The organism is Sphingobacterium sp. NGMCC 1.201703 (assembly GCF_047784615.1).
GTDB lineage: Bacteria > Bacteroidota > Bacteroidia > Sphingobacteriales > Sphingobacteriaceae > Sphingobacterium.
Window position 1 is genome coordinate 57,672 of sequence record NZ_JBLOHD010000004.1, and the last position, 57,671, is coordinate 115,342.

50 protein-coding genes (2 of these 50 cut by a window edge) are annotated in these 57,671 nt (G+C 39.6%); 17 read left to right on the plus strand and 33 right to left on the minus strand.

The window, feature by feature from the left end:
• The 4 genes from ACK8HY_RS08780 to alaS form a co-directional block, all read right to left on the minus strand.
• Positions 1-775, minus strand: partial view of a dihydroorotase gene (locus ACK8HY_RS08780; protein WP_416133378.1) — the 5' portion only. 563 nt of this gene lie to the left of the window's left edge; the window shows 775 of its 1,338 coding nt (coding positions 1-775); its start codon is at positions 773-775; its stop codon lies off the left edge, out of view.
• A 276-nt stretch (positions 776-1,051) separates the two neighbouring features.
• Complete coding sequence (locus ACK8HY_RS08785) at positions 1,052-1,747, minus strand: response regulator transcription factor (protein WP_077438355.1); 696 nt, start codon at positions 1,745-1,747, stop codon at positions 1,052-1,054.
• A 102-nt stretch (positions 1,748-1,849) separates the two neighbouring features.
• The gene (locus tag ACK8HY_RS08790; protein ID WP_077438356.1) at positions 1,850-2,947 is read right to left on the minus strand and encodes a TlpA disulfide reductase family protein; all 1,098 of its coding nucleotides are present in this window, start codon (positions 2,945-2,947) and stop codon (positions 1,850-1,852) included.
• Between the two features lie 264 nt (positions 2,948-3,211).
• The gene (gene alaS / locus ACK8HY_RS08795) at positions 3,212-5,827 is read right to left on the minus strand and encodes an alanine--tRNA ligase (RefSeq protein ID WP_416133379.1); all 2,616 of its coding nucleotides are present in this window, start codon (positions 5,825-5,827) and stop codon (positions 3,212-3,214) included.
• A 638-nt stretch (positions 5,828-6,465) separates the two neighbouring features.
• On the opposite strand from alaS, the gene ACK8HY_RS08800 reads away from it, so the two are divergent.
• The 6 genes from ACK8HY_RS08800 to ACK8HY_RS08825 all read left to right on the plus strand — a co-directional run bounded on the left by ACK8HY_RS08800 (position 6,466) and on the right by ACK8HY_RS08825 (position 15,166).
• Complete coding sequence (locus tag ACK8HY_RS08800) at positions 6,466-7,314, plus strand: universal stress protein (protein WP_077438358.1); 849 nt, start codon at positions 6,466-6,468, stop codon at positions 7,312-7,314.
• A 23-nt stretch (positions 7,315-7,337) separates the two neighbouring features.
• Positions 7,338-8,180, plus strand: coding sequence for a universal stress protein (locus tag ACK8HY_RS08805; RefSeq protein WP_077438359.1), 843 nt, complete (start codon positions 7,338-7,340; stop codon positions 8,178-8,180).
• Positions 8,181-8,270: 90 nt separating this feature from the next.
• Positions 8,271-9,608 carry an OmpA family protein gene (locus tag ACK8HY_RS08810; protein ID WP_416133380.1) on the plus strand — a complete coding sequence of 446 codons (1,338 nt, stop codon included), beginning with the start codon at positions 8,271-8,273 and terminating at the stop codon, positions 9,606-9,608.
• A 144-nt stretch (positions 9,609-9,752) separates the two neighbouring features.
• Entirely contained in the window at positions 9,753-11,084 is a 1,332-nt protein-coding gene (locus ACK8HY_RS08815; protein WP_077438361.1) for an OmpA family protein, read from the plus strand.
• 251 nt (positions 11,085-11,335) lie between these two features.
• Complete coding sequence (locus ACK8HY_RS08820) at positions 11,336-13,189, plus strand: DEAD/DEAH box helicase (RefSeq protein WP_077438362.1); 1,854 nt, start codon at positions 11,336-11,338, stop codon at positions 13,187-13,189.
• A 213-nt stretch (positions 13,190-13,402) separates the two neighbouring features.
• Positions 13,403-15,166, plus strand: coding sequence for an AMP-dependent synthetase/ligase (locus ACK8HY_RS08825; RefSeq protein ID WP_416133381.1), 1,764 nt, complete (start codon positions 13,403-13,405; stop codon positions 15,164-15,166).
• A gap of 234 nt (positions 15,167-15,400) precedes the next feature.
• On the opposite strand, the gene rlmB is transcribed toward ACK8HY_RS08825, so the two are convergent.
• Together rlmB and ACK8HY_RS08835 are read right to left on the minus strand one after the other, a co-directional pair.
• Positions 15,401-16,192 (minus strand): 23S rRNA (guanosine(2251)-2'-O)-methyltransferase RlmB, encoded by a 792-nt coding sequence (rlmB, locus tag ACK8HY_RS08830; RefSeq protein ID WP_077438364.1) that lies wholly within the window; start codon positions 16,190-16,192, stop codon positions 15,401-15,403.
• 77 nt (positions 16,193-16,269) lie between these two features.
• A complete protein-coding gene (locus tag ACK8HY_RS08835; protein ID WP_416133382.1) occupies positions 16,270-18,126 on the minus strand; it encodes a DNA polymerase III subunit gamma/tau in 1,857 nt (618 codons plus the stop codon).
• Between the two features lie 286 nt (positions 18,127-18,412).
• Here ACK8HY_RS08835 and ACK8HY_RS08840 point away from each other — a divergent pair, with 286 nt between their 5' ends.
• Positions 18,413-19,615 carry a hypothetical protein gene (locus tag ACK8HY_RS08840; RefSeq protein WP_416133383.1) on the plus strand — a complete coding sequence of 401 codons (1,203 nt, stop codon included), beginning with the start codon at positions 18,413-18,415 and terminating at the stop codon, positions 19,613-19,615.
• 105 nt (positions 19,616-19,720) lie between these two features.
• On the opposite strand, the gene ACK8HY_RS08845 is transcribed toward ACK8HY_RS08840, so the two are convergent.
• The 3 genes from ACK8HY_RS08845 to ACK8HY_RS08855 all read right to left on the minus strand — a co-directional run bounded on the left by ACK8HY_RS08845 (position 19,721) and on the right by ACK8HY_RS08855 (position 24,683).
• A complete protein-coding gene (locus tag ACK8HY_RS08845) occupies positions 19,721-20,155 on the minus strand; it encodes a hypothetical protein (RefSeq protein ID WP_077438366.1) in 435 nt (144 codons plus the stop codon).
• A 111-nt stretch (positions 20,156-20,266) separates the two neighbouring features.
• Positions 20,267-21,724: a hypothetical protein gene (locus tag ACK8HY_RS08850; RefSeq protein WP_416133384.1), complete on the minus strand. Its 1,458-nt coding sequence runs from the start codon at positions 21,722-21,724 to the stop codon at positions 20,267-20,269.
• A 157-nt stretch (positions 21,725-21,881) separates the two neighbouring features.
• Positions 21,882-24,683, minus strand: coding sequence for a TonB-dependent receptor domain-containing protein (locus ACK8HY_RS08855; RefSeq protein WP_416133385.1), 2,802 nt, complete (start codon positions 24,681-24,683; stop codon positions 21,882-21,884).
• A gap of 407 nt (positions 24,684-25,090) precedes the next feature.
• Here ACK8HY_RS08855 and ACK8HY_RS08860 point away from each other — a divergent pair, with 407 nt between their 5' ends.
• From ACK8HY_RS08860 to ACK8HY_RS08870, 3 genes are all read left to right on the plus strand, one after another.
• Positions 25,091-25,732: an ABC transporter ATP-binding protein gene (locus ACK8HY_RS08860; RefSeq protein ID WP_077438369.1), complete on the plus strand. Its 642-nt coding sequence runs from the start codon at positions 25,091-25,093 to the stop codon at positions 25,730-25,732.
• Between the two features lie 47 nt (positions 25,733-25,779).
• Positions 25,780-27,171, plus strand: coding sequence for an ABC transporter permease (locus ACK8HY_RS08865; RefSeq protein ID WP_416133386.1), 1,392 nt, complete (start codon positions 25,780-25,782; stop codon positions 27,169-27,171).
• 183 nt (positions 27,172-27,354) lie between these two features.
• On the plus strand, positions 27,355-27,831 hold the full coding sequence (locus ACK8HY_RS08870) for a hypothetical protein (protein ID WP_416133387.1): 477 nt from the start codon (positions 27,355-27,357) through the stop codon (positions 27,829-27,831).
• Positions 27,832-27,911: 80 nt separating this feature from the next.
• Here ACK8HY_RS08870 and ACK8HY_RS08875 read toward each other — a convergent pair whose 3' ends face one another.
• The 9 genes from ACK8HY_RS08875 to ACK8HY_RS08915 form a co-directional block, all read right to left on the minus strand.
• Complete coding sequence (locus ACK8HY_RS08875; protein ID WP_416133388.1) at positions 27,912-28,625, minus strand: 16S rRNA (uracil(1498)-N(3))-methyltransferase; 714 nt, start codon at positions 28,623-28,625, stop codon at positions 27,912-27,914.
• A gap of 18 nt (positions 28,626-28,643) precedes the next feature.
• Complete coding sequence (locus ACK8HY_RS08880) at positions 28,644-29,957, minus strand: hemolysin family protein (protein ID WP_077438373.1); 1,314 nt, start codon at positions 29,955-29,957, stop codon at positions 28,644-28,646.
• 8 nt (positions 29,958-29,965) lie between these two features.
• Positions 29,966-30,508: an inorganic diphosphatase gene (locus ACK8HY_RS08885; protein WP_077438374.1), complete on the minus strand. Its 543-nt coding sequence runs from the start codon at positions 30,506-30,508 to the stop codon at positions 29,966-29,968.
• Between the two features lie 7 nt (positions 30,509-30,515).
• Entirely contained in the window at positions 30,516-31,166 is a 651-nt protein-coding gene (locus ACK8HY_RS08890) for a DedA family protein (protein WP_077438375.1), read from the minus strand.
• Positions 31,167-31,305: 139 nt separating this feature from the next.
• Positions 31,306-31,722 carry an HIT family protein gene (locus ACK8HY_RS08895; RefSeq protein ID WP_416133389.1) on the minus strand — a complete coding sequence of 139 codons (417 nt, stop codon included), beginning with the start codon at positions 31,720-31,722 and terminating at the stop codon, positions 31,306-31,308.
• A 283-nt stretch (positions 31,723-32,005) separates the two neighbouring features.
• A complete protein-coding gene (gene greA / locus ACK8HY_RS08900; protein WP_077438377.1) occupies positions 32,006-32,479 on the minus strand; it encodes a transcription elongation factor GreA in 474 nt (157 codons plus the stop codon).
• A 143-nt stretch (positions 32,480-32,622) separates the two neighbouring features.
• Positions 32,623-33,321: a response regulator transcription factor gene (locus tag ACK8HY_RS08905; RefSeq protein WP_077438378.1), complete on the minus strand. Its 699-nt coding sequence runs from the start codon at positions 33,319-33,321 to the stop codon at positions 32,623-32,625.
• 101 nt (positions 33,322-33,422) lie between these two features.
• On the minus strand, positions 33,423-35,081 hold the full coding sequence (locus tag ACK8HY_RS08910) for a sensor histidine kinase (RefSeq protein WP_077438379.1): 1,659 nt from the start codon (positions 35,079-35,081) through the stop codon (positions 33,423-33,425).
• A 9-nt stretch (positions 35,082-35,090) separates the two neighbouring features.
• The gene (locus ACK8HY_RS08915; RefSeq protein WP_416133390.1) at positions 35,091-36,977 is read right to left on the minus strand and encodes a prolyl oligopeptidase family serine peptidase; all 1,887 of its coding nucleotides are present in this window, start codon (positions 36,975-36,977) and stop codon (positions 35,091-35,093) included.
• Between the two features lie 138 nt (positions 36,978-37,115).
• On the opposite strand from ACK8HY_RS08915, the gene ACK8HY_RS08920 reads away from it, so the two are divergent.
• Complete coding sequence (locus tag ACK8HY_RS08920) at positions 37,116-37,406, plus strand: DUF4286 family protein (RefSeq protein WP_077438381.1); 291 nt, start codon at positions 37,116-37,118, stop codon at positions 37,404-37,406.
• Positions 37,407-37,458: 52 nt separating this feature from the next.
• On the opposite strand, the gene ACK8HY_RS08925 is transcribed toward ACK8HY_RS08920, so the two are convergent.
• The 6 genes from ACK8HY_RS08925 to ACK8HY_RS08950 all read right to left on the minus strand — a co-directional run bounded on the left by ACK8HY_RS08925 (position 37,459) and on the right by ACK8HY_RS08950 (position 41,633).
• Positions 37,459-37,890, minus strand: a complete 432-nt coding sequence (locus ACK8HY_RS08925; RefSeq protein ID WP_077438382.1) for a DUF983 domain-containing protein — start codon at positions 37,888-37,890, stop codon at positions 37,459-37,461.
• Between the two features lie 6 nt (positions 37,891-37,896).
• Entirely contained in the window at positions 37,897-38,160 is a 264-nt protein-coding gene (locus ACK8HY_RS08930; protein ID WP_077438383.1) for a hypothetical protein, read from the minus strand.
• Positions 38,161-38,187: 27 nt separating this feature from the next.
• Entirely contained in the window at positions 38,188-38,889 is a 702-nt protein-coding gene (locus ACK8HY_RS08935; protein ID WP_077438384.1) for an RluA family pseudouridine synthase, read from the minus strand.
• A 195-nt stretch (positions 38,890-39,084) separates the two neighbouring features.
• Positions 39,085-40,089, minus strand: coding sequence for an MlaD family protein (locus tag ACK8HY_RS08940; RefSeq protein WP_077438385.1), 1,005 nt, complete (start codon positions 40,087-40,089; stop codon positions 39,085-39,087).
• 5 nt (positions 40,090-40,094) lie between these two features.
• Complete coding sequence (locus ACK8HY_RS08945) at positions 40,095-40,868, minus strand: ABC transporter ATP-binding protein (RefSeq protein ID WP_077438386.1); 774 nt, start codon at positions 40,866-40,868, stop codon at positions 40,095-40,097.
• Between the two features lie 6 nt (positions 40,869-40,874).
• Positions 40,875-41,633, minus strand: coding sequence for an MlaE family ABC transporter permease (locus ACK8HY_RS08950; protein WP_077438387.1), 759 nt, complete (start codon positions 41,631-41,633; stop codon positions 40,875-40,877).
• A 255-nt stretch (positions 41,634-41,888) separates the two neighbouring features.
• Here ACK8HY_RS08950 and ACK8HY_RS08955 point away from each other — a divergent pair, with 255 nt between their 5' ends.
• The 3 genes from ACK8HY_RS08955 (at position 41,889) to ACK8HY_RS08965 (ending at position 45,583) form a co-directional block, all read left to right on the plus strand.
• On the plus strand, positions 41,889-43,400 hold the full coding sequence (locus ACK8HY_RS08955) for a DUF6600 domain-containing protein (RefSeq protein WP_077438388.1): 1,512 nt from the start codon (positions 41,889-41,891) through the stop codon (positions 43,398-43,400).
• 307 nt (positions 43,401-43,707) lie between these two features.
• Positions 43,708-44,889 (plus strand): nicotinate phosphoribosyltransferase, encoded by a 1,182-nt coding sequence (pncB, locus tag ACK8HY_RS08960; protein WP_077438389.1) that lies wholly within the window; start codon positions 43,708-43,710, stop codon positions 44,887-44,889.
• Positions 44,882-45,583, plus strand: a complete 702-nt coding sequence (locus tag ACK8HY_RS08965) for a class I SAM-dependent methyltransferase (RefSeq protein ID WP_077438390.1) — start codon at positions 44,882-44,884, stop codon at positions 45,581-45,583. The genes pncB and ACK8HY_RS08965 overlap by 8 nt, the downstream gene beginning before the upstream one ends.
• A 106-nt stretch (positions 45,584-45,689) precedes the next feature.
• Here the strand turns inward: ACK8HY_RS08965 and ACK8HY_RS08970 are convergent, their stop codons facing one another.
• From ACK8HY_RS08970 to ACK8HY_RS09005, 8 genes are all read right to left on the minus strand, one after another.
• Positions 45,690-46,571 carry a DUF4097 family beta strand repeat-containing protein gene (locus ACK8HY_RS08970; RefSeq protein ID WP_416133391.1) on the minus strand — a complete coding sequence of 294 codons (882 nt, stop codon included), beginning with the start codon at positions 46,569-46,571 and terminating at the stop codon, positions 45,690-45,692.
• A 155-nt stretch (positions 46,572-46,726) separates the two neighbouring features.
• Complete coding sequence (locus ACK8HY_RS08975) at positions 46,727-47,551, minus strand: hypothetical protein (protein WP_416133392.1); 825 nt, start codon at positions 47,549-47,551, stop codon at positions 46,727-46,729.
• Positions 47,541-48,098 (minus strand): RNA polymerase sigma factor, encoded by a 558-nt coding sequence (locus ACK8HY_RS08980; RefSeq protein WP_139351235.1) that lies wholly within the window; start codon positions 48,096-48,098, stop codon positions 47,541-47,543. The genes ACK8HY_RS08975 and ACK8HY_RS08980 overlap by 11 nt, the downstream gene beginning before the upstream one ends.
• 235 nt (positions 48,099-48,333) lie before the next feature.
• Positions 48,334-48,816 (minus strand): hypothetical protein, encoded by a 483-nt coding sequence (locus tag ACK8HY_RS08985; protein ID WP_416133393.1) that lies wholly within the window; start codon positions 48,814-48,816, stop codon positions 48,334-48,336.
• 70 nt (positions 48,817-48,886) lie between these two features.
• A complete protein-coding gene (locus ACK8HY_RS08990; protein ID WP_416133394.1) occupies positions 48,887-50,482 on the minus strand; it encodes a SusD/RagB family nutrient-binding outer membrane lipoprotein in 1,596 nt (531 codons plus the stop codon).
• 11 nt (positions 50,483-50,493) lie between these two features.
• Entirely contained in the window at positions 50,494-53,751 is a 3,258-nt protein-coding gene (locus ACK8HY_RS08995; protein ID WP_416133395.1) for a SusC/RagA family TonB-linked outer membrane protein, read from the minus strand.
• Between the two features lie 187 nt (positions 53,752-53,938).
• Entirely contained in the window at positions 53,939-55,042 is a 1,104-nt protein-coding gene (locus tag ACK8HY_RS09000; protein ID WP_416133396.1) for a FecR family protein, read from the minus strand.
• Positions 55,043-55,224: 182 nt separating this feature from the next.
• Complete coding sequence (locus tag ACK8HY_RS09005; RefSeq protein WP_077438397.1) at positions 55,225-55,782, minus strand: RNA polymerase sigma factor; 558 nt, start codon at positions 55,780-55,782, stop codon at positions 55,225-55,227.
• 269 nt (positions 55,783-56,051) lie between these two features.
• Here ACK8HY_RS09005 and ACK8HY_RS09010 point away from each other — a divergent pair, with 269 nt between their 5' ends.
• From ACK8HY_RS09010 to ACK8HY_RS09020, 3 genes are all read left to right on the plus strand, one after another.
• Positions 56,052-56,570 (plus strand): NADPH-dependent FMN reductase, encoded by a 519-nt coding sequence (locus tag ACK8HY_RS09010; RefSeq protein WP_077438398.1) that lies wholly within the window; start codon positions 56,052-56,054, stop codon positions 56,568-56,570.
• Positions 56,571-56,655: 85 nt separating this feature from the next.
• On the plus strand, positions 56,656-56,877 hold the full coding sequence (locus ACK8HY_RS09015) for a VF530 family DNA-binding protein (protein WP_077438399.1): 222 nt from the start codon (positions 56,656-56,658) through the stop codon (positions 56,875-56,877).
• A 54-nt stretch (positions 56,878-56,931) separates the two neighbouring features.
• Positions 56,932-57,384 carry a KTSC domain-containing protein gene (locus ACK8HY_RS09020; RefSeq protein ID WP_416133397.1) on the plus strand — a complete coding sequence of 151 codons (453 nt, stop codon included), beginning with the start codon at positions 56,932-56,934 and terminating at the stop codon, positions 57,382-57,384.
• 163 nt (positions 57,385-57,547) lie between these two features.
• On the opposite strand, the gene ACK8HY_RS09025 is transcribed toward ACK8HY_RS09020, so the two are convergent.
• Positions 57,548-57,671, minus strand: the 3' end of a protein-coding gene (locus tag ACK8HY_RS09025) for a hypothetical protein (protein WP_416133398.1). 1,571 nt of this gene lie beyond the right edge of the window; the window shows 124 of its 1,695 coding nt (coding positions 1,572-1,695); the start codon falls outside the window, past its right edge — the gene reads right to left on this strand; it ends in the stop codon at positions 57,548-57,550.

Here is a 57,671-nt window from a genome sequence, read left to right on the forward strand (position 1 = left end):
CAGTGATTTTCTTGTCCTTTAATGGAATATCATTCCTGAATAACGCAATCTCCTTTGCTGTTGATATATGTAAAATGTGTAATCTTGTATCATGCTTTTTGGCCAATTCCACCGCCTTGGATGAAGACAGGTAACAAGCCTCTTCAGAGCGGATCAAAGGGTGCATCTCAATCTTCAACCCATCTTCACCATATTGATCTTTAAATCTTGCCAGATTAGCCTTGATCGTTGCTTCGTCCTCACAGTGTGTAGCGATTAAAGTGGGAGCGTTAGCAAAAATACCTTCTAAAGCCTTTTCATTATCCACCAACATATTTCCAGTCGAGGACCCCATAAATACCTTTATACCACAAACATCACGTGGATTGGTTTTCAATACCTCCTCCAAGTTATCGTTAGCCGCCCCCATAAAAAATGAGTAATTCGCTAATGCATTCTTTCCTGCAATATCGTATTTATCCTGAAGCAATTCCTGCGTCAAGGTATTGGGAACCGTATTGGGCATCTCCATGAAAGAGGTTGTGCCACCTGCGACCGCAGCGCGACTTTCATGCCATATATCCGCTTTATAGGTTAATCCGGGTTCTCTAAAATGAACCTGATCATCAATTAATCCAGGAAACATATGCAGTCCCTCAGCATTGATTTCCTGATCCGCAGGATGGTTTATCTCCTGTGCGATCATTTCGATTCGACCATTGCTGATATATACATCAGCCGTCTCAACTTTACCTTCGTTAACAAGTTGTGCAGATTTTATAAGAATAGATGACATGTTGATCTTTTACTTTGGTATCTGTCAAAAGTAAAGATTTGTTGCCGTGATAGCAAGTTATCTGTTCAAAGAGTTCCCTAAGCCCATTTTGATCGGTCAGCGTATCCATGCTATTAAACAAAGGAAAAATCCGAACTTGAAATAAAATCTATCTGTTTTCACAAACATTAACAACCGCAAAATTTGACTGCAAGCTTCTTTGCGCTCATTGGGGATGGGCTCCTTGATAGCTCAAAAAAATAGAAGCCAATAAAAAAGAGGCCTAAGCCTCCTCTATTATTCTTTATCAAATTTGTACCCCACACCTTTTACCGTGGTGACATAATCATCACCGATTTTTTCACGAAGTTTACGGATATGTACATCGATTGTCCGGTTGGTGACAACCACCGAGTCTTCCCAAATACTTTTTAAAATCTGCTCTCTCGTGAAGACTTTATTGGGTTTGGAAGCTAATAGGTAAAGCAATTCAAACTCTTTTTTGGCAAGCACAATCTTTTGCTCTCCTTTGTAAACTAAGAATGAATCTCTGTCGATAACCAGATCAGCTATCTCGATTTTATCCTGGGCTGTTGAATCAGACTCTTCCGATGCATTTCGTCTCAATATCGCATTGATACGGCTCATTAGCGCGCGGGGCTTGATTGGCTTAGCGATATAATCGTCCGCTCCAACATGAAATCCCGCAATTTCTGAATATTCTTCGCTTCTAGCTGTCAGAAATACCATAAAGGTACTCTTGAATTCAGGCATAGCACGCATAATGCGACAAGCTTCAATACCGTCCATTTTGGGCATCATCACATCCAGGATGATTAGGTCCGGGTTGACCTGTTTGGCAACCTGTATTGCCTCTTCCCCATTTTGCGCTGTAGAGACCTGATAACCTTCACGATTTAAGTTGAATGCAATTAAATCCAAGATATCTTTTTCGTCATCAACAATTAAAATCTTTTGTTTCGAAGAACTCATTTGTCTTATTTTTCTGCTAAAATATGAACAAAATGATAACAATCAGTTAATCTAATGTTACCAAATCATTAAGTAATATTTCAATTAACAATAACACATTGATTACTTAATTGTTTTCTTCAAAAAATCAGCCAGCTCCTCACCACGAAGATTTTTTGCAATGATAATACCATTTGGATCCAGGATATAAGATGTAGGCAAAGCTTTCACACGGTAATCAACTACTATCGGTGAGCTCCAAGCCTTTAAATCAGACACATGTGTCCAAGTCAGCTTATCGTCTGTAATAGCTCGCATCCATGAACCGGGATTATCGTCAAATGAAACGGATAAGATATCGAAACCTTTGGCGTGATAAGCATTATATAGCTTGACAAGATTTGGATTTTCCTGACGACAAGGCATACACCAGGAAGCCCAAAAGTCAACCAGCGTATACTTTCCCTTAAAGCTTGACAACTTCACTTCCTTGTTGGAGGGAGTAAAGGAAATCAACTCCGGCGCCGGCTGCCCAATAGCCATTTTCTTCAACTTTTGAGTTTCCTCTTTAAACTGGGTCACATATCTATTTTCCGTAAATTCATTTTTAATTTTATCAGCATAAGCAATAATCTCAGCCTCTGCCACTTCTGGATCCAGTGTTGAGATCGCATAAAATCCAGCCAAATCATTATGTTTACCGGAAAAATCGACCGCTTTGCGGGTATACTCCCGAAGCTCATTCGCGAATTTAGCTTTATATTCGGCACGGAGTTTTTCTATTTCGTCAGCAGTTGAATTTGCCGTTAATTTAGAAAATACAGTCTGTAGCGAATCTTGCACATAATCACGGTGATTCCTTTCCCTGGCAAATGGTTGTATCGTTTTCGACAATTCAGACCCTTCAACAAGATAATCATTAACATCCTTATGCAAATCCGCTTTGAATGAAATGGTCTCACCCGGAGAAGCGATCAGGTCGTAGCGATTTTTACCGACACGCAGCGACAACAATCTTGATTGGCTTGCCTGACGCACAAACTGAAATTTGTTATTATCGCCAAAGAACATCGAATCAAGTTTGGTATCCCCTTCGTACAAGGAAACAACTTTTATATTACCTGGGTTCTCTATATTTCCTTCAATAGTAAACTGTTCTTTATTCTGGCAACCGAACATCAATCCAACCACGCCAACTATTAAAAAAATTGCCTTTCTCATCTGTATATCGTTTTGTGAGCGCTACAGATCCATCTATAAATAAATGTCATTGCACTCGGTTTCCTTTTAAACAGAAAAAACTATCCTATATATTCCTTTCCCTGTAATGACGCATTCATGATTTGCTCTGCAGCGAATTCTTGAAATCGTTATACCCGGTTTGAATAAATAAGATAGTTTCATATCATAGAATTTTGAGGAGACCCCTGCTCCACTTGAAGCTTATTCAACAAGCACTTAAGTCTCCGGTCTAAAAACTCAAATTTAACCTAAAAATTCCTTCGCACGTTCAATGGCCATTTTCAATCCGGCAGAATTTTTACCACCAGCTGTTGCAAAGAATGGCTGTCCGCCGCCGCCGCCTTGGATATCTTTTGCCAGATCACGAACGATATTGCTTGCGTTTAAACCTTTTTCTTTTGCTAAATCGTCTGAAATCACAACTGTCAGACTTGGCTTGCCATCGAATTCCGCCCCAATAACCAAAAACAGGTTATTAACAGCGCCTTTCAACGCATACGCTAAGGTCTTAACCGCTTCTGCATTCGGAAGATCTACCAATGTTGCCAAGAAGTTAATATCGCCAACCTGTTCGATCTTTGCTTCCAGATCAGATTTCAGAGCCAAAGATTTTTCGGTAATGCTTTTTTCAATTTCTTTTTTTAGGGCACCATTTTCGTCGATGATCTTACCCAAAGCTGACACAAAATCCTTTGGATTATTCATGAGTTCTTTTAAATGCTGTACCAATTCAAAATGCTCACGAATCACTGCAGCAGCGCGCGTACCTGTAATGGCTTCAATACGACGCACACCTGCCGCAACAGCTGATTCAGAAACAATCTTAAAGAATCCAATCTGACCTGTGGCTTTTACATGTGTTCCACCGCATAATTCTTTAGAGAACGAATCTTCAAAAGTGATCACACGCACAAAATCACCATATTTCTCTCCAAACAATGCCGTTACACCTGAATCCAACGCTTGTTGATAAGGCACATTACGTTCTTCTTTCAATGGAATATTTTCACGGATTTTAGCATTTACGATGTCTTCAACCTGCTTGATCTCATCGTCACTCATCTTCGCAAAGTGAGAAATATCAAAACGCAGGATATCAGCATTAACCAATGAACCTTTTTGATTTACATGTGCACCCAATACTTGTTTTAATGCAGCGTGCAATAAGTGCGTTGCAGAGTGATTATTCTCGGTATCCAGTCGTTTGGTAGCGTCTACCTGCGCAACAAAGGTGCCATTCAGATCCAGAGGCAATTTATTGGTAAAATGAACAAAAATTCCATTTTCCTTTTTGGTATCTGTAATATAAATCTTTTCACCTGTTTCTTCTGAGACCAGTTCTCCGGAATCACCGACCTGCCCGCCACCTTCCGCATAAAACGGACTGACGGAAAGTACCAATTGATACTGCTCTTTATTTTTTGCGACAACTTTACGGTATTTTACGATTTCTGTTTTTGCAGTCAAGGTATCATAACCAACAAATTCAAAACCCTCATCATCATTGACAAGAATCCAGTCTCCGGTGTCAATTGCTGTTGCCGCACGCGAGCGATCTTTTTGGATCTGAAGCGCCTGCTTAAAGCCCTCCATGTCAACAGACAGTCCTTTCTCACGCGCCAATAATTCCGTTAAATCGATCGGAAAGCCGTATGTATCATATAATTCAAATGCAAAATCACCATTGATAACAGGATGGTCTTCCACATAATTTTCGAAGCGCTGTACACCTGTGGACAAAGTTCTTAAAAACGAAACTTCTTCTTCTAGGATTACTTTCTGCACAAAATCCTGCTGTTGGATCAATTCATCAAACACGCCACTGAATTGGGCCGCCAAAACTGGAACAAGCTCATTAATAAACGGTGTTTTAAATCCTAAGAACGTATAAGCATAACGCACCGCACGACGCAAAATGCGACGGATGACATAGCCTGCTTTGTTATTCGATGGCAATTGTCCATCTGCAATCGCGAAGCTAACGGCACGAATATGATCCGATACCACCCGCATTGCAATATCTGTCTTCTCATCCAGACCATATTTTATCCCTGACTTTTCCGCAATAAAATCAATGGTCGGTGTAAAAACATCCGTATCATAATTTGAGGTTTTTCCTTGAATACATCTGACAAGACGCTCAAACCCCATACCTGTATCCACATGTTTAGCCGGTAAAGTTTGAAGTGAGCCGTCCTTCAGGCGATTGAATTGCATGAAGACCAAGTTCCAGATTTCAATTACCTGTGGATGGTCTTCATTGACCAAGCTTTGTCCCGAAACCTCTGCACGCTCTTCTGCACTACGCATATCAAAATGGATTTCAGAACAAGGTCCACAAGGGCCAGTCTCCCCCATTTCCCAAAAATTGTCTTTTTTATTACCAAGCAGGATACGATCTTCGGCGATCCACTGTTTCCAGAAATCAAACGCCTCCATATCCCGGTCTAAACCTTCACTTGAGTCGCCCTCAAAAATTGTCACGTATAAACGATCCTTGTCAAGTTTATACACTTCGGTCAATAGTTCCCAGGCCCAGGCAATCGCTTCTTTCTTAAAATAATCCCCAAAACTCCAATTTCCCAACATCTCAAATAAAGTATGGTGGTAGGTATCGATACCAACTTCCTCCAAATCGTTGTGCTTGCCGGAAACACGCAGACAACGCTGTGTATCTGCGACACGTGGAAATTTAATCGGCGCTTCTCCAAGGAATAAATCCTTGAACTGGTTCATCCCCGCATTGGTAAACATCAATGTAGGATCATTTTTTACAACTACTGGTGCTGAAGGTACTATCTGATGCCCTTTACTTTTAAAAAAGTCTAAAAAGGCTTGACGAATTTCTCTACTTGTCATTTAATTATCTAAAAATATGTGCAAACTTACTCAAAATTGGTCTGTTATGCAATGTGGAATACGAGATAATAAGCCCGGCACAGCGTTTTTAGTAATGCCCGATTTCGATATCTGACTGACTTTTCAAACAAAAAAATCAGGACATAAAATTCAGAAGGACAGAATTGTCTAATTTTCGGGATGACAGCGATCACAAATATGCATTAAATACAACATTTTAAAAGCATTAAATGTTAGCCACATTTGTAAGGCTCAGAGGAAAAATAATACGTTAAACAATAAAAACATTTGACTGATCGTCATTCACAATTGCATTTGTTTTATTACATTTGATAGAGATAGGAGATTCTAAACATGAAGACAAGATTGTTTAACTAAAATTCATTCAAATGACTTCCTCATGATCTATTCAAATTAAGTATAGGGATTTCAGAATACAGTCGGAAACAACTTTCACCTGAATCTCGTGCAAAGAAAGAACCCGAATCCGAAATATTTGGATGAACGCTTGGACAGCTGTAAGAAGATAAAATATGTAAAAACTAAATATGACAGCTTCATCATATCGAAACAAACAAACCGAGTGAAACGAGCTCATTTATACCGATGAGAGCAACACTTATAAATAATTTAAACAGATGAAAAAAAACATTCTACTACCGGTAGATTTTTCGGATCATTCTAACAACGCAGTAAAATACGCGGTGGATCTGGCCGCCCAAAAGGGGTATCGTATTCACCTTTATCACAACTACACATCGGCTTCTGCAGTATTTGAAGGAGAAACTGATTCCATTGGAAAGCAAAATCCCCTATTTAAAGCCGATATCCTGATTAAAAACCTTTCAGAGCAGATAAAATCAACGCATGCATCCCTTGAAGTAAGCACCCAGTGCGAACGTGGCATGATCACTGAAACCCTGCCGGACCTAGCTACTCCGGATCGTTTTGATTTTGTCATTATGGGCACAAAAGGTATTACCAATGATGATAGTCAGCTGATAGGCAGCACCACCTATGTGATCAGCAAAAAAGCCAAAATACCGGTTCTGGCCATCCCTACTGAAGCCTCATTTGAACAGATTGATAAAGTTGGCTTATTATCCAATTTCAAAGAGGAAGAAGTGCAAACGGTGCAGGATTTCGTCAATATAATGGGAAAAGAGTTTGAGTTAAAGTTGATGCATGTCCATTATGATCATTCTTCGGAAAATCGCATAGAAGATAAATTGGAAGTATGGAAATATAAAATCAAAAAATATATCGGTGTGACCAATATAGCCATAGAGGTCGATTCCATACAAGGTGACATAGAGGATCTGGACACTGTTCCCGAGGTTATCAACGAAATGATCCACACCGAAAAAATCAAGATATTGCTTGTCACGCGCTCGCGAAAATCCTTTTTTGAACGTGTTTTCACCCGATCGGTAGCAAAAGCATTGTTTAGTCATCCTTTAGTTCCTATATTTTTCACCAAAGCATAAAAGCATAATTAAAGTATATCGCTATGTCTAAATTATTAATCCCTGTAGATTTTTCCGAAAATGCACAAGTCGCCGCAAACTATGCCGCCCAGATTGCTCAGGAAACCCATGATGAAATCACACTCTTCCATTCCTTTACTTCACATAGCAACAAATTCGCAAATGCGAAGCATTTAGTAGACCCCACCGAAGAGAAGGCCCGTCATAAAATGGAGGAACTTGTCGCCGAACTTCTACAAAAATATCCTTCGTTAAAAATTTCGACCTTATTTGACAACGGAATTTTAGCTGAATCATTGGAAAAACAGGAGATAAAAGAGAAGTATCATACTGTGATTATGGGTACAAAAGGAGTCACTGGACTAGAATCCGTACTGATCGGCAGCAACACGTATGACGTCATTAAGGAATCAAAAATACCTGTATTAGCGATTCCAAAAAATGCCGTAAAATTAAAAAAAGATAATATCGCATTATTGACAAATTTTAAACCGGGAGAACTGGAAGTCCTCAAACAAGCAATCCCATTATATGGAAAAGATTTTCATCTACAGCTCATCCATATCAACAAAAACAACCTAGAAATCAGTATTTTAGGACAACAGCTTGAAAAATGGATTGAACAGATCATTGCAGAGACAGGTATTGAAGACATCTCCTATATTGTCAAAGCGCAAAGCTATTTTGCGGGCTCGCGGGAGAACATTGCGAACGGAATACATACGATTATCAGAGATGAAGATATTGATGTGATTTTGATTACGAAAAGTAGGAAAACTTTTTTCCAAAACATTTTTACAGAGAATATTGTTAAGCACATGGCTTTCGAAATTGAGGTGCCAAATTTTTTCGGTCGAGTGGATTGACCAAATAATTTTTGGCAAATTTATTGTAAGAGTAGTCAATGAGTTAATTTAACAAGAATTCTATAGTAGAAAATTTTACAAAAACACATTATGAAAATTAGCCTTAAAAAATCAGGATTACTAGTAGCGGCAGGAATTATCTCAACCGCATCCTTTGCCCAAAGCGCAAAACAGTCATCAATTGAAGGCACTACCCCATTTGGACCAGCAACACAATACAGGACTTGGTCTATTGGTGTAGGAGCAGGTGTAACGAGCTTGCAGAACATTGCGAAATTCAATAATGGAGGTTATGACAAATTGGATTGGAACTTGGGTTACAGCGCCTATATCAAAAAACAAATCTCTCCTTCATTCGGAATTAAGGCAACTTACTTTGGTGGAAAGACCTCCGGTTATGAAAACAGTGATAAACAAACAGGTTTTGAGACAAAGACACCTTGGTCAGTAGCGCTATCCGGGGAATTCATTGCAGCCAATACAAACTGGCGGTTTTTCAATAGTTTCATTAAACCATATGCATCAATTGGTGTGGGGGTAATGAATGCAGAGACAGCGGCAATTGCTGGTGGAAACACAGGGGAATATGGTGATTCGTATTCTAAGATCTATGTACCTGCAGACTTCGGTTTTAAATTTGCCGTGGCGAAAGGCATCAACTTCGAATTGGGTTACCAATTGAACTGGGCAAACCAACGGTTTGATAATAAAGTTGGACCAACTCAACAATACAAAAATGACCTCTTCACCTATGCCCATGCAGGTCTAGAATTCGCGTTGGGTAGTGGCAGCAAACCAGCATTGAACAATTCAAATCCAGTAGCAACCTTAGTGAATGATTACACTGTCAAATACGATGATTTGAAAGCACAGAATGATGCGTTGAACGCTAAAAACCAAGCTTTGCAAAGCCAGTTGGATGGATTGAACAGTGACTTGAAAGACGATGATGGTGATGGTGTAGCTAATAAATACGACAAATGTCCAGGAACACCTTCTGGCGTGCAGGTAGATGGATCAGGTTGTCCAATTACAGTGAAAAACGAAACTAAAGTTGTTGAGAAAGTTGTTGTCACAGAAGCGGACAGAAAAGTAGTTGCTGATGCGATTAAAAACTTAGAGTTCGATTTAGGTAAAGCAACCATCCGCCCGACTTCATATGCAACATTGAATAAAGTTGCGGCATTGTTGATCGAGAAAAACTTTAGCCTAAAATTAGCTGGCCATACAGATAACACGGGTTCACGCGAATTGAATATGCGTTTATCCAAAGAGCGTGCGGAGTCGGTGAAAGCTTACTTGGTATCCCAAGGTGCAAACGCTTCACGTATTGAAGCTACAGGCTACGGTCCTGACCAACCAATTGCATCCAATAAAAATGCTGCCGGTCGTCAACAAAACCGCCGCGTAGAGTTTACACTTTATTAATAGCTAATAAATTACACACAATAAAACGGTATTTTTCAATATAATACCGTTTTATTTAGTCTTTTGTCATATTTTAACTACAAACCGATTGGGAATTTAATTTTTAACCTATTACTTTTGCCTCGGTTTATACAAACAAATTCTATGAAACTAAATTTACAATTAGCACTTGCATTTGCAACTGCAGGCTTATTTGCCAATGCTGCTTTTGCACAAACTTCAAAGGTATCGTCAATCGAAGGTACTACTCCTTTTGGTTCAGCTACACAGTATAGAACATGGTCTATCGGTGTCGGTGCCGGTGTAACGAATCAAACGAATATCGCCGGTTTCAACCGTGCTGGGTACGAAGACCTAGCTTGGAACTTGGGATACAGTGCTTATATCAAAAAGCAGATTTCTCCATCTTTTGGCATCAAAGCCAGCTACTTCGGTGGTAAAACAGGTGGCGCATTTTTAGCAAAAACGGCAGATCAATCCTTCGAAGCAAAAACACCTTGGTCGGCTGCTTTATCCGGAGAATTTCAAGCTGCAAATACCAACTGGAGATTTTTTAATAGTTTCATCAAACCTTACGCTTCAATCGGTGTGGGTGTCATGAACAGCAAAACAACTTTAACGACTGGTTCTACCTCAGTAGAAGCTGATGCTATTTCCAAAATCTATGTACCATTGGATATGGGTTTCAAATTTGCTGTTGCTAAGGGCATCAACTTTGAATTGGGTTACCAATTAAACTGGGTTAACCAAAACTTTGATGGGATCCAAGGCGGTCAATACAAAAATGACCTATTCACTTATATCCATGGTGGTCTAGAATTTGCATTGGGAAGCGGTAGCAAACCAGCCTTGAACAATTCCAATCCAGTAGCCACACTTGTGAATGACTACACTGTAAAATACGATGATTTAAAAGCGCAAAATGATGCTCTTAATGCAAAAAATCAAGCTTTACAAAGTCAATTGGATGGTTTAAACAATGATTTAAAAGATGACGACGGTGACGGTGTAGCAAATAAATACGACAAATGTCCAGGCACGCCTTCTGGTGTACAGGTGGATGGTGCAGGTTGTCCAATTGTCGTGAAAAACGAAACTAAAGTTGTCGAGAAAGTTGTTGTTACAGAAGCGGACAGAAAAGTTGTTGCTGATGCGATCAAAAACCTAGAGTTTGACTTGGGCAAAGCAACTATCCGTCCGACTTCATTTGCAACGCTGAACAAAGTTGCGGCATTGTTGATCGAGAAAAACTTTAGCCTGAAACTAGCCGGCCATACCGACAATACAGGTTCACGTGAATTGAATATGCGTTTATCCAAAGAGCGTGCGGAGTCAGTGAAAGCTTATTTAGTATCTCAGGGTGCGAACGCTTCACGTATCGAAGCAACAGGTTACGGTCCTGACCAACCAATTGCATCCAATAAGAATGCTGCTGGTCGTCAACAAAACCGTCGCGTAGAATTTACACTTTATTAATCGATCCTATTCGATCTATACAGGCCAAAAGGCATCACATTTAAGTGATGCCTTTTTTTCTGATAAGTATCTACCTTCTTTTAAAAGAATATGCTGACACCTGGTCGTGCATGTGAATAAATTTATTGTCCCAGCCCCAGAACATATTTCGATTCCATTAAAAATCAATTATTTAAATCCTTGGATTATTCAAATATTATTTCTACCTTTGCAACGCCTTAGGCAATAGTGCCTATTGTATATAATATTTCATGAACCCATTTTTAGAACTGGGAATCCGTGAGGAAGTTGTTAATGCCATCTCAGAATTAGGTTTCGAAAAACCTTCTGAAATTCAGGAAAAAGCCATTCCTGTTTTATTGACTGGTAACGACGATTTTGTCGGATTAGCCCAAACTGGCACAGGAAAGACCGCGGCATTTGGTCTTCCATTATTAGAGCAATTAGACTTTTCTCAAAAACACCCACAGGCATTAATCCTTTGCCCTACTCGGGAATTATGTTTACAAATCTCAAAAGATTTAGAAAAATTTGCTAAATACGTTGACAACGTACATGTTGTTGCTGTATATGGAGGTGCAAATATCTCAGACCAGCTACGTCAGATCAGACGTGGAGTGCAAATTGTAGTAGCGACCCCGGGTCGTATGTTGGATATCATTGGCAGAAATGCGATTGATTTTTCAAATGTAAAATATGTTGTATTAGATGAAGCGGATGAGATGCTCAATATGGGCTTCAAAGAAGACATCAACAGCATTTTGTCAGAAACTCCTGACGAGAAAAAAACTTGGTTATTTTCAGCGACAATGCCTTCTGAAGTGCGTCGTATCGCAAAGAATTATATGACCGATCCTGTTGAGCTTACTGTAGGTACAAAAAATACCGGTAATGCCAACATTGAACACCACTATTATTTGATCAAAGCAAAGGATAAATATGCTGCGTTCAAACGTATCGTGGATTCAAACCCTGATATCTTTGGTATCGTATTTTGTCGTACAAAAATCGAAACACAGGATATCGCTGAAGCGTTGATCAAAGATGGTTACAATGCAGATTCGCTGCACGGTGACTTGTCTCAACAACAACGTGATAAAGTAATGAAACGTTACCGTGACCGTAGTTTACAATTATTGATCGCAACAGACGTAGCCGCTCGTGGTATTGATGTAAGTGATGTAACTCACGTTATTAACTTCTCTTTACCGGATGAAACAGAAAACTATACGCACCGCTCAGGTCGTACTGCCCGTGCAGGTAAAACTGGTATTTCTCTTTCTTTGGTAAACGTAAAAGAACTTAGCAAAATCCGTCATCTTGAAAAGATTATCGGTAAACCTTTTGAGAAAAAACAAGTTCCTCAAGGTGCTGAAGTGTGTGAAAAACAATTGTTCTCTATCGTTAAAAAGATTGAAAACGTTGAGGTAAATGATGAACAAATCAGTCCATTCTTGCCTGCAATTATGGAAAATCTGGAATCTCTTTCAAAAGAAGATATCATCAAAAGATTTGCATCCCTTGAATTCAACCGTTTCTTGGACTATTACAAAAATGCTCCTGATTTAAATATCGAAGCCCGTGAAGGTTCCCGTGAAGATCGTGGTGACAGACGTGATGGTCGTTCCCGCGAAGGCTCAAAAGGTTATACACGTTTGTTTATGAACTTAGGTTCAGTAGATGAATTCTCTCGTGGAGACATGTTAGGCTTTATCTGTAACAATGCAAATATCTCCGGAAAATCCATTGGTAAGATTGACTTAAAAGGTGTGTTTACATTCTTTGAAGTACAAGATGCTGAAGTAGAGAAAGTATTCCAAGGATTCCAGGGTGTAGATTTCAACGGTCGTCAAGTTCGTATCGAAGTATCTGGTGAAGCGAGAGGTGAAGGCCGTGGTGATCGTGGCAGAAGCCGTGGTGGTGACCGTGGCGGAAGACGCGAAGGTGGATACCGTGGTGGTGATCGCAGCGGAAGACGTGAAGGTGGATACGGAGGCGGAAGACGTGAAGGCGGATTCAGCGGCGAAAGACGTGACCGTGGTGGCAATGGCGGAGGTTTCCGCGATTTCTCAGGTAAACGTAAAGAATCCAAAAGCAAATACTAAATTTAGTATTTAAATAAACGTATGAAGACCCTGATCTGGAAAGCCTCTGCTTTGTAGATCAGGGTCTTTTTCATTTATAAGACTTCCCATAGGCATACGCCCCGAATAGCCAAGCCGTCCATGTCAAAACACCTATCTAATTTCATTTTTCACAGGCTATAATCTCCTCAAAAAAGCGTAAATTAGCTTAATTACACGAACTGGATTTCCACCATGCCAACAGCAACGAGATTATTTGATTTAGCCTATTTGCAACAAGAAACTGCACCTGGCTTTCCGATGTTTTCCTACAAAGACGGAACAAACTGGGTAGCGGTAAGCAATACAGAATTTATTGAACGGACCAATCGGGTATCCAAAGGTTTAATTGCTCTCGGCATCCAGCCGGGTGAAAAGATTGCTTTAATCAGTGAAAACCGTATCGAATGGAATATTCTTGATTTTGCGATCCAACAGATTGGTGCTGTTGTCGTCGCGATTTACCCCAATATTTCTGAATCCGATTATAGCTATATATTCAACCATGCCGAGATTAAAAACTGTATCGTAAGTTCCAAAAAATTGTACGGCAAGATTACTTCGATCAAGGGATTATGTCCACTATTGGAACATATTTTCACCCTAGATAAAGAAGACGATTTACCACATTGGCAGCATTTTGTGACCATGGGCGATTCCATAACTGATGAGCAGCTTCAGCAGCTGCAAAATGCGGTCAACGCCGACTCCCTTGCCTCGATCATTTATACATCGGGCACAACCGGCAATCCAAAAGGTGTCATGCTGACTCACCGTAATCTATTGGCCGATACCATGAGCAGTGAATATTCTTTTCCTGTAGTACGCGGAGACCGTGCGCTCTCCTTTCTACCGGTTTGCCATGCCTATGAACGCGTATTCCAATATGTTTATATGTATAAGGGATTGACCATCTTTTTCGCCCAGTCAATGGATAGTATTGGAGAAGATTTCAGATCAGTCCGCCCGCATATCTTTTCTGCTGTGCCGCGTGTACTTGAAAAAGTGTATGAAAAAATTATTGCGACAGGTGAAAAGCTCACCGGATTAAAGCGTAGGATATTCTTTTGGTCTCTTCGTGTCGGTGAACAATACACATTGGAAAACCGCTCTTGGTGGTATGCTATCAAATTAAGTATCGCACGAAAGTTAGTCTTTTCAAAATGGCGGGAAGCATTGGGTGGCGACATCAAAGGGATTGCATCTGGCAGCGCGGCTTTACAGGAAAGATTAACGCGTCTGTATATGGCAGCCGGAATACCTATTTATGAAGGCTATGGGCTGACCGAAGCTGGGCCCTGTATTGCGGTAAACTGTTTTAAAAGAGGAATGAAAATAGGCACAGTGGGCCTTCCGTTGATCAATATCGAGATCAAACTTGCCGAAGATGGAGAGATCTTAACCAAAGGCGACAACAATATGATCGGCTACTACAAAAATGAGGAAGCTACCGCTGAAGTGCTCAAAGATGGCTGGTTATATACCGGAGATATCGGCCAATGGATTGACGATAAATTTCTCAAAATAATCGACCGCAAGAAAGAGATGTTCAAGACATCCGGCGGGAAATATATTGTCCCACAACAGTTGGAATCCAAAATTGTGGAATCTTCCCTTATCGAGCAGGTCATGGTGATTGGCGAGTCCCGAAAATTCCCCGCAGCTTTAATTGTACCAAACTATGCCAATCTTTTGGACTGGAGCAAAAATTCCGCACCCTCATTGGCAAAACTACCCAAAATAGAATTTTTGAAAAGCCCCGAAGTCAAACAACAGATTGAGTCCGAACTCAATCGCATCAATCAAAATTTTGGCAATTGGGAACAGATCAAAAAATTTGCGATTATTCCGAACGAAATGACGATAGAAACAGGTGAATTAACCCCTACCTTAAAAATGAAACGGAAAATCATTCTTCAGAAATATGAAAAAGAAGTTGAGGCGATCTACACTGCTTAACGAGATAGAAAAAACAACCTATTTCTCAGGATCATACAACAAAGCATATAAGATTTCAGTAAGTGGATCGGATACCTTTATCTGTACATTGAAACAAGGATCCACAAGGTTCGTATTAAATTGAGCCAACTCCTCTTGCTTAAATATTAGATTAAAATCAAGAAGATCGAAGTTCAAAAAAAATAGCCTTTGTCAGGGAGACAAAGGCTATGTTATATTACATATTTTCTATTCTTACGACTTCTTAGGCAGACGTTGACGAATTGCCTCATAAATCACAACGGCAGCTGATACAGACACGTTAAGGGAGCCTATTTCACCATACATTGGTATCTTGGCAAGATTATCCGCGATACGGATCAAATCATTTGATACACCTACATCTTCAGCGCCCATAATGACACAGGTAGGTGCTGTATAATCCACGTCATAGATACTCGAAGTTGTTTTTTCTGTACTAACAACCAATTGTACTCCTGAATCTATCAGAAATTTACCCACTTTTGAAAGGCTATCATGACGGCAGACCGGAATCTTGTACAATGCACCAGCTGATGTTTTAATTGCATCCGGATTTACCTCTGCGGATCCTTTTTTAGGGACAATGATTGCATGTACACCTGAACACTCAGCAGTACGCGCAATAGCCCCCAGATTACGCACATCGGTCACCCCGTCTAACATCAAAAGTAAAGGTGTTTCGCCCTTTTCATAGATCTGTGGGAGGAGCTCTTCAATATTCTGATAGGTAATTGGTGAAATAACAGCAATGACCCCTTGATGGTTTTTCCGTGTGATACGGTTTAATTTCTCAATGGGCACCTGCTGAAAAGCAATGTTATGCTCTTTCAGTAAGGATTTCAGTTCTAAAATCAAACTACCGCTTAATCCGCGTTGTACAAATAACGATTCAATCTCTTTACCACTATCGATCGCTTCGATGACGGCCCGGATACCGAATACCATCTGATTTACCTCACGTCTTTCGCCCTGATCGCGATCACGTCGCTGAAAATTTCCTTGCATCATAAAACTAAATATTACCTTCCAAAATAGAAGAGATTGCAAAGGTACAAAAATTAACAGGAATTAGAATGGCCGATTTAGCTTAAACCCAAGTTAAACTCCTTCCGCAAAGTATCTAAAAGCGGATTTTTACTGACCATTGCCTGGTACTTCTCCTGCGAAGTATAGGGTTTGCGTGAAACCGTAAATTCCATCATCACACCTTGTAGATCCAGCGCAAAATTTTGCAACTTTACCCGAAGGTAATTCAAGACATCCACTTTCGCGCTTTGCAGTACATCCATCTGCACAGCATTCTCGACATCAATCTCGATGAGGGTGCCATTCAACCGCGGTTGAGTAGCAGTCATCATCGTATACAGGTTAATTTTATTTTCGGCCTTCAACTGCTCAGCATAAGCATTCCAAATGGCTATAAATTGATTAAAGCTTACCTCACGCTGTTCGGTCCCCCTTATTAATTCAGGTTCATCGCCCTCTTTGGCAACCGAATTATTGTCATAAATCGTGTTCAGATCCGGTAATGATGGAATAATTGCTGAAGCTGAGGCTCCCCATCCGCCTTTTTTTACTTTTGGAGGCACATTTGAAACAACATCATTTTTCACCTCAGGCTTGACCACCGAAGGCTGAGAACTGGAAACTGGATTTTGTGGATTGGAAGCTGGTACTGCTGTCAATACCGTTGATGTTGGTACCGCATTTTGCACTGCATTTCCCGAAAGGGCTGACGTAGAAGAACTTTCTTTCGGTTGCGGGATTACTGGCTCAGGAAGTTTTTTTTTTACTCCTTCAGCAGCTGAAGGAATCTGTACAGAACCAAGCTGGCTTAACTTAATGGCACTTGCAATGTGACACATTTTCAACAAAGCAAGTTCCACTTGTAAACGTTGGTTTTTGCTTGTCTTGTAGTTTATTTCACACTGATTTGAGATATTCAACGCTGACAATAAAAATCCCGAAGAGGCCTTCTGTGATTGCTGTAAATATTTCTGACGTATGCTATCACTAACTTCCAATAATTTTAATGTGGCAGGTTCCCTTGCTACCAACAAATTGCGAAAATGAGCCGACAAACCGGCAATGAAATGACTTCCATCGAAGCCATGGTTTAAAATCTCATTAAATGTCAAAAGCGTTTGCGCAGCATCCTCAGCCAGGATCGCATCCGTTAGCTTAAAATAGTAATCGTAATCCAGAATATTCAGATTATCGATAACCGCCTGATAGGTTACGTTTTTATTTGAGAAACTGACAATTTGATCAAACATGGACAAGGCGTCACGAAGACCACCGTCGGCCTTTTGCGCAATGATATGTAGACCATCCTGATCATAAGCAATCGCTTCACGATCCGCTATTCTGGCTAGATGGCCCGCCATGTCCTCCACTTTTATGCGATTAAAATCAAAAATCTGACAACGTGAAAGAATCGTCGGCAGAATCTTATGTTTCTCCGTTGTTGCCAGGATAAAAATCGCATAAGAAGGTGGTTCTTCCAATGTTTTCAGAAAGGCATTGAAAGCAGCCTGCGAGAGCATGTGCACCTCATCGATGATATAGATCTTATACTTTCCAGCCTGAGGGGGTATACGGACCTGATCAATCAAATTACGGATATCGTCTACCGAGTTGTTAGATGCAGCATCAAGTTCATGAATACTAAATGAATTTCCGTTTTGAAAAGATTTACAGCTGTCACATTCACCACATGGCTCAGTACCGGGCAAGATCTGCTCACAATTTATCGTTTTGGCCAAAATACGGGCACAAGTAGTTTTACCAACACCACGTGGCCCACAGAATAAAAATGCTTGCGCCAACTGATTGTTGTGAATTGCATTTTTTAAGGTACCTGTAATGTGTTGCTGACCTACAACCGAATCAAAGGTAATCGGGCGGTATTTACGTGCAGAAACAATAAAATTATCCATTGCACGAAGATACGGATTTTAAAAAATAAAACAGAGATTCTGAAACCTAAAAATCAAAGTCGGCACGTCCAATTCTCATCGCTCCGCTATTTGGAAGATAAACAAAGGAACGCAAATGCATCACTAATTTGCAGTAGAGTTCCGATTAAAACTGAAGTAGATACACATAAAAGGCGAATGATGTCGAGAAGACTGTAATCGCAAAAACATTTTTCTCAAATCCCTATAAAAAGCGATTATAATTTGTTAAATTTATATTACAATAATGTTATTAAATTGTTAAGAATTGAAGATCAAAGGATGCCATATTGCTTTTTTAACCATTTTATACTGGTTAGCCTGCAGTCTCTCAACTGCTAAAGCACAGCGTCATGATTTTGATTTTTATGATGGAAGAGTTTCGATTAACGTTCCGCCATCCTTCAATATTCCCTTCAATGACAGTTTAACAGGAGCTCGTGTACAGGAGTTCTACCAAGCTGCTGATCAGACAGAATACCATGATCTGGTAAATAGTTTGCTGGAATACAAAGATAAACAACACCTCAACGACTGGGTATATTATCAGCTTGTACGTCGCACGGCCCAACAGATTGCGCCAAAAGCAGAGAACTATGCACGCTATACACTTTACAAATGGTTTCTAATGTGCAAATCTGGATATGATGCCCGTTTGGCTGTAGGAAATAACCAGATTATCTTTTTCATTCAAAACAACGAAGATATTTCCGACATTCCTTTTTTTGACGTTGACGGTAAAAAGTATACCTGCTTGAATTTTCATGATTACGGAAAACTATTTCAACGTGCAGACACCTATATCCCCGTAAAGATTAAAGTACCGGAAGCCACACATGATTTTAGCTATAAAATCACAAAGCTCCCCGATTTTGTACCTGCAAACTACATCGAAAAACAAATTGCATTCAAATATGGCCACAAGGCCTATCACTTTAATGTTAAGTTGAACAATGAAGTCAGCGACCTTTTTAAAAACTACCCGGGTGTCGATTTCGAGACCTATTTCAATATCCCATTAAGTAAGGAAACTTATCAATCCCTGGTTCCTGCACTCAAAGAAAATCTAAAAGGGAAGAAAGAAAAAGAAGGCGTAGATTATTTAATGCGGTTTACACGCTACGCTTTTCTGTACGAAAATGATGAAGAGAATTTTGGAACGGAAAAACGGCTATCTCCAGAACAGACCTTATTAAATAAATATAGTGATTGCGATGATCGTGCAGCGCTGTTCTTTTATCTCGTCAAAGAGATTTACAATCTCCCGATGATTACGCTGCTTTACCCTACGCATATCACCATGGCCGTTCAATTCGAACAGCCCATTGGTGACGACGCTATTTTATATAATGGAAAGTACTATTCAGTCTGCGAACCTACACCACAGGCTCAAAGTCTGGCGATAGGCCAACTGTCTGATGAACTAAAAAAACAATCTTACCAGATTGTATATCACTATGAGCCAAGGTAAAATGCTGTTCCAAAAGCTACCGACAATTTTAATTTATAGCAAGAGATAAAGATTATACCTACTCTATGTTTTTAAGCTGATCAAACACGACGACTCATTTTCCCATCAATAAAGTGTACCGATAAGTTTCAATAGGTCAGCATACTTCCCATCTGTACGATGAGCGGCAATAGTAATTGTATTTTCTCTGCCTTTGTATTTTAATGTAATCACATAATCCGTTCCATCCACACAGCGCGCGCATTCCTCAATTTTAGCATCCATTAATTTATAGGCATCGATATAGTTGGACAACTGTTCAAATGTGACATCACTTGTTTTATAAACTTTATCTTTTGGGGCTTCCGGAACAATGCTTTTTGGATATCTAATTTCTGTTTTATTTTTGTCAATAATGATATTTACAACGTCGCCCCAACCAGATACCCCTTTTATTTCTACTTGAGGTCCAGCAAGTTCAGGATCAGTTTTGTCATCAGATTTCTTGCACCCTAAAAATAGGAAGATACTTAACACAAATAAATAGATCGCTTTTTTCATAATTTAAAGTTTATATTATTTGACTATATAACGAAATATTCGCATAAAATGCGACAAAAAAAATCCTGCTATAAGCAGGATTTTTCTAAAAGTTCATGGATGTTATATAATTTATTTAACTTGACCCGGAGTTGTATATGCCAAAGTTTGTGGATCATAATGAGCCCAACCTTTTGTCCAATCTTCCGCACCAAAAGCACCTCTAAAAGTTACTTTCTTAAAGAAGCTATCTGAAAGTTTAGCATGCGTAAAATCTGCTCCTGTAGCGGCTACCGAGTTATCAAGAAGTGCAAAATCAGGAGTACCGCTACTGTTCGAAATATCCTTAGCAAAAAGATAAGGAGCTTTATACAAGGCAGCTGCAAATTGTTTACCATCAAACACATTATTAGTTTTTAGAAGAGTTTCAAGCTGTGCGCTCAATGATCCGCCAACAGGGCTGATTTTAAAATCTACAAGGTTGCCGTAAAACAAATTGTTCGCAAAGACCGATTCTTTGGCAATAATATTCTTCGCTGTTGCTTCTGGCGTTTCGACTTTAGTATCATCAACGTGAATACCTGCTAGTCTGAAGCCAGTGATCACAGAGTTTAATACTGAAATAGAGGAGTTTCTACGGATATGAATACCATGTTGATTATTTTCAGCAATAGAGTTTTTCTCTGTCTGTTTTGGACCTAATATAGTGACATTTGAAAAAACACCTGATGTTTTAGGAGTAACATTCTTTCCATCTGCATTGTTATCAGATTCAAAGCCATTTGAGCCAGATACATCAGCAAGAGAAGGAACTCGTTGAGCAACTGCAAATTGAACTTTACCAGAATAGCCAAAATCAGTATCAAAATCATCATCCCAAGTACCAACTGTAACAAGGTGTGATGCATTAACTGTACCACCGAACCATTCAAAGGCATCATCACCGGAACGATAGACCTGTATATAATCTAATGTTGTCCCACTACCTACACCAGCTAATGTTAAACCATTAATTTCATTATCCGGCGAGAACATAACTCCTGGAAACTCTATACGTACATATTTCATTATCCCAGAATTATCTGCGGCCTCTGTACCTCCATAATAGATATAATCTTTTTCATTTTTACCCGCTGGAGCATTCAAACCGCCCTCAATTTTAGCTTCGCCCGCATTTACTGGAGCTTTCCCTAAAATAATTACTCCGCCCCAATCCCCTTTATCACGGGCACCAGCAGGCAATGCTGATGTAAATACAATAGGTTTCTCAACAGTTCCCTCAGCTTTGATTTTCGCGCCTCTGGTTATTGTTAAAGTTCCTTTTGAAGCTTTATCACCCTTAATAATAGTTCCGGGTTCAATGGTTAGAGTGGCACCATTGCTTACAAAAACAAACCCTTTTAATAAATAGATTTTATCAGCTGACCAAGTTGTATTTGATGTAATTTCTCCAGAGACAACAACGACATCTTTATCCACGGGGTTCGTTGGAGTTTCAGTATCATTACCATCATCTGTAATTTTAGTTTCTTTACAAGCTCCGGCAAATAATAAAGCTGCTAAGGAGAAAAATAAAAATCTTTTTTTCATTGGGATAATTTTTTTTATCGGCAACAGACCTACCGTCTGTTTATTTCGTGTTGTTGAATAGATGCTGTAGCCGATTTGTTAAGTTTTATTTTGTTAATCAAAGGACTTAATTTGTTTTAACTTCAAGATTAAGACTGTATTAAATATTTGTTACCTATTAAAAAGTATAATTAAATGATAATGAATAGTTTGCACCCATTTTATATTTATAAAGAGTTTCATTTGGTTTATTTTGCGCTTTATTATCAAAATAAACATTCACAGCATTGTTCAAAATATCACCAGCGTTAAATTTGATCTCACCTTTCTTATTTAATACTTTATAACCTATCTGGGCATCCAATACGTTGCGAGGTGCTTCATACGCGCTGGTGAATCGAATACTTCCAGCCTGAGCTATCCGCTTTCCGACACGATTATACAGGATATTGATACTCAATTTATTATCCAAGGCAGTATGTTGTAAACCGGCATTAATAACATAAGGAGATTGGCCTACCATTGGTCTGGTTTTCTCAATATAGTCCTGATCAGTTGGATTTTCTACTTTTGAATGAACTACAGACAAATTCAGGTAAGCGATTGTATTTTTAAAGAAGTCATTATCCACAACAAAGCTTAAGTTTTTACGTGCCTCCAGCTCGACTCCATATAAAGTTGCTTTTGGTGTGTTGAAATATGACACATCAACTGTCGAATTAACATCATAACGCAATGGTTCGATTGCATCCGTAAATTGTTTATAAAAAGCAGAAACTGACAATATTTCTCCAGCAGTAGGATAAACCTCAAATCGTAAATCCGCATTGTTAATAGAACTTCTCTTTAGATTCACGTTACCCGAAACCATTCCTAAATTTTCGTAATCATAAAACTGAAAAGGAGCTAACTCTCTCAGTTCGGGGCGTGCCAAAGTACGATAGTACGAGGCTCTCAAATTCATCTTGGAATCTATGCTATAAGTGAAATTAACGGAAGGCAATAAATCAAATTTCTTATCACTAACAACCTCTCTAATCTTATTTTGATTATCAACATCGTTTGAATTGATTTTCACATCATAATTTTCAACGCGCAATCCATAAACTACCCTAAACTTATCATCAAATTTCTGATCTAGCATTGCGTAACCAAAAGAAGTCAGTGAATTCGCATTGTATAAGTCACCGCTACCAACGATTTCATTGAATTTATAATAATTTTTATTGATCAAATCTATTGAAAACAATTGATCTGGAGGTAAAGCGGTAACTCTTCTGATCTCATCAGGATCTACAGTCAATGCATTGATCTCGGCACCAACAAAACGTGCATCAAAATTACGTTTACGATATTGCGCACCGCCGCCAAATTTCACTGTAGAAGGAGCATCTAAAAAACTCATTGGTCTTGCATAGCCTGCTTCTCCCGAAAATATATTTTCATTCATCTCTGAAAATACCCGCGCATTATTCTTTCCTATACCGGAAACATCCGCTAAGTAAGGGGTAGCTGGGTTCGTCTCATCAATATCGCGTTTGTAGTTGATCTTAGTCTGATTTGGTTGGCTATTACCTATATTACTCCAAGAAGCTGTCCATTTCAACTTATCATTTTTATCGCTTAAAACGTGCTCTCCTTCTATCGTGGATTTAAACAGTGATTTTTGCAAAATGTCATAGGCAAAGAACTTATTGTCAGATAATTTAGATGCATCCGTTCCTCGACGTTCTAGATAGTTATTGTCGTATGTACGATTATATAAGTTCTTCCATGTAATTTTATTTTTTCCGAACGAATAAGCGAAATTCGCTAACGCACCTAAGTTCGTTGAAAACTTATACACATTATCGCTAAAGTCGTATTGATACCATTCACGTTTAAGATCTAATAAGGTATTTTGGGAATTTCTATAATTCACAGAGAACAGAGCACCAAAACGGTTGTTATTTTCATATTGTTTTACCTTTCCTAAGGAAAACTGATAGGTTTGAGAAGGTAAAGCCGACTTATTCTGTACCGCATAGTCGTTAGGCAATGATTTTAAAACCAAACGATTCCATTTCCCTGATAACCCAGCCTGAATCTCCTCCCTCGCAGGGAAATTCTTAGCAAGTTTGTTAGAACCATCATCAAAACCCAGATAATTTTGAGTATTCTTTTTAGTTTGTAAGAAATCCTTGAATGTAGAAGCTGTATTGTAACCATATCCCACACCAAAGGATACGAAATCCTTGTCTGGAATATCCTTTGTTGTGATCTGAACCGCACCACCCGCAAAATCCGCTGGAAGATCTGGTGTCGCAGTTTTTGAAATTGTAATCTTATCAATTAAATTTGACGGAATAATATCAAACGAAAATGCGCGACGGTTAGCTTCTGTACTCGGCAACACTGAACCATCCATCATAGCCACATTATATCGATCACTAAGCCCCCTTACAATCACAAACTTATTGTCCTGAATAGTGGTTCCACTTACACGACGTAGAGCCTCAGAGGTATTTTTGTCCGGTGATCTTCTAATTTGCTCACTTGAGATACCATCAGAAATCAATGCGCTATTTTTTTGCTGTGCATATAATGCACCAATAGATTCCTTCTTAAAAGAACCTGTAATCACAACTTGATCTAACATCTTACCTTCCGAATTATCAAGGACAATATCCAAATTGGTCATGTCATTCGCTTTGATCTCAACTTCAGTAATTTGTTTCGTAGCGTAACCGATATAAGCGTACTCGACAGTATATTTTCCAGCAGGCAAAGCAGGAATACTATACTTACCAGAAACATCTGAGCTTCCGCCTCTAGAAGTTCCAATAACACGAATAGTTACCCCCGTAATCGTTTCTCCTGTTTTGCTATTTGTAATAGTCCCCATTAACTTCCCGCTGCTCTGTGCATAAACTGTTGTTGACGCAGCTACGACGAACGTAATGGCAGCAGCGATTCTTTTAAGTTGTAATTGTGGTTCCAATTTATTTTGTTTTTTGTTTCTGCAAAGCTATTGGCGGAATATTATATTAACATTAACAACGAATTACCATTACGTAAACCACTTGTTAATTTAATGTTACCTTGTAAATTCTAACTTAAAACCCTAGATAAAATCCCGCTTGAAGCAGTATTTTGAGCGATTATTCAATTTTTCGATGAGACGATATTAATGAAGTGTAATAAAATTATTAAGTCGAAAAGTTATTAACATATTAAGGTCAGTTTTAGGTTTTAGTACATTTACTTATGCATATCATTGTAATTCGATAAGAACAGGATATTCGTTCATATTATTGTTTAGAAGAAAGGTCGACCTTATTATTGCAATAATATTGCATATGCAAAGCAATTTCTCTAAGTTTGAATATATTTTCAATATTTGAGCATATGAGCAATCCGATCGTATCTACTGAACAGCTAACGTTCCGATATACCCATGCGAAAAGCATCGAATTTCCGGACATCTATATCGAGAAAGGACAACATACCCTATTATTGGGTGATTCAGGCACAGGTAAAACGACTTTGTTGAATATGCTTGGCGGTCTATCCAGACCTGAAACAGGACATGTTAAAATCAATGACCAGGATCTTTCCCTATTATCTAACAGCAAGCTCGACAGGTTCAGGTCGCAATACATTGGTTTTATCTTCCAGGAAGCTCATCTTCTCAAAAATTTAACCCTACTGGAAAACATCAAATTGGCTCAATCCCTCGCAGGAAAAAATGTAGCTGTGGATGAGATCCACCAAGTATTGAAACAGCTGCAATTGGATCATAAAACAGCAGCCTATCCAAATGAATTAAGCCGTGGTCAGTTACAACGCGCTGCTATTGCACGGAGCGTCATTAATAAACCGGCCCTGCTCATTGCAGATGAACCCACAGCAGCATTAGATGATAACAATACAAATCGTGTACTGGAACTCCTGTTGGGTATCGCAGATACCGCTGGCTCGACCCTATTGATCACAACACACGACAAACGGATCAAAGATCGGTTTTCGAAAATGTATCTCTTAAAATAATCGCTTACGGCCTCTTATTCATCACCCTCTTAGATTTAAAATTTGTTATGAACACGATACAGTTGGTTTGGAAAAATTTAAGTAGACAATTTGGTTCTGTCTTTCTGAGTATTTTACTGACAGCTTTTGGGATTTCCATTCTGGCAGTGCTTTCCATCACAGGTGAAACATTTGAAAAGCAGCTCGACAATAATAGTAAGAATATTGACCTTGTTGTCGGTGCCAAAGGTAGTCCGCTCCAATTGATCTTATCCAGTGTATACCATATCGACAATCCAACAGGAAATATACCCCTAGATGAGCTCGAACCCTTACGCCAGAATCCGCTTGTCCAATTGGCCGTACCCCTATCCCTGGGCGATAACTTTAAAGGGCATCGGATTGTGGGGACAGATTCTTCCTTTCTGGCGATTTACGATACTAAAATCCATGAGGGCCGTATCTGGCAAAAAGACTTTGAAGTCGTTATCGGTGAGCAGGTTGCTAAAAAACAGCATTTGAAAATTGGTGATCAGATCAACAGCTCACATGGCCTAAGCAAAGATGGCCATAGCCATGACGAGCACCCTTTTACGATTGTGGGCATTTTAAAGCAAAATAATAACGTAACCGACAACCTTATTTTGACCAATCTCGAGAGCGTTTGGGATGTTCATGGTATTGCCCATCATCATGCCGAACAGGAAACAGCAGCGCAAAGAGAACAACGTGAACGAGAAGAAGACCGCGAAGAAACAGTCAAAGCACACCAACATCACCATGGCGAAGACCTCGAGGAAAATTCTTCGGCTAAGGCGTTAGTTGAAGAAAAAGAACAGCACGATCACGCAGATCACGACCACGAGGAGGAAGGTGTATTTGTCAAATCTATTGGAGCAGATATGGTGAAACAAAACGGTCTGGAAATAACGGCTATCTTGATAAAATATCAGTCACCAGCCGCTATCGGCATATTGCCTAAAATGATCGACCAACAAACAGATATGCAAGCCGCCTCTCCGGCGATGGAAAGTACACGTCTGTTTTCACTCTTAGGCGTGGGAATAGATTCTTTAGCTATCCTGGCCTACATCATCATGCTCATTGCCGGGCTGAGTGTATTTATCAATCTCTACAACGCGCTGAAACAACGTAAGTATGATCTGGCCATTATGCGTACACTTGGTGCGTCCAAAAGAAAATTATTCAACATTGTTCTATTGGAAGGTCTGACTATAACGATTGTCGGTGGATTGGTGGGACTGTTATTGGCACATCTGGCATTATACTATATCAGTAACCAAACGAGCCAGAGCGCTGACTTTATCGAAGCTTTTAGGCTACATCCAAAAGAATTGGTATTTTTGCTTATCGCTTGTCTCATTGGCGTCCTCGCAGCGCTGATTCCTGCTGTGAAAGCGTACAGGACAAGTATAGCTGGTACTTTATCAAACAAATAGGACGAATGGTTAATTGGGGTAAAAAAACATAAGAATAGCGTATGCAAGATAAATCCTGGATGTGCATCGGCGAAATCTCAGCACGCAATACGTTATACTCAATACTAAAACAGATGAAACCCTTATGATTTATTCATCACCGGATAAATCTGCTAGCTTCATCACAGCTAAAAAATTAAACAGATGAAAAAAATTATCACCGCATTCTTCTTCACATTCTTCAGCATCATACAAGCACATGCGCAGATCGGTAGCAATGCCGATGTACCCGATCATACCCCCATGATGAACAAAACCTGGGATGCCATCGATAAGATGGCCTATAAAGTAACCTATAACGGCGCAAAAAAAGTCTATACTCCTTTTTATCCAAAAGAACTCAAAGCACTGGAAAACAAAGTAGTCGAGCTGCCAGGTTATATGGTTCCATTGCATAGTGGACGCAATCATAAAAACTTTATGATGTCTGTACTGCCTGTCATGCAATGTCAATTTTGTGGTTCGAATGGAATTCCACCGATGGTCGAAGTAACCTTAAAGGGGGGAGCAATTAAATTTTCCGAAGATCCTATTAAGCTTAAAGGGAAGATGGTTTTTACAAAAGATCCGCTTAAGGGAAATTCTGAAATTCAGATCGTCGATGCTGAACTCATAAAATAAGTAGATCGCCCTGTTACGCTGTGAATCTTGCCTATCCTTAGATGAGATTCACATGGATACGCCAAAAAAACAGGTTGAATTTATCGATTAAGGAGTGAGACCTCAAGACAAGCCGCCAACGCCGCTGTTTCCGTACGTAAGCGGGCATCTCCAAGCGATATGGGCTTGAAGCCTGCAGCTAGGGCTAAATCTATCTCCTCCGCTGAAAAATCACCCTCTGGACCTATCAAAATAATATAATGCTGCGCTGGCTCAACTATTTGATTTAAATATTTCTTATCGGAATCAACGCAGTGTGCAATAGCCTTTTGGGTACCATCTAACTGTATGTCCTTGAGAAACTGTTTAAACGATACTGCAGGGTTCAGGCGAGGCAAATACGCTTTTAAAGACTGCTTCATCGCTGATACAATGACCTTATTCAAACGATCCAACTTCACCTCCTTACGCTCCGAATGCTCACAGATAATAGGCGTAACCTCCTGAATTCCGATCTCAGTGGCTTTCTCCAAAAACCACTCGATACGATCGATGTTCTTAGTTGGCCCGACAGCGATATGCAAATGATAATTTGGTTGCTGGTATTTCTCCTTGACATCCAAGATGGCAAGTACGGTACGTTTGGGATGTGGATCTATAATCTCTGCTTCGTACAAGCCACCACGGCCATCTATTAAGTATAAATGATCTCCTGTATTCATACGAAGCACACGGACAGCATGCTTGCTTTCCTCCTCACTGAGAATAAAGTTTTGTAGGGAAGGATTTAATTCGGGAGTAAAAAATAACTGCATGTACTGTTCGTTATGATCTTATTCGGTGACATCGTCATCAGCGGATTCCACCAATTCCAGTTTGACAAATTCTATATTCTGTTGGGCTTTACGAATAATGGTGAATACATAACCGTATTCTTCTTTCCGCTCCCCTACTTCAGGAATTTTATCAAAGATTTCGCTGACCAATCCTGCCATTGTATCGTAATCCTGGCTTGCGGGCAACTCTATTGGAAGAAACTCATTCACATCATGAATACTCGCTCCGGCATCCACCATATACTCTGTTTCAGATATACGTTCGACAACAGGTGTTTCCTCATCGTACTCATCCTGGATCTCTCCGACCAACTCCTCCACGATATCCTCTAAGGTCGCCATCCCAGCAGTGCCACCAAATTCATCGAGGACAATAGCCAGTTGAAGACGACGTTGTTGAAACTCAGCCATCAGATCATTGATCTTTTTCGTTTCAGGAATAAAGTAGGGCTTACGCATGATATTTTTCATGACCACCTCTTTGCCTTTTGCCAAAAGAGGAAGAATATCCTTTGTATGGACAATACCCACAATCTGATCGATATTATCCTCATAGATCGGAATACGCGAATAGCCCTCTTCCGTCATCGTTTCAATCAATTCCGAAGCATCTGCTGTGACTTCAACAGCGACAATCTTAGTCCTCGGTACCATAATATTCTTTACGATACGCTCGTTAAAATCGAAGACGTTTTTAATCAACTCATGTTCGGAAATATCCAGTGCTCCGGATTCTTTTCCTTTATCCAAAAGGTATTGCAGTTCTTCAGATGAATGCGCAGACTCACCCTTGGTCACTTCGAACCCTAAAATCTTAAGCAGAAAATTTGCAAAACCGTTCAGTATCCAAATAAAGGGTCTAAAAATAAAGTAGAAAAATTGCAGTGGAACCGCAATCTTCATCGTTGTGGCAACAGGTTTTTGAATGGCTATTGACTTAGGAGCCAGTTCACCAAATACAATGTGCAACACGGTAATGATTGTAAATGCCAACACATGACCTGCGTTGGTAGCGATCTTACCTGTCAATTCAACACCAAAGAAACCTAGTGCCCCCTGCACAATCTGGGTCATTACAGCCTCTCCTACCCAACCCAAGGCCAGTGAAGAAAGTGTAATACCCAATTGTGTAGCGGCCAAATAACCATCCAAATGCTCCGTTATACTTTTGGCAATTGTAGCAACTTTGCTACCTGTTTTCGCCTGAACTTCAATTTGGGAGACTCGGACTTTGACAATAGCAAATTCAGCGGCAACGAAAAATCCGTTGGCTAATACTAAAAACAATGTCCAAAAAATATCGAGCGCCATGCTTGGGGTTATTTGTTAACAAATTCTTTCTTGTACAATTCAATAGCGTCAATCAAGATTCTTTGTGCTTCCTCACGTCCTTTGACTCCTTCTACGATAACGTGTTTCTTTTCTAGCGCTTTGTAGCTTTCAAAGAATTGTACAATTTCCTTCATGGTATGTGGTGGCAATTGATCAATGTCTTTAATGTAGTTGAATACCGGATCATTTTTGGCCACAGCAATAATTTTATCGTCTTGCTCGCCACCATCAACCATATTCATTACACCAATAACTTGCGCTTCAACCAATGTTAAAGGTAAAATATCAACCGAACAAATTACCAAAATATCCAACGGATCTTTGTCGTCGCAATAAGTCTGTGGAATAAAACCATAATTGGCTGGATAAACGACAGATGAACTCATTACTCTGTCCAAAAGCAACAAACCTGTTTCTTTGTCTAATTCGTACTTTCCTTTGGATCCGTTTGTAATCTCAATGATAGCGTTTACGGCATTTGGCACATTCTCACCTGGAGAAACCATGTGCCAAGGGTTTTGTTTACTCATTTTTATTTTACTGTATATTTTGTTTGTTTCTTTTGTCTTTTATTCGCTTTTTGAGCAAAGTAATTGCAATAGGTAAAAATGCGATCACGATCATCCCCACGACCACATATTCAACATAATGGATAATCCATGGGAACTCTATCCCCAGGAAATATCCGGAAAGAGTCAATACCAGGACCCATATTAAAGCTCCACTGACGTTAAATAAAACGAATTTTTTGAAATCTAATTTTACAACGCCCGCAAAGATAGGTGCAAAAGTACGAACTATTGGGACAAATCTACCTATAATTAATGCGGTTCCCCCATATTTATGATAAAATTCTTCTGCCATCACCACATATTTTCGCTTAAAGATGATACTATCTTTTCGCTTAAATAACATGGGACCGGCTCGATAACCAAACCAATACCCCGTAAAATTGCCCAATATACCAGCCGCCAATAGGCCCAAACAAAGTGTATAAATACTCACGTCTATCTTATTGAGCGCACAAAACAATCCTGCTAGAAATAATAAGTAATCGCCGGGCAGAAAAAAACCAAAAAACAGACCTGTTTCGGCAAATACGATTAAAATAACTAAATAAAACCCACCCGAACTCAAGAGCTCTTCAGGATTCATTAGTTGTTGAAATGACAACAAAAGTTCATGCATAACTTTCAGTAAAAATCAATGTTGTTTTCTGAATTTTAGAATCAAAGCCTACTTTTATCCCTGTATAATTTTAAAACAACAAAGTACAAATATAGTATTCTTCTAAAAAACGAAGGTAAATCATTGTAATATAATCTTGTTATTGATTCTGTGCAGTTATGCTGATAATGGACTCCCGAATTGTTTCGGCGATGTGATGAAGCTCATCTTCCTCCAGACTCAACTTAGGTCCAGCAAAATTTAGGTCACTTATTTTATTGATCGGAACAAGATGGATATGTGCATGTGCGACTTCCAGCCCCACAACAGCCACACCAACCTTAACACATGGAATTACCTTTTTTATCCCTTGTGCAACAATTTTCGCAAATACCCAAAGCGCCATGTATTCATCATCTTCGATATCGAAAATGTAATCTGTTTCTCTTTTTGGGATGACCAGTACGTGACCTTTTGCCAAAGGGCTGATATCCAAAAAGGCCAGAAAATCATTACTTTCCGCCACTTTGTAAGCTGGAATCTCTCCAGCAACGATTCTTGAAAAAATTGTTGACATATTATTCTATATTGGAATAAATTCTTTTTGTAATAAAATATTGAGATAGTAGTATTCAGTATGGAGACTTTGGCAGTGCGGCCATCAGCTGGCATATGAAAAGTCTAATGTCTAATATTTACTATCTAAACACATTCGATAAAAAACGATCATAAGTAACATACATATGATGTTCTGAACAAATATAAACAAAAAAGGTCGCGATTGCTAGAATCCGACCTTCTTAATATAAAGTTAATTTGTGGATGTGCGGTTATGGCGTACCGCACATAACCGACATATATTATCTTGAAATTTCTACAATTTCAAATTCAATCTTACCTGCAGGTACTTCGATCTCTGCCGTATCACCTTTAGACTTACCTAATAATCCCTGGGCTATAGGCGATTTAACTGAAATTTTGCCCGACTTAAGGTCCGCTTCTGATTCAGCAACCAATTGATAAGTCATCACAGCTCCATTCTTTTTATTTTTGATCTTGACAATAGACAAAGCGAGAACTTTAGACGTATCCAGTTTAGATTCATCTATCAATCGAGCTGTCGCCAAAGTATTCTCCAGATTGGCTATTTTAGCCTCATGAAGTCCCTGGGCCTCTTTAGCAGCATCATACTCCGCGTTTTCAGACAAATCACCCTTGTCTCTTGCCTCTGCAATAGCATTGGCAATTTTAGATCTTCCTTCCGTCTTCAGATAAGCTAATTCTTCTTTCAGCTTACGCAATCCTTCTTCCGTAAAATAAGTTACTTCTGCCATAATTTTATCTTTTTTCTTATTTTCTACATTTTAAAAAAGAAACAAGACCATATTACCCTCGTCGGGTAACATGGTCTTGCTTTCAATCTATACGAAGATAATAATTGTTTTCAACAAAACAAATTCTTCTCAAGCAAATATCATTAAATCTCCTCTTCGTCTACAAATTTATACCCCAATCCCCGAACTGTTTGCAAATAATGCGGTTTGTCAGGATTAGTCTCGATTTTTTTCCGCAGACGGACAACATGCATATCCAACGTACGTGTATTGACATTTGAACTATACCCCCATACCACTTCCATTAGCTCCTCCCGTGTGATCTCCCGACCCAAATTTTGGAGAAAATGCAATAAAATCCTGTTTTCCAAGATAGTTAATTCGACTTTTTTACCATCCCGTATTAATGAATGGATATTGGGATGATGCTCGGTCTGCCCAAACTTGTAGATCTCGGGACTGTTTTTAGGCAGAAAAAACTTCACCTTATTATCTATCATTGCAATCAGCACATCCATATTGAACGGCTTACTAATATAGTCCGTCACACCAAAGCTATATGCTTCAATCTTGTCCACATCCTGGGATTTTGCTGTCATCATAATAATGATATTCTCAAATCCTGCTTTACGGACATCTTCACAGATCTCGTTACCTTCTTTTCCAGGGAGCATCCAATCTAAAAGGACCACATCAGGCCTTTTTTCCAAGATTAAACTTTCTGCTTCATTCCCATTTCCGCTTTGGATGACTTGATAGCCTTCAGATTCTAATCGATGTTTTACCAAGAAACGTAAGTTCTCATCATCTTCAATAACAGCAACAGTGATGTCTTTATTCATAAGTAAATAATTTGTCTTTTAAATGTCCTATGGAATATCCAGTTTATTTTTACAAGTCTTGCTTTTTCTAAACACGAATATTTCATAGCTGAATTTATTCTTTAAACCGGAAATACCAACGTGAAGGTAGTGCCCTGTCCCAATTGACTTTTTACGGTAATGTCACCACCAATAAACTCGGTGATTTCCTTACAGAACGCCAAACCTAAACCAATACTTCCTTGCTGATTATATTGACTTTTTATTCTATAAAACTTTTTGAAGATATTGTTAAACTCCGCCTTTTCAATCCCAATCCCCTCATCCTTAAAAGTGATAACAAAATTCTTCTTATTTTGTTGTATTGTAATATCCAAGATTTTATGCCCCGCTTTCGAATACTTATAGGCATTGTCTATCATATTCTGAAACACACTGCTCAACAGTACCGGATCGGCAAGCATTGATGTCCTTACATCAATTTTTGTGCTAATTTTAAAATCAGCATATTTTATTCTCGAAGAAGCGACCAGATTTTCGGTAAACTCCTCCAGATCAACCTCCTCTTTATTTAATTTAATGGTTTTATTCTCAATTTGGCTAAAAGACAATAATTTATTCATTAAGTTATTGAGCCGATCAGCCTCCTGATCCAATATATTACCGTACATTTTCCTTTCTTCGTCAGAAAGGACCTGTGCACTCTTAATATTATTTCCCGCAATTTTTATCACGCTAACAGGTGTTTTAAATTCGTGGGTCAGATTATTAATAAAATCATATTGCAATTTAAAAAGTCTGCCGTTAATTTCTAAATTTCTATAAATTAAATATAGAATCGCTATTAAAATAATATAAATTAATGAAATCCCCCCCAATACTGGCCAAAAACTCCGATTTATTTCTTCCGAAAGAAAACTTTTACTGGACCTGAAAAGCAACTTATAATCGGCCAAAGCTCCCGGTAATGGCATTTCTGTCGAAATTTCATCATTCTCCGGTGTAATAGGAGCTCCCACTAAGGGTACAATCTCTACTTTTTCGTAAAGGTTAGCATAACTGTTTTTCACTTCCAGATACATGGGGTCAATCTGAAAGTTGAACATATCCTGTTCATAACCCACAGTATGATCCAGATTCCCCTCCATAATGGATTTATAAACAATCAGATCATTAACCCTTGGTATATTTAAATAGGTAATCTGCCCTGGCCTGATGGTATAAAATACCTTTAATATATCTTTATCTGAAAGCTTCGCATTCGCCTGCAACTTATCGATATAAGTAGCCAGTTTCACCCCTATGTTATTGATTTCCTCGGAATGCAGCGCCATTTGCCCCCGATCAAGAATGGTATTTTTATTCAATCCCGATCGCGATATTGAAAAAAAGGTAATGGTTTTGGGTTGGATCCGCAGGTTATTAACGATAAAACCATAGTTCAAATTATGATCATTGTTGAATTGCAGATCAAAAAAACCAATTTCCCGTACAAATGGATAAGAACTTAAAATACTGTATGCATATTTCCCTGCTTGCACAGAATCCAGAAAACCCTGGTAAAAAGAAACTTCAGGGATTCTATTTTGGAAAAAGTCGTTAAAAGGAATCAGCGTCTGATCAAAAATCTCAGATTTACGGTTCGTAAATTCATTCTTTATGTGAGATTCAGTATAATTTCTGGATAGAAAAAGCGCAAAAATATAAAGACCACTGATGACGATAAAAAACACCAACAATAACCCATAATTTTTTCGGTAGCTGTATTTTTCTGCTTTCATATGCTGTCTCTAGTCTACTAGATATTTTGCCAAAAACCGCTCCAGTTCATTATAATAGCCAAATACATTCTCATCTTTTTTAAAGGTTCTATCTTCATCCTCCTTCAGAAGATACTGTACAGGAATATTGTTGTTCTTTAACTTCTGAACAAATTGATTTGCATCTGTTACAGAACTAAACCGGTCCTTTCCGCCCTGAACCAATAACACGGGTATCCTTACTTTATCCGAATGGAACACCGGTGAAATATTTTTAAACAATTCCGCTTCCCGGATAGGATTGCCAACAATCTGATACATCTTCTGCACATAAGATTTGAAATAAGGTGGGATGTCCCGAAAGTAGGTGAATAGGTTCGTATATCCCGAATAAGAAACCGCGCATTTATAAAGATCCGAATTGAAACAAGCTGCGTGAAGAGCTGAATATCCCCCAAATCCTTTTCCAACAATGGCAATTCGATTCTTATCCGCTATCCCCTCCTTAATCAACCACTTCACCCCATCGGTAATGTCATCTTGAATTTTTCCGCCCCATTCTTTAAAACCCGCTGTCCAAAACTTCTTTCCGAATCCTGTTGAGCCTCTATAATTCATCTGAAAAACCAAATACCCTCTGTTTGCCAAAAATTGTGCCTCATTATCGAAGCCCCATACTTCACGACCATTAGGGCCATCGTGTGGCAATACCACCATTGGCAGATCTTTTCGATTCGAATGCACTGGGTAGGTCAGGTATCCAGATATTTCTACCCCATCCCGTGCTTTATAAGTAACAAACTCGTTGGGTGACAATTCTTTATCTTTAAGATCGGAATTATTGTCCGTTAACTTGGTTAGCTCTTTCGTAATAAAATCATAAAAATAAATTCCTCCCGGATTAACATCGGTATAAGTTTTAATGATTACTTTTTCCCCGGAAGCATCAGTATTGAGTACCTGGAATTCAAAACCATCTATTTGCTTGGACAATTCATTATATTTTTGCTTTGTTTGCTCATCGAAGAAATGTCTGTTTTGCCTTGAAGTTGTATAATTTACAAACAACAGGCGATTCAGTTCCGAGAAATAACCTCCTGGGCTTACGTCCACGGCTTTATGGCTAAACAATTCTCCCAACTCCCGTTCATCGACCAGATCATAGCTTACTAAGGCTAATTTATCACGATCGATGTTCGATAAGGCATAGATAATACGATTTGAACTATCTTTATAACCCAGCGGAGTAAAACTACTTTCTACGTCACAACGTATGATTTCCTTAAAAGGTTCTTGCTCAGAAGGGCGAAAAAGAACAGACTGCTGTACGGAATCATTGGCGATAGCCAAACGTATCTGCCCATCATTGGAAGCGATCCAGGAACTCATATTGCCTGGGTTTTGCAGGATTCGTTCACGCGGTCTACCATCCAGATAAATGCGGTATAGATCAAAAAAGGAGGAGTCCCGATCATTGATACCCGCCACAAAACTCTCCCCACCCGATGCGATCGAATGAATCCATCTAAACCGTGCACGCACAGGTTTGATTAATGCCCAGATCTTTTCGGTGTTTATATCCACAGCATACAAACGCAAACTATCCTGCGAAGATTGCTCTGTTAAAAAAGAAATTTTGGAATCATTATTCCAGGCAAAGGATTTGACGTTGATATCATTCTGATAGGTTAATTGTTTGGAGCTATCCCGATGTTTCAAATCGATCAAATAGATATTCTTACAATGATTATCCATGCCGATATAGGCAATAAACCGACCGTTGGGAGAAATCTTAAAATTTGATTTTTCAGGTGTAGAAAAGAACTGGTTGATGGGTATAGGATCAACCTTATGTTGTTGACATCCCAACATAGTCAATGCACAAAAAAATAAAACAGTCCAAAATTGCAACCTCATAATCCCAAATGCGTCCTTATCAATTAACCCAAATATTGTAATTAAATAGCAAATTGCAGTCAATGCAACCTTATTTTTACAAGATATAGTAATTAAACGTAATATTCAAAAATAGCTTATAAAACCGTACTTTTGTTTATGTTTTTATACAATGTATCTGTTATAGCAGAAGAAACGGTTCATCGTGATATCGTTTCCTGGATTCAGGATAATATCGTGCAATCCCAAAAGTTCCAAGTGCATTTTCTGGAAATGCTCCAGTCTCCCCATGAAGGGATGACTTATTGTATTCAAGTGGTTTTACCCTCAGAGGAACATATAGCAGACTTCCAGCAGGTACATTTGATCCCCTTACAACAATTCATTTCAGAGCTGTACAAGGATAAAGTTTTCCTTTTCGACAGCACCATGAAGTATTTAAAAAAATAAAGAGCTATATAGCTCTTTATTTTTTTAAATACTTCTATAAATTAAATTATTCTCAATTCTTCTTATTTGCTCTGGCTTCCTGATCCTTTTCACCGATTTCCAACGCTAGTTCGTAGCGTGGATCATAACTTATTTTCGGTGTTAAGAAATGTAGTAAGATCAAGCGGGCATATCTAAAATTAAAGGGTGCAAAAATTAAGATGGTAATTGCCAGGCCTGCCAAATAGAACCAAGGGGACTCACTTCCGGTCAAGATGGCGATAGCAACCGAGACGGATACAATTTCAGCAACAGAAAGGGCATAACTGACATACATCGCTGCATAAAAATAGCCCGGCTCAACCTCGTATTTAACACCACAATGCGGGCATACCTCATTCATCTGCTGCTTCCTCAGGCTGTAAACCTTTCCTTCAAATACATTCCCAACATGACATTTAGGGCATTTGGAATGAATCATTGCATGAAATTTAGATGTGGGCATCAGATTTTATTTTATCTCGTTAATAAATTTTTTAGTCGGCGGATTCTTTTTACGGTATTTTTTATACCATAGATACCCCAGTCCAGCAGCTGCCAAATAGGGAATCACCAATAGAAACAAGATCCCATCATTCAAACCCCGGCCTTGCATATTGCCTTCCTTGGTAGAATTTTCAGCATTCAATGTACACATTGCGCATTGAGCGCTTGAAATAGATACCGTTGAGCAGCTTAGCGTAAATATTACGAGTAGATATTTAAACCATTTCATAGTACAAAGTTACTGAAAATTTAGTGATTAGCGTGCCAGTGCTTCAAATTTGTCCCAAAAACCATCTTGCGGCAATGAGGCTATCAATTCCATCTGTTCTTTTTTAATGGGATGTGTAAACACTAATGACCGCGAGTGCAAACAGATGCTTCCCATGGAACTTCCTCTTGGATATCCGTATTTATTATCGCCAACAATAGGACAACCCATTGCAGCGAGTTGCGCCCGAATCTGATGTGTACGGCCTGTCAACGGTTCAACCTGTAATAAATAGAATCCGTTTAATTCACCCACGATGGCATAGTCCAATTCCGCGTAGGTACCGCCCTTTACCTCCCGGGGAAAAGCTTTGGTGACTCTCGTCTGTCTATTTCGAATCAACCAGTTGATCAATTTACCCTCAGCCATACGCGGGCGTTGCCGCACAATCGCAAAATAAGTTTTTTTCACAGTTCGGTCCTGGAAGAACTTATTCATACGTTCGAGAGCTTTACTTGTTTTCGCAAAAAGAATCATACCACTCACTGGCCTATCTAAACGATGGATAACCCCCACAAACGCTTCATTAGGCTTGTTATACTTCTTTTTCAGGTAATTCTTTACCATGTCCTCTAAAGAAAGATCCCCGGTTTCGTCCACCTGCACAATATCGCCTGCTCTTTTATTAATCGCTATCAGGTGATTATCTTCAAAAATCACCTCTTTATCTGTAATTTCAGATTTATTCATTTCTTCTAAACTAAAAGCTTACTCAAACATCCGTTATTTAAATATAATCGGATTGAAATACCATATGAATTACTACCTATAAAAACCTGTTTGATTTGTTTAAATTTCAAACAGTCCTTGTCTTTAATGGCATATGCTATCAGAAAAAAAGGCTCTACGCAAGCGTAAAGCCTTTTCATATCTTCTTACTCAAATTTACTGTGCACTATCTGCTTTAAGCTCTTCTGCTTTTTTAGCGTTCTCTTTCATTTTTTTCTTAAAGAAGCCGCGTAACAAGAAGTTATGTTGCAAAGCTTCCATATTTTCATCCAACTTTTCAGTACTTGAATTCAGATTATTGATCGCTGACTTAATTTGGTTTGCTGAGGCAGGATCGTTCAATAAAACCCCTACCGCATTATCCTTGTCATTCAGTCGGCTGGAGGCATTATTCAAGTTATTGATCAATGCATTTGCAGTCTGAGAGACACCTTGCAATTGCGCTGCAGACTGGCGCAAATTCGAAAATATCGCAGTATCCGTAGTCAAATCATGAATCAACCCTTTATTGCTATTCAGCGAATTTGTTAGCGTAACCAAGTTGGCAGACGCTTTATTTGCATTATTCATTGCTGCACTGATCGACAGTAAACTCGCACGTAAGGTATTCACCATTGCCGTATCAGTCAACATTGCACCGACCATACCTTTACCATCAGCCAAACCACGTGATATCTCAACAAAGTCCGTTGTAATTTTCGCCAGGTTCTCATTATTTACCTGCAATGTCTCCATCATGGCCTCCATGTCTGCGGTTTTCGCTGATCTTAAAAAATCACCCGTTTCCACCGTAGGTGCATTCTGAGACCCTCCTGAAATAACCACAATCTTATTACCGATCAGTCCATCAGAACCCAATTTCGTAACAGCATCCTTACGGATATATTCTGCGGATTTCTCCTCAATGGTCAAAACAACTTCGACATCCTGTACGCTTTTAAAATGAATATTTTTAATAATACCCACCTTAACTCCGGAAAACCAGACATTACTCCCTACTTTCAATCCTGCAACATCAGGAAATGACGTCGTGATCTCGATGTTTTTTGTAAATTTCTTCTGTTGACTGCCCAAAATAAAAATCCCGGCCAAAAGAATCAATACGCCTAAAAAAACAAAAATGCCAACTATGATTGCTCTTTTATTTTCTGCCTTACTCATGTATATTATAGAATAAAATTATAATTATAAAACGCTCTTACCCGTGCGTCATCTGTATCAAAAATTTCCTCAAAAGACCCCTGTCTTTCAAATTTACCGTCCAATAACATCACAATACGATCACCCACTTCTTTTGCACAGGCCAAATCGTGTGTAATAATAATCGACGAAGTCTTATACCGCTCCTGAACCTCATTGATCAATCCATTGATATCTAAGCAAGTGATCGGATCCAGTCCAGCTGTAGGTTCATCATACATCATGATCTCCGGCCTAAGGATTAAGGTACGTGCAATACCAATCCGCTTCCGTTGGCCTCCGGACAGCTCAGACGGCATTTGGTTGATAGCCTGCGATAGTCCCACGCCATCCAAAACTTCTTCCACCGCATGATTGATCTCAGCTCGTGTTAGATTCCGTTTATTTCTCACCAATGGAAACTCCAGATTCTCACGAACCGTCATACTATCATAAAGCGCGCTATTTTGGAAAGAAAAACCAATTTTCAATCGTAATTCACGCAACTGACGATCATTTAAAGTGGTAACAGAATCACCCAATACATCAATTGTACCTTCGTCAGGCTTCAATAATCCCGAAATCAGCTTGATCAATACGGATTTACCTGTACCCGAACGTCCCAATACCACAAGGTTTTCCTCTTTATATAAATCCAGGTTAACCTGCCGAAGTACATGGTTATCCCCAAAAGATTTACTCACATTTCTGATTTCAATGACTGATTGAGAATGATCTATATTTAGTTTAGTCTTTTCCATATACCTCTATCCAAAGAACGACAAAATCTGAACAATAATTATCTCCTCAATAAAGACAAGAAACATCGAAGCAACTACGGCGGCATTGGCTGCCTTACCTACGCCTTCAGTACCCTTAGAGGAAAAATACCCACAATAGCAGCTGACAGCCCCAATGGTAAAGCCAAATATCACTGCACGCAATACCATAGCACCTAAATCCTTAAAGGCGATTGTTTCAAATACCTGTGTAAAAAAACTTAAAAAACTCAAATCATCTTTACTCATCATACTCAAATAACCACCCAAAAGGCCAATACCTGCCACATAAAAACATAGCACAGGAATACCGATAGTTGTAGCTAAAATTCTACTTACAATCAAATATTTATAAGGATTAGTTCCTGACACCTCCATTGCATCGATCTGCTCCGTCACATTCATAGAACTTAATTCAGCCCCAATCTGCGACCCCACTTTACCCGATGCTATCAAAGCAGTTACCAAGGGCGCTAAGGCACGAACAATCGCAATTGAAATTAACGATGGCAACATGGAGGTTGCACCAAATTCTTCCAAGGAAGGACGCGATTGTTTCGTAAAAACAAAACCAACAATAAATCCGGTTAAGCTGATCAAAGGCAAAGATTTATAGCCGATTTCATAGCACTGGCGTATAATTTCTTTGAATTCATATGGTGGAGTTACTAATTCGCGCCAAAACCGTAATAAAAAACGATGAATGTTTGCGAATTCTAGAAAAAAAGTCTGAAGTTTTTTAGCCATTTAAAAATATGTCTATGTCAAATTAATGTGTCATAAAACACCTCATATGCTCAACAAACACGTAACAATTCGAGCGGTAAAGGTAAATAAAAAATATGTATCTAAAATTGTCGTTTATGTAAAAAGATCATCAATTTGACTTTTATATAAAAAAAATCAGATTTAGTATGTACTGATTAAACCATTAATACGTTATGCTGTCATAATAACAAAGACAACAGCATAGAGTTTTGTCGTACTTAAAATATTACGAAGATGAAAAATTTAGGAAACATAAAATATTGGGTACTGGGTTTAATCAGTGTTGCTTCCTTTACAAGTTGCACAACTTCGATGGCCCAAAGAGGTGGATATGCCGGTTATAATAACTATAATAATTCTGGCATTTCATTTCAGACCTTCTATGATGAACTTTCACCCTATGGACAATGGGTCAATGATCCGAATTATGGCTATGTATGGATTCCCGATGCTGGCCCTGACTTCCAGCCTTATGCAACTAATGGTTACTGGTCCATGACAGATTACGGTAATACCTGGGTTTCCAATTACGATTGGGGCTGGGCTCCTTTCCATTATGGCCGATGGAATTACAACGATCGTTATGGCTGGGGATGGATTCCAGATTACGAATGGGGACCAGCATGGGTAAATTGGCGCCAGAGCAACGATTATTATGGTTGGGCTCCACTAGGTCCCGGCATGAGTATCAATGTGTCGGTCAATATTCCGATGAACTTCTGGACCTTTGTTTCGGTCAATCATTTCATGAACCGCAACATGGATCGCTATTATGTGAATCGCCGAAATTACCACAACATCTATAACCGAACCACGGTGATCAACAATACCACGATCATTAACAATAATTATTATGTAGGTGGCCCACGTCGATCTGACATCGAACGTCATACAGGAAGAAATGTAACGGTCAATCGTATCACTAGTGCGGACAGACCAGGATCAACACGCAGCAGCAGCAACCGGGGCAGATCCAACGAGATCAGTATGTACCGTCCAAGTGTAGACCGCAATACCCGTTCATCCGCGCGTCCGACAAACGTAGTCGATGCTTCAACACGTACACGCAATAATAATAGTTCGATATCCGATCGTAACAACCGTGTCATCTCCAATCGGGATAACATCAATACGAGATCTGGAAATCGGGAGCTATATATTGACAATAGCGGTAATGCTTCGGTAAGATCGCGTAATGATGCAAATACCAATACCGGATCCACTCGTAGTTCCAGTGAAAATAACGGCCGTACAAGAGACAATAATTCGAATTATCGAAATAATGTAGGGACAACACCTAATTCAAATAATTACGATTTTAGAACACGGTCCAGCAGAGAGTCGAATCCATCAAATAATAACAACCCTACTTCTACCGGTAGAACCAGACAAGGAAATGCTGCTGATATGAATTCATCTCGCGGTGGGCAGCCAACAACAATGCCGCAACGAAATGGAAACTACGATACAGGAAATACAAGGACACGTTCGAGTCAGCCTGTATCGCAGCCTAGTCGACCTGTGCAAAACAGAAGTTATGATACTGGTAGCGGCAGAACGCGCGCTAGCCAACCTGCAGCGCAACCTAGCCAACCAGTGCAAAACAGAAGTTACGAGAACACCCGAACAAGGTCCTCAGCTCCTTCGATAGAAAGATCGAGTTCCTCAAATCAAGGAAGTTCTTCGGTCTCAAGAAGCCGGTCGTCCGAAGGATCTAGTCGTTCAGAACGATCAAGAACACGATAACAGATCGAATTTCATCATAAAAAAACGGGGGCAGTCCACATCACTGCCCCCGTTTTTTTGACCTTATAAATTACAGTTATTCCCGCTATCTTGCATAGGCAGCTCTGGGCTCACCCTCCAGTAAATGACAGATGCTTCCATCCTTGTGGCCCCAAGTGGATTGTGTACTTTTCTTTAGCAATTCAAATAAAACACCCTTACTTCGGGCCTAATGAAACGATGAAAGTTTTATTTGTGATGAACAATCCGCACATTTTCATGTTAATTAGTAAATTTACGGCTTCAAACAAAAATCAGCGCAATAAAGATGGCTTCATTCACCTCTATATTAGATAACGACTTTTACAAATTCACGATGCAGAATGCGGTAGTTAAGCTTTTTCCTAAGGCAAAAGCACGCTACCACTTTATCAATCGGGGGCACCATAAGTTTCCGGAGGGGTTTGACATTCTTTTAAAGGAGGCTGTAAATGAAATGGCAGACCTGCGGCTAACAAAAGCTGAGAAAGCCTTCTTTGCCCGGACTTGCCCCTACATTGATCCTACCTATTTTGATTTTTTGCAAGGCTACCGTTATGATCCCGATGAAATAAAAATCACGCAGGACGGCCCTGATCTCGAGGTTGTTATTGAGGGATACTGGTATCGTACCATTCTTTGGGAGGTGCCGTTAATGTCACTGATATGTGAACTTTTCTATGAATCGCAGGGTCTGATTCGTGCATCGGATGAAGAGGTTATTGCAACAGCCAAAGATAAAATTGAAAAATATAAAAAACTGCATATTACCATTGCCGATTTTGGTACGCGTAGGCGTCACTCTTACGAAGTGCACGACTTGGTCGTCCGTACACTAAAACAATATGGTGAAAAAACTTTTATCGGAACCAGTAATGTCCACCTGGCCATGAAATATGAGACCAAACCAATCGGTACCCATGCCCACGAATGGTTTATGTTTCATGCGGCCAAATATGGCTACAAGATGGCCAACCTTTTGGGGCTGGAGCATTGGTCTGATGTTTATCGGGGTGACCTCGGAATTGCGTTATCGGACACCTATACAACGGAAGTTTTCTTCCAGCAATTCGATAAAAAGCTGACCAAATTATTTGATGGCGTACGCCACGACAGTGGTGACCCACTCGAGTTTACCGATAAGGTTATCGCACACTATAAGAAAAATGGCATAGACCCACTTTCAAAGACAATTATATTTTCCGATGGCCTTGATTATGAAAAAGTGGAAAGAATCGCAAACTATTGTGAAGGCAAAATATTACACTCTTTTGGTGTAGGAACGAACTTTACCAATGATGTGGGACTTAAACCCATGAATATTGTAATCAAAATGACTGATGCACTTCCGGAAGATGATCAATGGACTCCGGTCATCAAGCTATCGGACGAACCCATGAAACATACCGGTGACGAAGATTCCATCTATATCGCCAAAAAAGTATTAATGATTGATAATGACAATGTATAGAGACGTATATGGTGAGGCCCTGGATGATTACTTTATCCATCAGGAAGAAAAATTCCCTTTAATACTACATACAAGCTACGGGGATGAAGATGAAATGCCTGTGGATGTTTTCTTTAGAGATGCTGACGATTTTCCAGAACTGGAATTCATTGGATTATCGCTCTGTGATGGCCGGGTGTTGGATGTAGGGGCCGGTGTGGGCGGTCATAGTCTATATTTACAAGAAAAGGGATTTGAGGTTGATGCTTTGGAGATTTCACAAACGGCTTGTCACATTATGCAACAACGTGGTGTGCAACATATCATCTGCCAGGATTTCTATGAATTCAGTGGACAAAAGTATGATACACTTTTGTTTCTCATGAATGGTATAGGTATAGCTGGTGATATTGAGGGTTTTAAAATGCTTTTACAGCATAGTAAGGAGCTTCTCACGGATAAAGGACAACTCATTTTTGATTCTTCAGATATCAGTTATCTGTATAAAGATTATAACATCAAAAAGCCCAGCCACTATTTTGGAGAGATCCAGTATCAGTACGAGTACAAAGGTCAAAAGGGGAACCCTTTCAAATGGCTTTATTTGGACCAGGATAAACTGATAAAAATAGCCCATGAACTAGGCTGGGTTGTCCAGATTCTATATGAAGACGAGCATGATCAATATTTAGTTCGTATGGAACAGAAAAGATAATGTCAGCTCTCGCATCGAATTGACAGAACAAAAAAAACCTTAAATGCCCCTAGGGTATTTAAGGTTTTTCATTTTAAAAACCAGTTGGTCTATTTCAGGATCCTTCCTATTTTTGGGATCTGATATAGATATCTCCCATAGAAGTCTTCAAGATCACATCCTGGCCACCACCGTTCATTTTTCCCTTGACAGTATTTGACATGATGTAAGAATTTTTAGGTTCTTCGACAGGGTTTTCGAACTGAAATTCATCAGCAGCATAGATATTTCCCATTGAGGTCTTCATATCTACATTAGCGCCAAATTTTACTGGGAAGGCCACGTCCACCGCCCCCATTGCTGCAATGAGTGAAATAGGTCCTTTGACTGGCTGCACAAATTTGGCAATCACATCACCTTGAGCGACTTTTACACTGAGCGGTCCAGTGACATTGGTTACCTTTACATCCCCCATCGTGCTGGAAATCTCCACTTCCGCGCGGATATCCTTTACTTCGATACCACTACCATTAAAGAAACCGCCACGACCTTTTACGCTAACCGGTAGATTGTAAGGAACCCGAACATTTACAACATCCTCCAATGGCATCCCCACCACACTGACTTCCGTAACACCCGAGGTAGTTTGAATATTCATTCCCATACCTGAGTTGTCGGACAAGCCAGAACCATTTACCACGCGCAAGCCTTTCGCCCGATCATTCTCTTCCTTTTCTTCTACTTTAGCGGAAATCACAACCTCTTTTCCGTTATATCCCTCAATAGAGACGTTATCAAATTTCAACAGGAGCTTTTCGCCTAAGTTGGGGATTTTAATTTCTTTCCATACTCGGTTCTCGCTGTTTCCACCCGCACCTCGCATTGCTCTTGGCGGTTTAGGGGCCTTTGGCGGAACGACGCCTTCCGCATTTTCCGTTATTTGCGCCTGTACTGCACTGGCAAAGATCAGTGCCGTTCCCATCATTATTAATCTTATCTTTTTCATCATTATCATAGTTATTATTACCTTGCCCATTTTTTCAATGGCATTTATGGGTTCCAAAGCCCGAACTCTTTTTTTGTTTGTTGAAGTGCAGAGGTTTATTCCATTAGCTTCTCACGTCTCTGCAACTTCATTGTATAGTGATATTGTTAGTATTCTTCCTATTGCTGCAGCAGTACTGCATACGCTTGCTCTTTCACAAATTTCAAGGTAAAAGGATCTTCTACAATCGCGTTCAGCTTATCCTTCGTACTATTTTTCATTTCCGGTTCGTCTCTTTGTGCAATCATCTGCATGAGCTCAACCTGTAATGTAGGATCATTCTGCGCGACAAAAAAGTCCTGAACCTTTTGTTGCCGAACTTCCGGCGTCATTCCGTCCAGTAAGGTCTCGATCGCAGCCATACGCACATTACTACTCTCGTCCGAAACAGCGATTTTCTCTAGAGCCCGTGTCTCATCTTTTTTCAGATTTCCCTGTTTTTGGAGCGCGAGTACTGCCGCCAGACGTGTACTTGCCCTAACTGAATCCTGGAGCATTTGCATATAATCTTTTTCATGCTCTTCTTCCCTCTCTACAGCTATCTTTTGCGCAGTTCTGTTAGCTACAAGATGCGTTTTTTGCTTACTCGTCATCGTCTGTATCGACCTTATAGACTCTTTCTGTTCAGCTTCTGCTACAATTTCCCGTTGGGAAGGGCGCATAATTTCCTCCGGCTCTTTCTGCTGTACAGGGCTGGATTTCAAAACGGCCACTTTGTCCATGCGATCATCCTTTTTCTCCTGATTGAAGATCACAAAAGCTGTAGTTCCGACCAATAATGTAGCCGCCGCAATACTCGCCCATCGCCACAAAGGTTTTATCTTCTTTTCCTCTACCTGGGGAACAACCTGTGGTCTGATTTTATTCCATAAGTCCGCTGACGGTTCTTTACGGTCAAATGCATCCCGATTGGCGTTCACAAAATCCTTCAAATTATCCCGCATAATTATACCTCTCCTTCAATTGTTCGTAAATTTTCTTTTTGGCGCGATGATATTGACTACGCACCGCTACCGCTGTCATTCCCAAAGATTCAGCGACTTCGTCATGGCTCATATCTTCAAAAAGATACAGATTGATAATCATTTTGGGTATCCCTGTCAGCTGGTCAATGACCGATTCTAAATCCGTCAGCCGGCATTCTCGCCATTCTTTCTCCAATAGATCATCGTCGCCTTCATCCTGAATTTCCAGATCGTCGATCGGCGTATAATACTGCTTATTTTTCCGTAAAAGAGAAATAGCCTTATTCACCCCCATCCGTCTCAACCAGGCTTCCACACTAAGTACCGCCTGCCATTTATCCGACTTTGAGAAAAACTCTATAAAAGTTTCCTGCAAAACATCCTCACTTTCCTCCTGATTTGACAAAATCCGATAGATCGAATTAAAAATCTTCTTCGCATAGCGATGATAGAGCTGTGCAAAGCCCGACTCATTACCGGATTGGCACATCGCTAATAACTCTTTATCGCTAAGTTGGTTTTGCACGTTTACTATTTAATATCGTTAATTCTTATGTTTCTATTGTATAGTCGGATTGTTCTGGAAAATGTTGCAATTTAATTTTATTTTTTTCTAAAATAAATAACCAGCTGTTGCAGATCGCTAAAAATGAACTTTTTAATCCTTTAACCTAAAAAAAACACCCATGAAAAATTCCATGGGTGCCTGCATTAACAAATATATAGCATGAAGCTTTATGAACTCCTTAATAAGACTGCCTTTATTTTATTTTCACGTACGTTTCAATAATGGTATGTTTCACTCCTAATTCAGGCAAGTTCTCTTCCCCGTGTTGGATAAGGGTATCTCCTTTAAACTCCAGTTCAAAATCAAACTTTTTACTTTCCCAGTCGCGCAGGCTACAGTATTGCAGTCGCTCCTGATATTTTTTACCATCAAACGAATATGTTCCACCGCCTGCAATAAAATGAGGCTCCTTTCCTTTTCCCTGTTCCTTATCATGATTGAAAAACGAAAAATGATCCTCGTTGAACATTTTAAACATTTCAGTTTTTGCTGTATCGGTGAAAGCTGTCACCGTATCCTTCTCTTTGATGGTCTTCGCTTCTAAGAGTCTGTATGTTCCGCTCAGCTTGTTGTTTTTTGTAGTCTCATTTTCCGTCTTTTTCTCACCTGCATTATTGCAGGAAAAGGCGATGCAGGGCAAGGCTGCGATCAGTAAAATTTGATGTTTTAGGTTCATATTATTTTATAAAAGGTTTAAAGAGGCCAAACTACGAAAGTTCAGCCTCAAAAAAAACAAACCATTGTGATTATTTATCCCACCAGACCCGGCCTGCAAGATTATCACCGCCAGGTACTGCTGCAGCAGCAGCTTTGAAATTTTCACCGTTAATAGCCTCTTCGGTAGAAGGGTATGGAAAACGACGTGGAATAGTTCCACCAGTAGCGTTTCCAGGGTAGTTTACAGGCACCAGTTTTGGAAATCCCGTGCGTCTCCAGTTGGCCCAAGTTTCATAAAAGTCAAGCATCGTAATCGTATGCGCCCAATACTGTGTATTAATCTGCTCCAACCCCTTACTTGCGTCATAAGGATTTGCAGCAGCAAAAGACTCTGCGAGCGCATCTGGAACCGCTAATTCTGCATCATATTGATTCAAATATGTAATAGAAGCTTTCAGTCCATTTTTGTAATGCTCAGCAGCCGAACCGCCAATGCCCCACCGTTGTGCAGCTTCAGCCTTCAACAACTCTGTCTCAGCATAGGTTAGTATAAATGTGATACCATTCCGCTTTATCATCTTTGGATTTGGCGATGAATAGTCCGGAAACGTCGTAAAACTCGGATCACTGCCAATTCTATATTTAGGATCCGAACTCAAATCCTTTCCATTTGGCATTCCTTTTTGAACGGCGGCATTACTTACATAATCTGGATTCTGGGCTTTAACATCGTCTTTTAAATATAATTTAGTCACTGCTACTAAACCTAAACGAGGATCATTATTTTTCTTTAGAAAATCAATAAATGTATTTGACCACTTCACATAATAGCATTCCTGTCCCCCATCACCCAACAAGACTTGTGAATTTCTATTCTGAGTCACGCGCGAACCACTTTCATCGTGTGTGATGTATGCATTTTCGGTATTACTAGTCAATGTATTCGCTACAGCTTTCGTAGCATATTGTTTTGCTTTAGCTTCATCCACTTTTACTAGGCGCATCGCTAGACGCAACAAAAAGGAATTTCCAAAACGTTTCCATTTATCAATATTCCCTTTATAGATTACATCCCCAAAAACACGATCGCCATCTGTCTTTAAAGCGGCGACTGCTTCGTCAACTTCTTTTAGTAGATCTGTATAGATATCCTGTTGTTTATCAAACTTGGGTTTATAGATCTTTTCATAAAATCCAACACCTGCTTCTGAATAAGGTACATCGCCATAGAGATCGGTTAGCCTGGCAAAGATAACGGCACGCCAGATACGGGCTACCTGATATAAGTTATTCAGCTCCGGTTTTCCTTTGGTATTGACAATAACGTCCTGAATATTCCTTACTTGCTCAATATACGCTCCTACTGTTCCGTTCCCCCAGTAAGCAGCAGTATACCCTTCATTTAACAAATATTTATCACCTGCCCAATAACTGATTACTGTAGATAATCCCTGCATCATCGTCGCCGAATAAATCAAATTTCCGCGCCAGGTATCATAAGCAAAGTCAAAACTGCCCGTATAGAATAATTGGGATGAGGACAAAGTATAATTGGGATCCCAGGTTTCCTTACCATAAGAAATTGGATCAGTATTTATTTTTTCAAAATCTTTTGTACAGCTGCCCATCACACATAATAGACCAAGGGCAAGCGTAGATATAATCGGTTTAATCATTGCTTTCATTTCAGTTAGGTTTAAAATTTAACACTTAAGTTTGCTCCAAACGTACGGATGGCCGGTACACCCCCCAATTCAAGACCTGGGAATGTTGCATTATAACTTGATTCCGGATCAATATTATCGGTTTTGCGCATTAATGTAAAGAGGTTCCGTCCCACAACACTTACATTTAAAGATTTAATTTTATTATTAAACATTGCTGTTGGGAAGCTGTAACCAATGATTAATTGTCTAAATTTTATAAAGTCGGCACTGTTGACAAAGTTCTTAGAGACGTTGTTGGCAGTATTTTCGTAGTATTTAGCAGCCGCTCTTCCGATCTCCTCACGTCTTTCCACCGTATGCTGATGTAATCCCCAGATATAACCATAATAGTCTGTCGCCGAGAACAATTTCCCGCCCCATTTACCATCAATCAGGAAAGACAGATTGAAATTTTTATAATTAAATTCATTATTCCATCCCGCAAACCATTTATTCATTGCAGAGCCATAAGCTTTTAATTCGCCACGGTCAGGTGAACCATCAGCTAACTTTACGATGTTACCATCCTTGTCATATTTGTTATCATAAGCCATTACCTGAAATGCGGACAGCCCCACTTTATTCATGATAAATCCAACATTGGAACGCGAGGTTGCAACGAGCTGATCCTTCAATCCATCTGCCAATGAGATGATCTTATTGTCATTATAAGATCCATTTAGCGAAGAAATCCATTTAAAGTTTTCAGCTTTAACGATGGTCGCTGAAATCAATGCTTCAAAACCTTTGTTTTGCATTTCCCCCGAGTTCAGTACAGCTGCTGCATACCCAGTTGCCGGTGTTGTCGTATTGAAGATAATTTCATTCTTGGATTTCTTGTTGTACCAGGTCAAATCTAGATTCAAACGATCGTTCAGTAGGCGAAGTTCAGCACCGATTTCCAACTCATTTGCAATCGAAGCTTTTAATGAAGTGTTTGGTATATTCCTATTATTAATCGAGCCCAAAGGTGCTCCATTTAAATTTTCGCCTCTAAAATTATAGCTCAATAAGGTCTGATATGGATCAGTAGCCTGCCCCACCTGAGCAAAACCTGCTCTTAATTTACCGTATGACAACCAAGAGGGTTTGAAATACTCCGAAAATATGAATGATCCTGAAACGGAAGGATAGACTGAATTCAATTTATTGTTGTAACCCGGCGTTGCCAAAGTAGAATACCAATCCGAGCGCAAGCTACCGGTCAGATAAAACACATCCTTATAGGCAAACTCGGCTGTACCATATACAGACTGAGTTTCCGACTCGCTTTCCAGGTAATTGACGGATTTATTTTTGGCATTTAATATATTATAAACGAAAGGGATAATAAAATCGGTTCCTGAGTTCGTTAACTGCGACATCTTTGTATTGCGATAGCTAGCACCGATATTTGGTGTCACTGTATAATCCCCAAAACTAAAAGCTTTGCCCACTAAGACATCCGCATTGATATCTGCAAATTTTGTATCCTGTTCATTTATTTTTCCATACTCATAATAGGCTGTTCCGGTAGGTAGAACATTTCGATAATGATCTGTATAGGCATCACGACCAGCACGCCCCTGGATAAATAGTCCATTTTCAAGCGTATATTTCGCGGTTAATGAAGCAATTGAGCGATCTCTTTTTGTATTATTCTGGAACTCGTAAGCTGCAAACCAAGGGTTGGTCGCGTAGATATTACCTGTTGTAAAAGGAAGCTCGTACCCGTTTTCTTTCTTCCAAGGTTTTAAATCGTTCACATTGACACTGGTTGGCAGGAACATCGCGTTAAAATTAGCATTACCTGACATATCGGATACCATGGGTCTATTTTTTACTTGTTCCAGGATCATGTTGTAACGCGCATCGATGGTCAATCTTTTCAATGGTTCAAATAGACCGACCAAATTAAATGATTGTCGGTTTAAGCCCGAATTGGGAACAACAGAATTGTTTTTAACGTCTGTACCTGAGAAACGGATTGAACCGCCCTCAAATGTTTTATTCAAAGCCAAGGTATTTGTCCAAGTTGAACCTGTCCGATAAAAACGGCCCAGATTACCCGATTGATAGGAATATGGTCGCGATACACCGTCAAACTGAGGCACCTGACTACCGTCCAATTTCGCGCCCCAGCTCGATCCTCCAACCTGTGCAGCAGCCTTGCCATCAGCAGGTTTTTCACCGTTTGCCCCCTGACCATAGATTTGTTGCCAATTCGTTTGGTCGATAATTCTTTCCGCGACATAATTGCTATTAAAATCGATGGAATTACCTTTTCCGGATTTGGTCGTAATTAAAATAACCCCCGCTTTAGCCCGCGAACCGTATAATGCGGAAGCCGCCGCTCCTTTCAATACCGAAATACTTTCGATATCATCAGGATTGATATTACTGATTGCATCGCCCAGATCCGGTGCATTGTCCCATTGACTCCCCGAGTTTCCCCTGGAATTGGCATTGCCAACTCCAACGGGCTTGCTCTCCATTGGAATACCATTGATCACATATAAAGGCTGATTGGACTGCGAGATACTGGAAACTCCACGTATGGTAACATTCGACGCAGCCCCTGCTCCACCTGAAGTAGCACTAATATCCAAACCGGCTACTTTTCCGACAAGCGAATTCATCACATTATTTTCACGTGCTGTGGTCAACGACTCGCCAGCGACTTGTGTTACGGAATAACCCAAAGAGCGTTTTTCCTTTTTCATGCCCAGTGCTGTCACCACCACCTCATTTAACATTCTGTTGTCTTCGATCAAGATGATTTTCATATCACCATCCTTCGTCACGAGCACTTCCTGTGATCCATAGCCTGCAAAAGAAACAATTAAGGTATTACCGGTAGCGGCATCGATGGAAAACCGGCCATTCGTATCTGTCGCGCGACCCACAGCAGTACCTTTAACACGTACGCTCGCCCCCGCTAAGGGATTTCCCTTGTCGTCTGTTACAATACCCGAAACAACGACTTGCTGTTGTTGACTAACCACTACAAGCCCCTCTTTGGAAACCGAGTAAACCAGCCCACTTTTATTGAAAAGCTTCGCCAAAACATCCAATACCTTCGTATTATTGACATTGACAGAAACCTCTTTATTTAAATTCTCATTTGTCGAATTATAGACAAAATAATAATCACTTTGCTCTTCGATGAGTTTAAGTACCTTGCTTAGTTTGGTTTTTTGAACATCCAAGGACACTTTTTTTTGGGAAAATACAGATGCTGAAACATTGATTACAGCACACGTAGTCATAATTAAGGCTAGTTTCATCCGGATAATGAATCTAAAATGCACAATATATCCATTGCGCATTTGCAATAAGCAATTTTTAATCATATTTTAGTGTTGGTTAAAATTAATATTAAGCAGCACGCCCCAATGTTGCTGCTTTTGGTTAATCATTTTTTCAATGAAGGATGGTGTTGGTCCACCATCCTTTTTATTTTTCTGAGATAGTTATTTTTTTCCCATACAATTCAAATTTAAATGGTTCGACTTTCTGTAAAGCACTCAATACCTGAGTAATATTCTCCTTGCTAAAGGTTGCCGTGAAGCGATAGTTTTTTAATTGCTCACTTTGAAGTTGAATATCCACATCATACCAGCGTTCCAATGTTCTTCGTAAAGATTCGAAATCTTGGTCCACGATTTCTAATCTATTTTCCTTCCATGCGATATCGGGTATTTCGGTCGTATTTGACTCCACAACGGGAATATTCTCGATTGCAATTTCCTTAATGGGCAGCTTGCTTAGGCTTGGCTTATTACCTTTGCTTGCATTTACCGCAAGCTCAGCTTGGTTTTTAAATATGGTAATCTTTTGATTTGGCTTGATGACAACAGAATTCTCTCGCTGTCCTTTGCTTTTCATCTCAATAGATCCCTCCACCAGTACAGCTTCGGCCGTTGGTTCCTCGGGATAACTTTTCACATTGAAGGTCGTTCCCAAAACTTTGATGTCAAAATCAGAAGCCTGCACCATAAATGGTTTTTCCTTATTCTTGGCGACCTGAAAATACCCTTCGCCAACTAAACGAACCTGACGCAAATCAGCGTTAAAATCCGAGGACAGCTCCAATTTACTCGCTGAATTGAGGGTAACGGTGCTCCCATCAATAAGCTCAAAGGTCTTTTTTTCACCCTTTTTTGTCTGATAAACCTGGCCAATATGTGTCATTGGCTGTGGAACAATATCATCCACGGGAGCCGAATAGTACCATAACCCCGCGGTCACTATAGCAACAAACACCGCAGCAATAGTTGCCCACTTTTGCCAGCTCATCTGGCGGATGGATACAGATTCTATTGGCACATGTTGGAGATCTGTCTTCAATCTTTCCAGCTGTTCATGGATAGATTTACGGTTTCCAACTAAAATTTGATAAAGGCGTTTTGCTTTTAGGATCGTTTCGGCCTGCTCCGGATGATTTAAGCAGTATTGTTGCCAGTAAAGGACACAGTTTTTATCTTCTCCTGAACAATACTTTTGAAAAGTATCGTCTATCAAAAAATCTTCTAACTGTTTATAATCTTTTTGGCTCATTCTAATGGGTATTTATCCTATAGTGCCCAAGAGCTGATCTTTTTCCTAAGAAAAAAACAAGATATTTTACAAATACCTAATATACAGTTATTTATTTTTTTAATTAACGTAAAAAGCTATAGGGTACCGCCGCAGTTTACCAGACCATTCCTCGCAAAGATATTAGGCTTAACGTTCAGCCCTTAAATATCCTTCAGCTCTTCCCGCAATATCTTTAAGGCATCGTAAAGCGTATTGTACGCTGTTTTTACCGACATCTGCGTGATTTCTGAGATCTTTTCGTACGTATAACCTTCAAAAAATTTAAGGTTGACTAATTGTTTTTGACGAAACGAAAGTTTCTCCAATGCTTCTTTTAAACGGATCTGAATAATCTCATTGGTTTGCACCTTGATCACAAACTCTTCATAAGGCATTTCAATCCATTCATCCTCCGCTTTTACATTCTGGAGTGCCGTATTGATTTTATGTTGCTTTTCGATTAAGCGTAGCATACGCCTTTTTAGGAAGGTAATGAGGTAGGACTGTACATTTTCAACGCGTTCAAGCTGCGTTCTTTTTTCCCAGATCTTGACAAAAACCTGATCCGTCGCTTCGCTTGCTAGATCCGTATCACCACAGGTACGAATTCCAAAATTAACAAGCTCCTGATAAAGTGCTCCGTACAGATCAAAAAATGCGGCCTCGTCTCCAGTACGAATACGCTCCCACAACAAGCGGTACCCCATTTTATTTCTCATAACAAAAGCATATCATCCGTATTAAAGCTAATATAAGTCCCTATTTCCAAAAGTATAAACTTAATCCGTAAAAGGAAAAAGTTTTTATCTTTAGGTATACTTATCTTGTATAGGCTCCTAAATTGTCATTGCCAAAACCATATCAATCATTTGGGTCAATAATCGTAAATTAGTCGCTTCAAAACCTTATACGGTAAAATTGATAAGTAAACATCAGCAAATTAACAATTAAACAATCAGGCTTCTTATAGCTATTTAAAATATATTCAATGAAAACCATTTTCGCGATCATCGGTAGCGCGAGCGCACATTCATCCAATCATCAGCTCGTACGTCATCTCCAACATAAAGTAAACCCCGAGGCCAATCTAGTCCTCTTTGACCGCTTGAAGGAACTGCCACATTTCGATCCTGAAGAAAGCACCTCACAACCACCCATCGAGATCGTTGCCTTGCGTCAGGTCATTCAGGACGCAGATTTGATATTGTTCAGCAGTCCGGAATATATTTTCAGTGTACCCAGCGGATTGAAAAATCTACTAGAATGGTGTGCCGCAACAACAGTTTTTACAGAAAAGCCCGTCAGCATTATTACAGCTTCGGCACAAGGGGAAACGGGACATGCCGAACTACAACGCATTATGCAGGGACTTGGAGCCCAACTTGATCCCGAAAGAAACCTCCTTATTCAGGGCGTCAAAGGAAAACTGGATGCAGAGGGAAATATCTGGGATGACAAACTTGAGCAACAACTTGATCAGCTGGCAAAACAGCTTACAAAATGCTAGCTAAAATACCAATGCATGATCCCAAATAGCATAACATTGTAGTAAAAAGCAATTTAAAATAGACAAAGATTGCTAACTTTACAGCATGCAAGAACAAGTCAACAATCCATTACATGGAAAACGGTTGGATACAATCATCGAATATTTAGTGGAATATTATGGATGGGAAGAATTGGGGCAAAGGATATCTATCCGATGCTTCAATGAAAATCCGAGCGTAAAATCTTCACTAACTTTCCTAAGGAAAACTCCTTGGGCCCGTGAGAAGGTTGAACAACTGTATCTAAAAACCCTAGGTAAAAAATAATCTTATTTTCAGGATATTGCAAATAATCTGATTATTAAGCATATCTTTGCCGCCATGAAAAAAATTGCCGACTACCGTAAGTTGTTAAATGTGGATAAATCAGTGGATCTCAAAACCCTAAAATCCACCTATCGGACCATTATGAAGGAATGTCATCCGGATAAATTTGTCAATGATGAAGAAGGACGTTTGGCAGCGGAACAAAAAAGTGTGGAAATGATTGAAGCTTATCATTTCTTGGTAAGCATCTGTCCAGAGACAATTGAGCAACAATTACCTATCTATACTAAGACAATCACAAATTCAGGTATTCAGGATATCGATTGGAAAGCTCAAGTTTTAACGATCACTTTTCACGATGGTAGCCAATATGAGTATTTTGGTGTCCAACGAAATGACTATATAAAATTTGTCAATGCAGATTCATTGGGACGGTTTGCACGTAGACATGTTTTCCATTCCTATCCTTATCGGAATGTGTTGAAAACTGCCACAATTGTTGCGTAGTTAACGCGTAATTCCAAATGATCATTATACATACGAGTCTATAGCCTCTGTATCGGTTAAAGCATCAGCGCCCTTTGTTGTTTCAACAAAGGGCGCTAACGTAAAATGTTAAATGTTTAAAAGCTACTTATATAACAACGGCACATACCAAATAGTTTTAATTTTATAATTTTAACATTAACCCCGCTGTTCCACCACCATAAAACGTGTTTCTCGCACGGTCTCTTCCCCAGGGCTTCCAACGGGTACCACCACCTGATATAACATCTTCATCCCGCTCAGCATAA

Coding starts and splice junctions, on each gene's coding strand:
- ACK8HY_RS08785 (WP_077438355.1), bottom strand. CDS start 1,747: ATGAGTTCTTCGAAACAAAAGATTTTAATTGTTGATGACGAAAAAGAT.
- ACK8HY_RS08790 (WP_077438356.1), bottom strand. CDS start 2,947: ATGAGAAAGGCAATTTTTTTAATAGTTGGCGTGGTTGGATTGATGTTC.
- alaS (WP_416133379.1), bottom strand. CDS start 5,827: ATGACAAGTAGAGAAATTCGTCAAGCCTTTTTAGACTTTTTTAAAAGT.
- ACK8HY_RS08800 (WP_077438358.1), top strand. CDS start 6,466: ATGAAAAAAAACATTCTACTACCGGTAGATTTTTCGGATCATTCTAAC.
- ACK8HY_RS08805 (WP_077438359.1), top strand. CDS start 7,338: ATGTCTAAATTATTAATCCCTGTAGATTTTTCCGAAAATGCACAAGTC.
- ACK8HY_RS08810 (WP_416133380.1), top strand. CDS start 8,271: ATGAAAATTAGCCTTAAAAAATCAGGATTACTAGTAGCGGCAGGAATT.
- ACK8HY_RS08815 (WP_077438361.1), top strand. CDS start 9,753: ATGAAACTAAATTTACAATTAGCACTTGCATTTGCAACTGCAGGCTTA.
- ACK8HY_RS08820 (WP_077438362.1), top strand. CDS start 11,336: ATGAACCCATTTTTAGAACTGGGAATCCGTGAGGAAGTTGTTAATGCC.
- ACK8HY_RS08825 (WP_416133381.1), top strand. CDS start 13,403: ATGCCAACAGCAACGAGATTATTTGATTTAGCCTATTTGCAACAAGAA.
- rlmB (WP_077438364.1), bottom strand. CDS start 16,192: ATGCAAGGAAATTTTCAGCGACGTGATCGCGATCAGGGCGAAAGACGT.
- ACK8HY_RS08835 (WP_416133382.1), bottom strand. CDS start 18,126: ATGGATAATTTTATTGTTTCTGCACGTAAATACCGCCCGATTACCTTT.
- ACK8HY_RS08845 (WP_077438366.1), bottom strand. CDS start 20,155: ATGAAAAAAGCGATCTATTTATTTGTGTTAAGTATCTTCCTATTTTTA.
- ACK8HY_RS08850 (WP_416133384.1), bottom strand. CDS start 21,724: ATGAAAAAAAGATTTTTATTTTTCTCCTTAGCAGCTTTATTATTTGCC.
- ACK8HY_RS08860 (WP_077438369.1), top strand. CDS start 25,091: ATGAGCAATCCGATCGTATCTACTGAACAGCTAACGTTCCGATATACC.
- ACK8HY_RS08865 (WP_416133386.1), top strand. CDS start 25,780: ATGAACACGATACAGTTGGTTTGGAAAAATTTAAGTAGACAATTTGGT.
- ACK8HY_RS08870 (WP_416133387.1), top strand. CDS start 27,355: ATGAAAAAAATTATCACCGCATTCTTCTTCACATTCTTCAGCATCATA.
- ACK8HY_RS08875 (WP_416133388.1), bottom strand. CDS start 28,625: ATGCAGTTATTTTTTACTCCCGAATTAAATCCTTCCCTACAAAACTTT.
- ACK8HY_RS08880 (WP_077438373.1), bottom strand. CDS start 29,957: ATGGCGCTCGATATTTTTTGGACATTGTTTTTAGTATTAGCCAACGGA.
- ACK8HY_RS08885 (WP_077438374.1), bottom strand. CDS start 30,508: ATGAGTAAACAAAACCCTTGGCACATGGTTTCTCCAGGTGAGAATGTG.
- ACK8HY_RS08890 (WP_077438375.1), bottom strand. CDS start 31,166: ATGCATGAACTTTTGTTGTCATTTCAACAACTAATGAATCCTGAAGAG.
- ACK8HY_RS08895 (WP_416133389.1), bottom strand. CDS start 31,722: ATGTCAACAATTTTTTCAAGAATCGTTGCTGGAGAGATTCCAGCTTAC.
- greA (WP_077438377.1), bottom strand. CDS start 32,479: ATGGCAGAAGTAACTTATTTTACGGAAGAAGGATTGCGTAAGCTGAAA.
- ACK8HY_RS08905 (WP_077438378.1), bottom strand. CDS start 33,321: ATGAATAAAGACATCACTGTTGCTGTTATTGAAGATGATGAGAACTTA.
- ACK8HY_RS08910 (WP_077438379.1), bottom strand. CDS start 35,081: ATGAAAGCAGAAAAATACAGCTACCGAAAAAATTATGGGTTATTGTTG.
- ACK8HY_RS08915 (WP_416133390.1), bottom strand. CDS start 36,977: ATGAGGTTGCAATTTTGGACTGTTTTATTTTTTTGTGCATTGACTATG.
- ACK8HY_RS08920 (WP_077438381.1), top strand. CDS start 37,116: ATGTTTTTATACAATGTATCTGTTATAGCAGAAGAAACGGTTCATCGT.
- ACK8HY_RS08925 (WP_077438382.1), bottom strand. CDS start 37,890: ATGCCCACATCTAAATTTCATGCAATGATTCATTCCAAATGCCCTAAA.
- ACK8HY_RS08930 (WP_077438383.1), bottom strand. CDS start 38,160: ATGAAATGGTTTAAATATCTACTCGTAATATTTACGCTAAGCTGCTCA.
- ACK8HY_RS08935 (WP_077438384.1), bottom strand. CDS start 38,889: ATGAATAAATCTGAAATTACAGATAAAGAGGTGATTTTTGAAGATAAT.
- ACK8HY_RS08940 (WP_077438385.1), bottom strand. CDS start 40,089: ATGAGTAAGGCAGAAAATAAAAGAGCAATCATAGTTGGCATTTTTGTT.
- ACK8HY_RS08945 (WP_077438386.1), bottom strand. CDS start 40,868: ATGGAAAAGACTAAACTAAATATAGATCATTCTCAATCAGTCATTGAA.
- ACK8HY_RS08950 (WP_077438387.1), bottom strand. CDS start 41,633: ATGGCTAAAAAACTTCAGACTTTTTTTCTAGAATTCGCAAACATTCAT.
- ACK8HY_RS08955 (WP_077438388.1), top strand. CDS start 41,889: ATGAAAAATTTAGGAAACATAAAATATTGGGTACTGGGTTTAATCAGT.
- pncB (WP_077438389.1), top strand. CDS start 43,708: ATGGCTTCATTCACCTCTATATTAGATAACGACTTTTACAAATTCACG.
- ACK8HY_RS08965 (WP_077438390.1), top strand. CDS start 44,882: ATGTATAGAGACGTATATGGTGAGGCCCTGGATGATTACTTTATCCAT.
- ACK8HY_RS08970 (WP_416133391.1), bottom strand. CDS start 46,571: ATGATGAAAAAGATAAGATTAATAATGATGGGAACGGCACTGATCTTT.
- ACK8HY_RS08975 (WP_416133392.1), bottom strand. CDS start 47,551: ATGCGGGATAATTTGAAGGATTTTGTGAACGCCAATCGGGATGCATTT.
- ACK8HY_RS08985 (WP_416133393.1), bottom strand. CDS start 48,816: ATGAACCTAAAACATCAAATTTTACTGATCGCAGCCTTGCCCTGCATC.
- ACK8HY_RS08990 (WP_416133394.1), bottom strand. CDS start 50,482: ATGAAAGCAATGATTAAACCGATTATATCTACGCTTGCCCTTGGTCTA.
- ACK8HY_RS08995 (WP_416133395.1), bottom strand. CDS start 53,751: ATGACTACGTGTGCTGTAATCAATGTTTCAGCATCTGTATTTTCCCAA.
- ACK8HY_RS09000 (WP_416133396.1), bottom strand. CDS start 55,042: ATGAGCCAAAAAGATTATAAACAGTTAGAAGATTTTTTGATAGACGAT.
- ACK8HY_RS09005 (WP_077438397.1), bottom strand. CDS start 55,782: ATGAGAAATAAAATGGGGTACCGCTTGTTGTGGGAGCGTATTCGTACT.
- ACK8HY_RS09010 (WP_077438398.1), top strand. CDS start 56,052: ATGAAAACCATTTTCGCGATCATCGGTAGCGCGAGCGCACATTCATCC.
- ACK8HY_RS09015 (WP_077438399.1), top strand. CDS start 56,656: ATGCAAGAACAAGTCAACAATCCATTACATGGAAAACGGTTGGATACA.
- ACK8HY_RS09020 (WP_416133397.1), top strand. CDS start 56,932: ATGAAAAAAATTGCCGACTACCGTAAGTTGTTAAATGTGGATAAATCA.